General features: G+C 64.7%; 56 protein-coding genes (1 of these 56 cut by a window edge). 18 read left to right on the top strand and 38 right to left on the bottom strand.

The window, feature by feature from the left end; genetic code table 11:
* The 6 genes from NCR37_RS16400 to NCR37_RS16375 all read right to left on the bottom strand — a co-directional run.
* A protein-coding gene (locus NCR37_RS16400; protein ID WP_250473999.1) for an ATP-binding cassette domain-containing protein crosses the window boundary here: on the bottom strand, positions 1 to 931 show its 5' end (the start). 1736 nt of this gene lie to the left of the window's left edge; the window shows 931 of its 2667 coding nt (coding positions 1–931); its start codon is at positions 929 to 931; its stop codon lies off the left edge, out of view.
* A 93-nt stretch (positions 932 to 1024) separates the two neighbouring features.
* Positions 1025 to 3430 carry a DNA polymerase II gene (locus NCR37_RS16395; protein WP_250473915.1) on the bottom strand — a complete coding sequence of 802 codons (2406 nt, stop codon included), beginning with the start codon at positions 3428 to 3430 and terminating at the stop codon, positions 1025 to 1027.
* A 176-nt stretch (positions 3431 to 3606) separates the two neighbouring features.
* Positions 3607 to 4278, bottom strand: coding sequence for a flagellar transcriptional regulator FlhC (flhC, locus tag NCR37_RS16390; protein ID WP_250473914.1), 672 nt, complete (start codon positions 4276 to 4278; stop codon positions 3607 to 3609).
* Positions 4279 to 4295: 17 nt separating this feature from the next.
* Positions 4296 to 4613, bottom strand: a complete 318-nt coding sequence (flhD, locus tag NCR37_RS16385) for a flagellar transcriptional regulator FlhD (RefSeq protein ID WP_175941724.1) — start codon at positions 4611 to 4613, stop codon at positions 4296 to 4298.
* Between the two features lie 513 nt (positions 4614 to 5126).
* Positions 5127 to 6203 carry a purine-nucleoside phosphorylase gene (locus NCR37_RS16380; protein ID WP_502800540.1) on the bottom strand — a complete coding sequence of 359 codons (1077 nt, stop codon included), beginning with the start codon at positions 6201 to 6203 and terminating at the stop codon, positions 5127 to 5129.
* A gap of 187 nt (positions 6204 to 6390) precedes the next feature.
* Positions 6391 to 8949, bottom strand: a complete 2559-nt coding sequence (locus tag NCR37_RS16375; protein WP_250473998.1) for a mechanosensitive ion channel domain-containing protein — start codon at positions 8947 to 8949, stop codon at positions 6391 to 6393.
* A gap of 296 nt (positions 8950 to 9245) precedes the next feature.
* Between NCR37_RS16375 and NCR37_RS16370 the strand changes: the two genes are divergently transcribed.
* Positions 9246 to 9419, top strand: a complete 174-nt coding sequence (locus NCR37_RS16370; protein WP_250473912.1) for a hypothetical protein — start codon at positions 9246 to 9248, stop codon at positions 9417 to 9419.
* Positions 9420 to 9444: 25 nt separating this feature from the next.
* On the opposite strand, the gene NCR37_RS16365 is transcribed toward NCR37_RS16370, so the two are convergent.
* The 3 genes from NCR37_RS16365 to NCR37_RS16355 form a co-directional block, all read right to left on the bottom strand.
* The gene (locus NCR37_RS16365) at positions 9445 to 10374 is read right to left on the bottom strand and encodes a cation diffusion facilitator family transporter (protein ID WP_250473911.1); all 930 of its coding nucleotides are present in this window, start codon (positions 10372 to 10374) and stop codon (positions 9445 to 9447) included.
* A gap of 42 nt (positions 10375 to 10416) precedes the next feature.
* Entirely contained in the window at positions 10417 to 11496 is a 1080-nt protein-coding gene (selD, locus tag NCR37_RS16360; protein WP_250473910.1) for a selenide, water dikinase SelD, read from the bottom strand.
* Between the two features lie 65 nt (positions 11497 to 11561).
* Complete coding sequence (locus NCR37_RS16355) at positions 11562 to 12113, bottom strand: putative glycolipid-binding domain-containing protein (protein ID WP_250473909.1); 552 nt, start codon at positions 12111 to 12113, stop codon at positions 11562 to 11564.
* Between the two features lie 234 nt (positions 12114 to 12347).
* Here NCR37_RS16355 and NCR37_RS16350 point away from each other — a divergent pair, with 234 nt between their 5' ends.
* The gene (locus NCR37_RS16350) at positions 12348 to 12770 is read left to right on the top strand and encodes a BspC domain-containing protein (RefSeq protein WP_250473908.1); all 423 of its coding nucleotides are present in this window, start codon (positions 12348 to 12350) and stop codon (positions 12768 to 12770) included.
* A gap of 302 nt (positions 12771 to 13072) precedes the next feature.
* Complete coding sequence (locus NCR37_RS16345) at positions 13073 to 13276, top strand: hypothetical protein (protein WP_250473907.1); 204 nt, start codon at positions 13073 to 13075, stop codon at positions 13274 to 13276.
* A 100-nt stretch (positions 13277 to 13376) separates the two neighbouring features.
* Here NCR37_RS16345 and NCR37_RS16340 read toward each other — a convergent pair whose 3' ends face one another.
* The 7 genes from NCR37_RS16340 to NCR37_RS16310 form a co-directional block, all read right to left on the bottom strand.
* Positions 13377 to 13853, bottom strand: coding sequence for an Hcp family type VI secretion system effector (locus tag NCR37_RS16340; protein WP_250473997.1), 477 nt, complete (start codon positions 13851 to 13853; stop codon positions 13377 to 13379).
* 32 nt (positions 13854 to 13885) lie between these two features.
* Positions 13886 to 14182 (bottom strand): hypothetical protein, encoded by a 297-nt coding sequence (locus NCR37_RS16335; RefSeq protein ID WP_250473906.1) that lies wholly within the window; start codon positions 14180 to 14182, stop codon positions 13886 to 13888.
* Positions 14179 to 14658: a DUF2778 domain-containing protein gene (locus NCR37_RS16330; RefSeq protein ID WP_250473996.1), complete on the bottom strand. Its 480-nt coding sequence runs from the start codon at positions 14656 to 14658 to the stop codon at positions 14179 to 14181. The genes NCR37_RS16335 and NCR37_RS16330 overlap by 4 nt, the downstream gene beginning before the upstream one ends.
* Positions 14659 to 15036: 378 nt before the next feature.
* Positions 15037 to 15804: an anti-sigma factor family protein gene (locus NCR37_RS16325; protein ID WP_250473905.1), complete on the bottom strand. Its 768-nt coding sequence runs from the start codon at positions 15802 to 15804 to the stop codon at positions 15037 to 15039.
* The gene (locus tag NCR37_RS16320; RefSeq protein ID WP_250473904.1) at positions 15801 to 16316 is read right to left on the bottom strand and encodes a sigma-70 family RNA polymerase sigma factor; all 516 of its coding nucleotides are present in this window, start codon (positions 16314 to 16316) and stop codon (positions 15801 to 15803) included. The genes NCR37_RS16325 and NCR37_RS16320 overlap by 4 nt, the downstream gene beginning before the upstream one ends.
* A 44-nt stretch (positions 16317 to 16360) precedes the next feature.
* Positions 16361 to 16738: a COG4315 family predicted lipoprotein gene (locus NCR37_RS16315; protein WP_250473903.1), complete on the bottom strand. Its 378-nt coding sequence runs from the start codon at positions 16736 to 16738 to the stop codon at positions 16361 to 16363.
* 157 nt (positions 16739 to 16895) lie between these two features.
* On the bottom strand, positions 16896 to 17885 hold the full coding sequence (locus tag NCR37_RS16310; RefSeq protein WP_250473902.1) for an AraC family transcriptional regulator: 990 nt from the start codon (positions 17883 to 17885) through the stop codon (positions 16896 to 16898).
* A gap of 220 nt (positions 17886 to 18105) precedes the next feature.
* On the opposite strand from NCR37_RS16310, the gene NCR37_RS16305 reads away from it, so the two are divergent.
* The gene (locus NCR37_RS16305) at positions 18106 to 19158 is read left to right on the top strand and encodes an aldo/keto reductase (RefSeq protein WP_250473901.1); all 1053 of its coding nucleotides are present in this window, start codon (positions 18106 to 18108) and stop codon (positions 19156 to 19158) included.
* 21 nt (positions 19159 to 19179) lie between these two features.
* Here the strand turns inward: NCR37_RS16305 and NCR37_RS16300 are convergent, their stop codons facing one another.
* Positions 19180 to 20046, bottom strand: a complete 867-nt coding sequence (locus tag NCR37_RS16300; RefSeq protein WP_250473900.1) for an SDR family oxidoreductase — start codon at positions 20044 to 20046, stop codon at positions 19180 to 19182.
* A gap of 183 nt (positions 20047 to 20229) precedes the next feature.
* On the opposite strand from NCR37_RS16300, the gene NCR37_RS16295 reads away from it, so the two are divergent.
* The gene (locus NCR37_RS16295; protein ID WP_250473899.1) at positions 20230 to 21411 is read left to right on the top strand and encodes a 4-hydroxybenzoate 3-monooxygenase; all 1182 of its coding nucleotides are present in this window, start codon (positions 20230 to 20232) and stop codon (positions 21409 to 21411) included.
* 156 nt (positions 21412 to 21567) lie between these two features.
* On the opposite strand, the gene NCR37_RS16290 is transcribed toward NCR37_RS16295, so the two are convergent.
* Complete coding sequence (locus tag NCR37_RS16290; protein ID WP_250473898.1) at positions 21568 to 23823, bottom strand: amylo-alpha-1,6-glucosidase; 2256 nt, start codon at positions 23821 to 23823, stop codon at positions 21568 to 21570.
* Between the two features lie 190 nt (positions 23824 to 24013).
* Between NCR37_RS16290 and NCR37_RS16285 the strand changes: the two genes are divergently transcribed.
* Together NCR37_RS16285 and NCR37_RS16280 are read left to right on the top strand one after the other, a co-directional pair.
* Positions 24014 to 24805, top strand: coding sequence for a sulfite exporter TauE/SafE family protein (locus tag NCR37_RS16285; RefSeq protein WP_250473897.1), 792 nt, complete (start codon positions 24014 to 24016; stop codon positions 24803 to 24805).
* 221 nt (positions 24806 to 25026) lie between these two features.
* Positions 25027 to 26721 (top strand): acid phosphatase, encoded by a 1695-nt coding sequence (locus tag NCR37_RS16280; protein WP_250473896.1) that lies wholly within the window; start codon positions 25027 to 25029, stop codon positions 26719 to 26721.
* On the opposite strand, the gene NCR37_RS16275 is transcribed toward NCR37_RS16280, so the two are convergent.
* Positions 26718 to 27116 carry a RidA family protein gene (locus NCR37_RS16275; RefSeq protein ID WP_250473895.1) on the bottom strand — a complete coding sequence of 133 codons (399 nt, stop codon included), beginning with the start codon at positions 27114 to 27116 and terminating at the stop codon, positions 26718 to 26720. The genes NCR37_RS16280 and NCR37_RS16275 overlap by 4 nt on opposite strands.
* Before the next feature lie 36 nt (positions 27117 to 27152).
* Entirely contained in the window at positions 27153 to 28052 is a 900-nt protein-coding gene (locus NCR37_RS16270) for a LysR family transcriptional regulator (RefSeq protein WP_250473894.1), read from the bottom strand.
* Positions 28053 to 28165: 113 nt separating this feature from the next.
* On the opposite strand from NCR37_RS16270, the gene NCR37_RS16265 reads away from it, so the two are divergent.
* A complete protein-coding gene (locus NCR37_RS16265; protein ID WP_250473893.1) occupies positions 28166 to 29062 on the top strand; it encodes an NAD-dependent epimerase/dehydratase family protein in 897 nt (298 codons plus the stop codon).
* A 57-nt stretch (positions 29063 to 29119) separates the two neighbouring features.
* Here the strand turns inward: NCR37_RS16265 and NCR37_RS16260 are convergent, their stop codons facing one another.
* The 3 genes from NCR37_RS16260 to NCR37_RS16250 all read right to left on the bottom strand — a co-directional run bounded on the left by NCR37_RS16260 (position 29120) and on the right by NCR37_RS16250 (position 34366).
* Entirely contained in the window at positions 29120 to 30223 is a 1104-nt protein-coding gene (locus NCR37_RS16260) for a malate/lactate/ureidoglycolate dehydrogenase (protein WP_250473892.1), read from the bottom strand.
* A gap of 166 nt (positions 30224 to 30389) precedes the next feature.
* Positions 30390 to 31859: a M20 family metallopeptidase gene (locus NCR37_RS16255; protein WP_250473891.1), complete on the bottom strand. Its 1470-nt coding sequence runs from the start codon at positions 31857 to 31859 to the stop codon at positions 30390 to 30392.
* A 71-nt stretch (positions 31860 to 31930) separates the two neighbouring features.
* A complete protein-coding gene (locus tag NCR37_RS16250) occupies positions 31931 to 34366 on the bottom strand; it encodes a penicillin acylase family protein (protein ID WP_250473890.1) in 2436 nt (811 codons plus the stop codon).
* A gap of 274 nt (positions 34367 to 34640) precedes the next feature.
* Between NCR37_RS16250 and NCR37_RS16245 the strand changes: the two genes are divergently transcribed.
* The gene (locus NCR37_RS16245) at positions 34641 to 34823 is read left to right on the top strand and encodes an oxidoreductase-like domain-containing protein (protein WP_250473889.1); all 183 of its coding nucleotides are present in this window, start codon (positions 34641 to 34643) and stop codon (positions 34821 to 34823) included.
* 97 nt (positions 34824 to 34920) lie between these two features.
* Positions 34921 to 35430, top strand: a complete 510-nt coding sequence (locus NCR37_RS16240; RefSeq protein ID WP_250473995.1) for a DUF1993 domain-containing protein — start codon at positions 34921 to 34923, stop codon at positions 35428 to 35430.
* Positions 35431 to 35692: 262 nt separating this feature from the next.
* Here NCR37_RS16240 and NCR37_RS16235 read toward each other — a convergent pair whose 3' ends face one another.
* Positions 35693 to 36982 (bottom strand): virulence factor family protein, encoded by a 1290-nt coding sequence (locus NCR37_RS16235; RefSeq protein WP_250473888.1) that lies wholly within the window; start codon positions 36980 to 36982, stop codon positions 35693 to 35695.
* Positions 36979 to 39576, bottom strand: a complete 2598-nt coding sequence (gene mprF / locus NCR37_RS16230) for a bifunctional lysylphosphatidylglycerol flippase/synthetase MprF (RefSeq protein ID WP_250473887.1) — start codon at positions 39574 to 39576, stop codon at positions 36979 to 36981. Before mprF ends, NCR37_RS16235 begins: the two co-directional genes overlap by 4 nt.
* Before the next feature lie 362 nt (positions 39577 to 39938).
* Between mprF and NCR37_RS16225 the strand changes: the two genes are divergently transcribed.
* Positions 39939 to 40265: a hypothetical protein gene (locus NCR37_RS16225; protein ID WP_250473886.1), complete on the top strand. Its 327-nt coding sequence runs from the start codon at positions 39939 to 39941 to the stop codon at positions 40263 to 40265.
* A 13-nt stretch (positions 40266 to 40278) separates the two neighbouring features.
* Here the strand turns inward: NCR37_RS16225 and NCR37_RS16220 are convergent, their stop codons facing one another.
* The gene (locus NCR37_RS16220; RefSeq protein WP_250473885.1) at positions 40279 to 40821 is read right to left on the bottom strand and encodes a hypothetical protein; all 543 of its coding nucleotides are present in this window, start codon (positions 40819 to 40821) and stop codon (positions 40279 to 40281) included.
* A gap of 136 nt (positions 40822 to 40957) precedes the next feature.
* The gene (locus NCR37_RS16215) at positions 40958 to 41653 is read right to left on the bottom strand and encodes a response regulator (RefSeq protein WP_175941781.1); all 696 of its coding nucleotides are present in this window, start codon (positions 41651 to 41653) and stop codon (positions 40958 to 40960) included.
* 178 nt (positions 41654 to 41831) lie between these two features.
* Here NCR37_RS16215 and NCR37_RS16210 point away from each other — a divergent pair, with 178 nt between their 5' ends.
* A complete protein-coding gene (locus NCR37_RS16210) occupies positions 41832 to 42284 on the top strand; it encodes a response regulator (RefSeq protein ID WP_250473884.1) in 453 nt (150 codons plus the stop codon).
* Between the two features lie 13 nt (positions 42285 to 42297).
* Here the strand turns inward: NCR37_RS16210 and NCR37_RS16205 are convergent, their stop codons facing one another.
* From NCR37_RS16205 to NCR37_RS16160, 10 genes are all read right to left on the bottom strand, one after another.
* A complete protein-coding gene (locus NCR37_RS16205; protein WP_250473883.1) occupies positions 42298 to 43212 on the bottom strand; it encodes an aldose epimerase family protein in 915 nt (304 codons plus the stop codon).
* Positions 43209 to 44048, bottom strand: a complete 840-nt coding sequence (locus tag NCR37_RS16200; protein WP_371747464.1) for an ABC transporter permease — start codon at positions 44046 to 44048, stop codon at positions 43209 to 43211. Before NCR37_RS16200 ends, NCR37_RS16205 begins: the two co-directional genes overlap by 4 nt.
* A gap of 68 nt (positions 44049 to 44116) precedes the next feature.
* Entirely contained in the window at positions 44117 to 44980 is an 864-nt protein-coding gene (locus tag NCR37_RS16195) for an ABC transporter permease (protein WP_250473882.1), read from the bottom strand.
* Positions 44977 to 46053 (bottom strand): ABC transporter ATP-binding protein, encoded by a 1077-nt coding sequence (locus NCR37_RS16190; RefSeq protein ID WP_250473881.1) that lies wholly within the window; start codon positions 46051 to 46053, stop codon positions 44977 to 44979. The genes NCR37_RS16195 and NCR37_RS16190 overlap by 4 nt, the downstream gene beginning before the upstream one ends.
* A gap of 74 nt (positions 46054 to 46127) precedes the next feature.
* Positions 46128 to 47300 carry an ABC transporter substrate-binding protein gene (locus NCR37_RS16185; protein WP_250473880.1) on the bottom strand — a complete coding sequence of 391 codons (1173 nt, stop codon included), beginning with the start codon at positions 47298 to 47300 and terminating at the stop codon, positions 46128 to 46130.
* A 333-nt stretch (positions 47301 to 47633) separates the two neighbouring features.
* The gene (locus tag NCR37_RS16180) at positions 47634 to 48569 is read right to left on the bottom strand and encodes a dihydrodipicolinate synthase family protein (RefSeq protein WP_250473879.1); all 936 of its coding nucleotides are present in this window, start codon (positions 48567 to 48569) and stop codon (positions 47634 to 47636) included.
* A gap of 135 nt (positions 48570 to 48704) precedes the next feature.
* Positions 48705 to 49397, bottom strand: coding sequence for a FadR/GntR family transcriptional regulator (locus tag NCR37_RS16175; RefSeq protein ID WP_250473878.1), 693 nt, complete (start codon positions 49395 to 49397; stop codon positions 48705 to 48707).
* Positions 49398 to 49543: 146 nt separating this feature from the next.
* Complete coding sequence (locus NCR37_RS16170) at positions 49544 to 50383, bottom strand: 3-oxoadipate:acetyl-CoA acetyltransferase (protein WP_250473877.1); 840 nt, start codon at positions 50381 to 50383, stop codon at positions 49544 to 49546.
* 45 nt (positions 50384 to 50428) lie between these two features.
* The gene (locus NCR37_RS16165; RefSeq protein ID WP_250473876.1) at positions 50429 to 50710 is read right to left on the bottom strand and encodes a DUF3303 domain-containing protein; all 282 of its coding nucleotides are present in this window, start codon (positions 50708 to 50710) and stop codon (positions 50429 to 50431) included.
* Positions 50711 to 50880: 170 nt separating this feature from the next.
* The gene (locus NCR37_RS16160; RefSeq protein ID WP_250473875.1) at positions 50881 to 51237 is read right to left on the bottom strand and encodes a hypothetical protein; all 357 of its coding nucleotides are present in this window, start codon (positions 51235 to 51237) and stop codon (positions 50881 to 50883) included.
* A gap of 264 nt (positions 51238 to 51501) precedes the next feature.
* Between NCR37_RS16160 and NCR37_RS16155 the strand changes: the two genes are divergently transcribed.
* From NCR37_RS16155 to NCR37_RS16135, 5 genes are all read left to right on the top strand, one after another.
* Positions 51502 to 51801, top strand: a complete 300-nt coding sequence (locus NCR37_RS16155; RefSeq protein ID WP_250473994.1) for an EF-hand domain-containing protein — start codon at positions 51502 to 51504, stop codon at positions 51799 to 51801.
* A gap of 13 nt (positions 51802 to 51814) precedes the next feature.
* Positions 51815 to 52528 carry a response regulator gene (locus NCR37_RS16150; protein ID WP_250473874.1) on the top strand — a complete coding sequence of 238 codons (714 nt, stop codon included), beginning with the start codon at positions 51815 to 51817 and terminating at the stop codon, positions 52526 to 52528.
* Positions 52525 to 53856 (top strand): ATP-binding protein, encoded by a 1332-nt coding sequence (locus NCR37_RS16145; RefSeq protein WP_250473873.1) that lies wholly within the window; start codon positions 52525 to 52527, stop codon positions 53854 to 53856. The genes NCR37_RS16150 and NCR37_RS16145 overlap by 4 nt, the downstream gene beginning before the upstream one ends.
* 62 nt (positions 53857 to 53918) lie before the next feature.
* Complete coding sequence (locus tag NCR37_RS16140; RefSeq protein ID WP_250473872.1) at positions 53919 to 54602, top strand: Crp/Fnr family transcriptional regulator; 684 nt, start codon at positions 53919 to 53921, stop codon at positions 54600 to 54602.
* 334 nt (positions 54603 to 54936) lie between these two features.
* On the top strand, positions 54937 to 55311 hold the full coding sequence (locus tag NCR37_RS16135) for a DUF3564 family protein (RefSeq protein WP_250473871.1): 375 nt from the start codon (positions 54937 to 54939) through the stop codon (positions 55309 to 55311).
* Positions 55312 to 55340: 29 nt separating this feature from the next.
* On the opposite strand, the gene NCR37_RS16130 is transcribed toward NCR37_RS16135, so the two are convergent.
* Positions 55341 to 55532 (bottom strand): DUF2964 family protein, encoded by a 192-nt coding sequence (locus NCR37_RS16130; RefSeq protein ID WP_250473870.1) that lies wholly within the window; start codon positions 55530 to 55532, stop codon positions 55341 to 55343.
* Positions 55533 to 55783: 251 nt separating this feature from the next.
* On the opposite strand from NCR37_RS16130, the gene NCR37_RS16125 reads away from it, so the two are divergent.
* The coding region (locus tag NCR37_RS16125) for a phasin family protein (protein WP_250473869.1) at positions 55784 to 56170 on the top strand (387 nt) is incomplete at its 3' end.

The following is a 56170-nucleotide window of genomic DNA, read 5'->3' as shown; positions in this document are numbered from 1 at the left end:
ACACGAAGCCGAGCGTGTTGAGCGGCGCGCACACTTGCACGATATACGCGTTCACGAGCACGAGGTCGCCCACGCTCATCGTGCCCGCCACCACGCTCTGCGCCGCGAGCAGCATCACGGCCGCGATGCCGATGGCGATCACGGTGCTTTGCCCCACATGCAGGATCGTCAATGCGCGCTGGTTCGCGGTGCGCGCGTCGACCCACTTGTCGAGCACGGTGGAAAGACGCTGGCGTTCGACGTCTTCGCTCGCGAAGAGCTTGACGGTCTCGTAGTTCAGCAGGCTGTCGACGAGGCGGCTGTCCGATTGCGCTTCGAGCCGGTTCACCGCGCGTTGAAAACGCATGCGGTAGCGCGTGAAGATCAGCGTATAGAGCGCGTAGCAAACGAAGGTCGCGCCAATGGCAACCATGAACGTCTTCGCATACTGGCTCACCATGATAGCGACGACCGTGCCGATTTCGATGAGCGTCGGCACGATCGTGAAAATGGCGACGCCGAGCAGAAAGCCGATACCGTCCGCGCCTTTCTGCACGTCCCGCACCACGCCGCCCGTTTCACGCTGCGCATGGAAACGCGCGCCCATGTTGTGCAGATGGGAGAACGTGCGCGCTGAAAACGATGCGACCGTGCGTTGGGTGACGACGCTGAACAGCACGTCGCGCGCTTCGTTGAGCACGTCGCCGAGATAGCGCATCAGCACGTAGGTCAGGATCACGAAGACCGGGAATACGGCGTTCGCGGTGGGCTTGCTGAACTCGTCGATGACGTGTTTCAGCATCAGGGGAACGGATACCACCGCAAGGCGCGACGCAATCATCAACGCGACGGCACCGAGCGTCTGCAAACGAAACGTCCAGATCGCCTGCCAAAGGTCCTTCACGATGCGGTTACGAACTTGCGAGCGGCTGATTTCCGTGGACGCAGTCATGATATGCATGCTTCCATTCTCGTTGTCGATGCAAGCAACGCGTAAAGCGGCAGCAAGTGCCGCGCCCGCGCACGCCCGTTCGTCTTTCGGTGCCTAGAAAAGCGCTTGCTGTCCCGACATCAGCGTGGCGAAGTCGTTGCGCAGGAACGGCAGGATGCCGTCGGCCACGGGCTGTAGCTGCTTGCTCACGTAATGCTCGTAGTCGATGGGCGCATGACGTGCTTCGACCGGCTCGGGCCCGCCCATCGTCATCACGTAGCTGATCCATCCACCGTTCTGATATTGCAGCGGGCGTCCCTGCTGCGCGTTGAATTCGTCGGCGGTCCGCGCGGCGCGTACATGCGGCGGCACATTGCGTTCATAGTCGTCGAGGCTGCGGCGCAGGCGCTTCCGATAAATCAACAGGTCGTTCAGTTCGCCGCGCCGCGTGCGCTCGACGTAATCGCGCACATAGTCTTCATAAGGCTCGTCCTTAAAGATGCGCATATAAAGCTCTTGCTGAAAACGCTGCGCGAGCGGCGTCCAGTCCGTGCGCACCGTCTCTAGCCCTTTATAGATGATTTCTTCGCTGCCGTCCGCGCGTTGCGTGAGTCCCGCATAGCGTTTCTTGCTGCCTTCGTCGGTACCGCGAACCGTCGGCATCAGGAACCGCTTGAAGTGCGTTTCGAATTGCAATTCCAGTGCGCTATCGAGGCCGAATGTTTCGCGCAGATGCCTGCGCCAGTAATCGTTGACATGATCGACGAGCGCGCGGCCGATACGCGCGGCGTCGTCCTCGCTGCGGGCGCGGCGCAGCCAGACGAAGGTCGAATCGGTATCGCCGTAAATGACGCTGTAGCCGCGCGCTTCGATCAGCTCGCGCGTGCGATGCATGATTTCATGGCCGCGCATGGTGATGGACGAGGCGAGCCGCGGATCGAAGAAACGGCAGCCGCTCGACCCGAGCACGCCATAGAACGAGTTCATGATGATCTTGAGGGCTTGCGAAAGCGGCTTGTTGCGCTGACGTTTCGCGGCCTCGCGCCCTTCCCATACTTGTTCGACGATGGCGGGCAGACAATGCTTGTCGCGGGAAAAGCGCGCGCCGCGAAAACCGGGTACAGTGCGCGTCTCTGCTTGTGCCTCGCTCATGCCTTGCGCGAGACCGACGGGATCGATCAGGAAGGTACGAATGATCGACGGGTACAGGCTCTTATAGTCGAGCACGAGCACGGAATCATAGAGACCGGGCCGCGAATCCATCACGAAACCGCCGGGACTCGCTTCTTCCGGCACGTCGCCGAGATTCGGCGCGACATAGCCCAGGCGATGCATGCGCGGCATGTACAAATGCGTGAACGCCGCGACCGATCCGCCGCTGCGGTCAGCGGCAAGTCCCGTCACCGTCGCGCGTTCGAGCAGGAACGGCAGCAGCTCGGTCTTCTCGAAGATCTTCGTGACGAGCTCGCAGTCGGTCAGGTTGTAACGTGCGAGCGCAGGCTTGTCTTCGCAAAAGCGCCGCTCGATCTCATCCATGCGGGCATAAGGACTGTCGATCGCCTTGCCTTCGCCCAATAGCGATTGCGCGACGTATTCGAGGCTGAAAGAAGGGAAGTTCCACGTCGCCGAGCGCAACGCCTCGATGCCGTCCACCACGAGCCGTCCCGCGACGGATGCAAAAAAGTGGTTGCGCTTCATGCCGTGCTCGCGCCATTCGATCACGCTGCCATCGCGGCCAATGGCCAGCGGCACGTCATAAGCGTCGGCATGCTTTTGCAGCACGCGCAGATCGAACTGCACGACGTTCCAGCCGATGATCGCATCGGGATCGCGCTCGGCGATCCACGCGTTGAAACGCTGAAGCATCTCCGCGCGGCTCGCGCAATATTCGAGGTCGAAGTCAAGCGGCGGATGTGCGTCGCCCGTGGGAGGCCCGAGCATGTAGACCTGCCGCGCACCGCACCCTTCGAGCGCGATGGAATATAGCTCGGCCGTTGCACTCGTTTCGATATCGAGCGAGACGAGCCTGAGCTTCGGACGATAATCCGGCGCAGGTTTCAGCTCACTGTGAACCACGCCGTCGCGCGCTTCGCCTTCGACGGACACGGGCGCGGTGATGAACCGCTCCATCAGATAGCGTTCGGTCGGACGGATATCCGCTTCGAAGACAGTCACGCCCGCGTTCTTCAGCGTCTTTTCGAGCGCAAGCAATTGACGATACTGCGCGCAGTAAAGCCCCAGCACCGGCTTCTGGCGAAAGTCCGTGAGCGGCAGTTCGCGCAATTGCGCATCGCGCACCGCGCGCACGAGCGGCTCGGCCTTGTCGCGATCTTCGGCGCGGATGAACGCAACCGGTGTTTGCGGCGCGATGCGGACTTTGCGCGGACCGTCATCGGTGGCGAGCCAGAACTCGACCTCGGTGCCCGCGGCCGTATCGCGCCAATGACGCGTCAGCAAAAAGCCCTGCTTGGAGTGATTCGGTGCCTGAGCCAAGGCGTGTCCTTCGAAAGCGCGTGCCATCGAAGCATTTTACTTGGGGGCAGAAAATGCAGCGGCGCGCATGAAAAGCGCGCCGGCGTGAATGAAGCGAAAAAGCTGAGGCGGAAAGTAAAGCGCGGTAGCGGCATGCCGGTCATCCACCATCCAGAACATCCACGCTGGATGGTCCTCGAAGGATGCGCCGGCGCCGCTACCGCCTAAGCAGCCTGTGCGACCAGGCTCGCGCGCGGCGGCTGAAAGGCCGCCACGTTTTCGAGTGCGACATGCGCCGGAAACTCCGGTGCTGGCGGCACTTCGCTCTTGCTAGACACAACCTCCAGAGCGGCTTCTTGAACGGCCTGTCGAGCGGCCGCCGCTTTCTTGGTCTTCCCCGCGCGTGACGGCGGCTGGCAGGCCCCGCACACCACGTTGTTCTGCAAATCATGTTTGTGTGCGACAAACTTCCCGGTGCAGCGGCAGCACGCTGTCATCTGCAGCATGCCCGCGTCGAAGAAGCGCACAAGAGTCCAGGCCCGCGTAAGGTCGAGTACCGCCTCGGCGCCGCTATGATTGCAGTGCTCGAGATACAGCCGATACCCCTTGGTCAACGCATCGAGATGCGAACAACCGGCTTCGTTCTTGAGGAACGTATAGGTGTTGTAGAAAAGCGATGCGTGGATATTGGCGAGCCACGTCATATACCAGTCCGCCGAAAACGGCAGCATGCCTTTGGGCGGCGACACGCCCTTCACTTCGCGATAGAGACGAATCATGCGATCCCGCGAAAGCGTGAGTTCGCTCTCCAGCACTTGCATGCGCGCGCCGAGTTCGATCAGCGCGATGGCGCGGAACACTTCCTGGGCGTCTTCGGTGAGGCTCTTCTTCAGCATGGCTCGCTCCGTCTCTCTTAAGCGAACTGTTCGGCCGGCTGGCCAGCCAGCAGGATGGCTGCGTGCGTCGGCGCGATGTCCGCGTTCTTCGCGGGCTGCGTCAATGCCGACAGCATCGAGTGATCGTTGAAGCGGAAAGCGCACAGCAAGTTGTCGGATTGCGCGAGCTTGACGACCTGCGCGAGCGTGAGCCCCGACAGAAGGTCAGCCAGTTCGGCCGACAGCCCGAGCCGGAACATGCCGATGGCCCGGTCCTCGCGCAGCAGACGCTGTGCGAGCATGATGTAAGACAAGTTGATTTCCCGGATCGATTCCAGCGTTTCGCGACCGTTCATGGTTGCTGCTTCCAGTAAATCCCCGATTTCTCGCCGGCTTTTTGCCGATATCTTTTTTGTGCCTCACCAGGCTCTCTTCGCCCGGCTACGTACTTTGATACAGGCCGTTACAACTTGTAACAACACTGTGAAACGGATTCTAAGTACGGCCTTAATCGAACGCAAGACCATCTCAATAATATTTTGTTGCAAACAACACTTTCGATCGGTAACGTTTGCTTCGTCGAGAAACCGGCAAATTTGACTGCGTTTCGACGTGGAGTTTTCGTCTGCTCGTTCGAATTTAGAGAGGCTGATTTTTTATCTGAGTAATTGCCTGACGCCCGCAACAACGGGCCGTCTCGGGGTTCGGTTGACAGATTGAACAGCTATTTTTGAGACGCGCTTTCAAGCCAAAAAGCGGTAAAAAAGCCGCGATACCGGAAATTACCGATTCGCGGCTAATGGTGTAATAGATTCTGATGAGGTGTTACTACGCTGTGACATCGGACAAAACGGGGGTTTCCCCGATGCTTAACGCTGCGGCACGCCTTTGCGCCACGCGCCCCAGTGGGACACGATTTCCTGAACGAAAGGATTGCCGGTCAGATACAAGTTCTGGATGGCAGGTGTAAATCCGCCCTGCGCCGAGTAGTTCAACAGGTTGTCGCTGGCCGTCTGTCCTTCGTACGGCCGGTCGAAGTCGGAGCCGGCGCGCAGGTCCGCCACGCGCGACAAATCCACTCGCCTGACGCTCGCGGCGCGCTTGAGCGCCTCGAAGGTTGCGTTGTCCTCCTGCTGCGTCGTGCAGTAGACGCCCTTCCCGTCGGTCAGAAGGCGCGTCCAGTAACGCGCCCGCTCGCCGATGTACTTGCCCGACCACCAGGTATCGCCTGCGAGCGTGTCGCACTGGATCACGCGTGGCGGCTGGTTGGCCGGCGCGTAGTTGAACTTGGCGCGCGCGACCTTCGCCTGATCGCTGTCGGAGAGTGTCACATTGCGGGAAAGCGCATACGCCGCGTCCGCGAGCGACGCGTTCAGCGCGAACACTTCCGTGCGATAGTCGAGCGGCGGTTTGTCCTGCGGGCTCTTCGTGTTGATGCCGAGGAAGCCGGTCGGCCAGTCCGCCGGCTTTTCGCGTGCGTCGATTTCCCACTGGATGCCGAAATCGACCAGATATTTCGCCCACGCCGCCGAGCCGAGCGTGCCGCGCGCCGGATCGATCCCGGCGATGCCCGCGATCAGAAAGTACGTGTGCCGCAGATCGAAGCGGTCGGAGAACGTCAGCGCCATGATCGACGCCGTGGCGTTCGCGTGGCCCATGCCGGTGGTGATGACGCACACGTCGTCGCGGTTGCAGTGCACGTCCGGATAGTCCGGCGAAAGTCCCGGCACATGCACCGCCTGCCACGGGCCAAGATTGTCGAGCCAGACCTGGCCTTCCGGCCCGAACATGGTGACGATCATCACCTTGACGTGGCGGCCGCCGTCTCCGTGGCGTTCGCCGTCTCCGTGGCGTTCGCCGCTCATATCGTCGGGTTGTTGCGCGAAGGCGCAACCGGTGAAAGCGCACAGCGTCGCGAGGCCGGCGGCGGCGAGCGCCGCGCGCATTTTCGCGGGCGCGCGCTTGAAACGAGTCGATTGAAACCGTGCGGCGATTTTCATGGCGAGCATCGTCCTCTTGAAGGTTCGAACTTCGAAGGAAAGCCGCCGCGCCGTGGCAATCATGTGCCGGCGCGGCCGGCCCGGACGATTATAGGAGAGCCAATAAGCTATTCGACGGCCCTGGCTCTCATGCTCATGTGCCGCTCTGCGCGCCGCGAGGCGGCGGCGCGTTCGCGGCGACGTTGCTGCCGGCGGCCGCTTCGCTAGTCGGATGCTGCGACGCCTTCGAGGGCTCCGCGCGCTGCTCCGCGCCCGTCCGTTCGCTATCTTGCTGAAGCTCCTGCGTAGTCTCGTGCCCGTTGCCGCCCACGATCACGAAGTTGCGCTGCGGATTCGCGATCTCGATGCCGCGCGCCGTGAACTCGTTGAGAATGCGCCGGTTGAACTCGCGCTGAACCGGCCAGCGCGCGCTGTCGCGACACTGAATCTGGCCGGCAAGCGTGACCGTGGAGCCATCGACCGCATCCACGCCCCAGAAGCTGAAGTCGGAGAGAATGCCGTCGCGGAACGCCTCGTCCTGGCGCAGCGCGCTGCCGATCTCCTTCAGCGTCGCAATGGCGAGATCGACGTCCTGGCCGAGCGCAATCGACACGCGCACCGCCGCATTGCCGATGCCCCGGTTCGTGTTGTTCACCGTCGTCACGGAGCTGAACGGCACGGTGTACAGCGAGCCGTCGCCGCCGCGCAGCCGCACTGTGCGGATCGACAGATATTCCACCGTGCCCGACACGCCCGCGACCGTCACCCAGTCGCCGACCTGCATCGCGTTTTCCATCAATAGGAAGATGCCGGTAATGAAGTCTTGCACGAGCTTCTGCGAGCCGAAACCGAGCGCCACGCCGAAGATACTGGCGCTCGCGAGCAGCGGCGCGGTGTTCACGCCGATCTCCGAGAGCCCGGTCAGCACGACCACCATGCCGATGACGACGAGTAGCGCCGTGCGCATCATCGGCAAGAGCGTGCGCAGGCGCGCGGCGCGCACGCGGTCGCCGGTGGCGTTCCACTGTTCGAGACGGCGCTCGACCAGCACATTGGCCGTCTCCCACACGAGCACCGCGAAAACGGCGGCGACCGCGATGGTCAGAATTGCAGACGCGAGCCGGTTGCCCACGCCGCCCGAGGTGAAGAAGCGCACGACATGCACGCCCCACACTTCGAGCAGCGCAATGACAGTCGCCACGCCGATGACCGTCTGCACGATCCGGCGCAGCACCGGGTAATAGCGGTACGCATGGCGATGCGCGATGGACTTGCTCGCGAAGTCCTCTTCTTCGTTGTCGCGGAAGATGCGCCCGAGCGCGCCGAACGCGACGATCGCAGCCACGCGCGCGCCGACCAGCACCAGCAGCGACACGCCGCCGAGGTGGAACAGCGTGCTGTAGCCGTTCTGCACGTCGAGCGCCCACACGAACCACAGCGCGATCACGAAGAAGATCGCGACGCCCGCCCAGACATCGGCGACCCAGCTGCCGACGAGCGCGACCGACCGATACGCCGTCATGCGCTGGCGAATGCTCTCGCCGACGAGCCTGCGCGATTCGAAGATCACCCACGCGACCATCAGATGCACGACGAGCGTGACGACCTTGAGAATCGCGATATGCGCGGCATCGGTCAGGCCGAGCGGCTCGCAGCCGTTCGCAAGCGCGATGCCCGCGCCCGCCACGATCACGATGCGCAACAGCCAGCGGTACATGTACATCGCGTACTGATCGCGCATTTGCAGGAGCCGCAAGCCGCGCGCGCGCGGCGCGACGAAGAAGCCGAATACGATCATCACGAGGCGGCAGACCAGATACACGTCGATGAGCGCGCCCGCGACGTGCGCCTCGGTCGTGTTGTCGTCGATGAAAAGCGACATCAGCACGGTCGCCGCGCCCATGAAGACGCCGAGCGGGATCAGCTTCAGCACGAGATACAGCAGCGCGTTAGGCAGGCGCCGCAGCAAGGTCCAGTGCCGCGCCGCATGGCGCTTGCCGCGCGCCGCGTCGGCCTTGCGCTCCGCGACATGCTGCTGCACTTCGTCGCCGGAGCGGTGCGCCGCATCCTCGGCATGTTCGGCGGCGCGTTGCTCCTGCACCAGTTCCGGCTCGGTCACTTCGGCGTCCGCGACCCCGCGCGCGGCGACTTTCTCGCGCGACTTTCTCAGAAGACGCCCCGCGAGATATTCGATCACGAGCGCGGGCAGTAGCGAGAGCAGCACCGACCATGCGACGTGGGCCATCAGATCCCGCGCCTGCTCGCTCGCGAGCCGGTCGTGCCACCAGCGCACCACCGAGCGCACATTGAGCAGCGCCGCCACCGAGTGCCGCAGTCCCGTGCCGGAATGCACGAGCCAGTTGCCCGCCTGACGCGAAATCTGCGATGCGAGGCCGTTGGCCTTCAGCGAATTCGCCAGCACGCCCGACGCCCCGGATGCCGGCGCGGCGCCCGCGGCCGAAGCGGGCTGCCCCGCGCTCGCGGGCGCGGCGAGCGTGCCGGCCGCGGCAACTGCGCGCAGCGTGTCGGCTACTTGCGCGCGCCGCTGCGGGTCGTCGAGAACGGAGAGCGCATCACGCGCCTGTTGCGGCGTCAGGGCGACCGCAGGCTGCGAAGCGTGCTGCGCGGGCGCGGCGGCCAGGGCGGTCGGCGAGAGCATCGAGACGAGGCCCGACACGACAATGAAATAGACGGCAAGTAAATAGTTGCGCATGGGTCGGATGAAGATCACGAAATTTCGGGGACTCGATGCGGACGACACGCACGGCACGGAATCACGCGATGGCTCGACAGGCGGCGCGCCGCAAGCGCTGCACGCTGCGGACCGAAGCGTGCTATCGCGCTGATGTTGAAACGACAATGACAAGGACAATGCTCAAACGTTCGCGGTACCGGGGTCGATTTCGCTGGTTGAAAGACGGTGCGTGCGGGGCGAAATTCGCGCTCGCCGCGACTTCGTTGTCTGTAGCACTTGGCGCACCCGCTCCGCTTTTCGCCTCGCTGAGCGGCATGCCGACCACCCCGCGCGCCGCGTCGGGCGCGCTTGCGGCAAATGGGCGAAACGCCGCGCCTCTGCCCGAGATGGGCGTCACCCAGATTCCGGACCACGGCCGCACGCAAGTGCCCGCGACGCCGGTCACGCCGCGCCCGCACTATGCGCGGACGCCCGCGCATCTGCCTTGAATCTGCCCTGAAAGGCAGCGCAGGCTCAGGCAGCGGCGGCGGACTTTCGCACTTCGCGCGGCACGTCCGGCTCGAAAAACACCCAGCGCACTTGCGGGAACGCACGCTGGAGGTCTTCTTCGATGACGTTGATCGCGTCGATCATCGCGCGGCCGCTCGGGTAGTCGATCATCTCGGCCTGCACCGCGACGACGAGATGCTTGCCCCACTGCAACGTGATGAGGCTGATGATGTGCGTGACTTCCGGACGGGCGCGCAGGTGAGCGTCGATGGCCTTGCGCACTTCGGGGCTCGCGGACTCGCCGACGATCATCGACTTCACCTCGCGGGCGACGAGAAACGCGATGACCATAAGCAGCAGGCCGACGCCGACGGAGCCGGCGGCATCGTAGGCGGGATTGCCGGTGATCATCGTGAGCAGCACAGCCGTAAAGGCGATGGCGAGACCCGCGAGCGCGGCCACGTCTTCGCCCGCCACGACGAGCAGTTCCGATTCGCGCGTCTCGCGGAACCATCGCCATAAGGTCTTGTTCGGCGTGGTCTTGCGAATCTCGCGCATGGCGCCGGCGAGCGAAAACGCCTCCAGCGCGACGGACACGCCGAGAATCACGAGCGCGACGATCGGATTCGACAACGGTTCATGGTGCAGCAGCCGATGCGCGCCCTCGTACACCGAAAACGCCCCGCCGACGAAGAACAGCAACAGCGCGACGAGAAGCGCATAGAAGTAGATCTCGCGTCCCGAGCCGAGCGGATGCAGCGCGTTTGCCGGAGCCTGCGCGCGCTTCAGCCCGAAGAGCAGCAGCAGTTGATTGCCGCAGTCGGCGGTGGAATGAATGGCTTCCGCGAACATCGAGCCCGAACCCGTGAACGCCGCTGCCGCGAACTTGCAAACCGCAATGCCGAGATTCGCGGCGAGCGCGTAGAAGATGGCTTTCGGCGATTCTTCCTTCATGTGCACCCGCTTGGTCGTTGTCCGTTGTCGAAGAACCCTGTGTTAACGCACCTCGACGCGGCCCGCGCCGTCCGTCATTTCGCCGACGACCGCGGCCTCGGCGAAGCCATCGGCGCGGAAAATCGCCAGCACGTCGTCGACGGCTTCAGGCGCGCACGACACGAGCAACCCGCCCGATGTCTGCGGATCGGTGAGCAAGGTTCGGGCCGCTTCCATCGACGTGCCCGCCAATTCGCCCAGCGTGATGTCTGCGCCATACGCGGCCCAGTTGCGGCCCGACGCGCCCGTGAAGATGCCCGCCTGCACGAATTGCTCGACCTGCGGCAGCCACGGCAGCGCGGCATAGCGGATGCGCGCAGTCATCCCCGCGCCGCGCGCGAGTTCCAGCGTGTGCCCGAGCAGGCCGAAGCCCGTGACATCGGTGAGCGCGTGAACGCCGTCGAGCTGCGCGAGTTCCGCGCCGGGGCGATTGAGCTTCGTGGTCGCGGCGATCATCGCGGCGTAGCCGGCCGCATCGAGCTGATTCTTCTTGAGCGCCGCCGAGAGCACGCCGACGCCGAGCGGCTTGCCGAGAATCAGCACGTCGCCTGCGCGGGCGGCCGCGTTGCGCTTCACGCGCGACGGATGCACGACGCCCAGCGCCGCGAGCCCGTAGATCGGCTCCACGGAGTCGATCGAATGGCCGCCCGCCACAGGGATGCCCGCCTCCGCGCACACCGCTTCACCGCCCTTCAGCACTTGCGCGATGACTTCGTGCGGCAGCACGTTGATCGGCATGCCGACGAGCGCGAGCGCGAGAATCGGCTTGCCGCCCATCGCGTAGACGTCGGAGAGCGCGTTGGTCGCGGCGATGCGGCCGAAGTCGAACGGGTCGTCGACGATGGGCATGAAGAAGTCCGTCGTCGCGACGATGGCTTGTTCATCGTTGAGCCGGTACACGGCGGCGTCGTCGGCGGTGTCGTTGCCGACGAGCAGATTCGGGAACGCGGGCATCGGCGCGCTGCGCTTGAGCAGATCGGCGAGCAGGCCGGGCGCGATCTTGCAGCCGCAGCCGCCGCCATGCGAGAGGCTCGTGAGACGCGGGCCGTTTGTCGATTCAGAGGTAGGTGCGGTATCGGTCATCGTTTGAGTCATGCCAGAAAGTCTTCGATGACCTGCATTATCGCCGCTCGCGGCCCGGCGCGTCTTTATGCGATCCGTTCGAAGAGGCCGGGGTAGTCGGTCACGAGGCCGTCGTCATCGACCGCGATCTCGGCGGTGAAGCCCGTGTCGAGTCCTTCGAAGCGGTAGCGCCGCTTACCGTCGACACACGCGTCGATACATGTATAGGCCTGCGCGACGGCGCTCACGGTCATCTCCGGGACACGCACGTACGCGACGCGAATCTCGCGCCGCTCGCCCGGCTGCAAGCGCAGGCGGCGGATGGGCAACGTGTTGGTGAACGGCGTCGCGATGATGTCCACGTCGATGCAGCCGTTGAGAGCCGCTTGCGGCGCGCCCTGCTCGTCGGTCCACGCCTGCGCGCGACGCAGATCGATGCACCCGCCGCCTGCTAGCTTCGCGACGAGCCGCGTGACCTGCCAGCGCGCATCGCACTCGATGCGGTATGTCATGCCGAACGCCCCGGCCTCGCCTTCGCCCACGACGACGCTTTCGATGACGACGCCATCGGACCGCTCATCGAGCACGAGATGCTCGATCCCTTTGCCGTCCCGCTGCGTCCATCGCGCCTGTTTCATGATGTGCCTCGATTCGTAAGCCGGCTCACGACTAGCATACAACGCGACGCGAACGCTTTCGATCGCCATTCGATCTTCGATGCGCTCGACGGAGAAAAACATCGCGCGGTATACTTCGGCATCTCAAAAACGAGGCGCGCACGACTTCCGGTCCGGTACGGCTGTCGCCTTCCTTCCCGTGATGCGCGTCCGTGCTCCTTTTCGTTCCCTGCCGACAACGCCCATCGTGACTGCATGAAAACCTTGATCGCCCCTGCGCTGTGCGCGCTTCTGCTTTCGGCGTCGCTGTTCCAGATCGTTCAGGCTCAAGAGACGCCCGACCTTACCCAAGACTATTCGTATCTCACGCGCCTGCATGTGCCCGATACCGTCGTGCAATGCGTCGCGGCCTTCGACCGCTGGGTCGAGAACGCGCCGAAGTACGACGCGCTGATCGTGCCGGACCGCCGCGTGCTGTCCGCGAAAATCGACGACGACACGCCGATTCTCAGCCCCGCCAATCCCATTCCCGTCGACAAGGTGATCTTGATGCGCGCGTTCGCCAAGGCGCGAGGCAAGGCGCAATGGATGCGCGTCGATAGCCGGTGCGGCGTGCGCGACGGACAAGTGGTCGGCGTCTCCCTCACGCCGAACATGAAGCCGCAGATCGTGCGCTGACCGGCGGTGAACGTCGCCGTTCATGAGCCTGCTTCGTAAATATTTCAGGCAACACTTTTGCTTACAAACGAACACGGCTTGTCATTTTGCTAACGGCTAAATTGGTTTCCACGGATTTACACGGAGAAACCCATGAAGAAGTTAGCGATTCTTGCGGTGCTGAGCGTGGTGTTGGGAAGCACGCTGTCGGGCTGCATCATCGTGCCCGATGGAGGCGGCTATCACCACCATCACGACTACTACCGCTAAAGCCGAAACGGTCTGACACGCTGCGAATCATCAAAAACATCAAGGAGCCAATTATGTTCGACAAGACAAAGAAGAGCCTGCTTATCGCATCCGTTGCTGCTTCGCTGGGCATGGGCCTCGTGAACGTCGCCTCTGCCAACGTGCATCACGGGCATCACCATGCCGTGAAGGTGGGCTGGCACGGCGATCGTTACTGGGACGGCCATCGTTATTGGCAGCGCGCGGAGTGGGAACGTCATCACATGCATCACGGTTGATCGGGCGGGCTTCGCTCGATGGAAAAGCCGCAGCGCGTTGTGTCGCTGCGGCTTTTTTGTTGCTTCGGCGGGTCGATAGTGCACGAGACTGCGTTGGAGCCTACGCGGTCTGGTTGTTCCTCATGTCAATCAATCCCGTAACGGCACCTATCGCGCCTCCATGCCGATTTTGCAGGTTATATTCTTGCTTCATGCGGGAGAACGATAGACCGACCGTTTCGATCGCATAACCGCCGTCAGCCGAAGGCAAGACCTTTGTGATTACCACATCGGACATCGTGATTCGATAGAACGTAAATGGCGACCCTCCCGCTTTGCGCATCGAGAGTTTGACTTCGCTTATATGCTTGCCCTGGAAGCAGAACGCCGCGAGCGTCGGTGATGCGCAATCTACCTCGCGCTGAAACACGAGATCGGACACTGAGGCTTTGCTTGCGCCGCCGCCGGAGCCTGACAGCATGCGCGCATCTTGTTCGATCAGGAACTGCCAGTGTATTACGTCGATGGCGTTGTTAAAATCCGCATCTTGTGATTCGCCTTTGATGCCGTCGAATTGGATAAAGATATCTGAAGTCAGTGAACTGTTCGATGGAAGATTCGCTTCGCGAATCATTTCTTGATTGACTTACGCCTGCTATGCGTGCGCTTCGCAAACTTTGAGACAAGAACCAGAACCGCCGCTACGCCTGCCCAACAAGCAAGAACAATCGAGTAGAGTCCGACATCCTGTATATCTTCAGGCGCAGGGTACTTCACTCCGAAGACGCCAAGTAGCCAACGGATCGCCATATCCTCTTCGTAGGGCATCATTCCGCACCGGACAATGATGGCGCGCGCTAGTAAGACGCCTATAACCAGCGACGCAACGGTGATGACGACGATGTAAAGAGCCTTTGTCTGCTTCATCGTACCGTCACTGTGCCATATGCTTTGAGCGCCGACCCAGGAACGGTTAGCGCGGGCGGGGACCGGCGAATGAATTGTTGAAGGAATTCGAATTCAGCGGGATTAACGAGGGTAATGCATCCTTCACTGATGCCGTGCGTTCCCTCGGGATGCAACCTGAATTGCCCTCGCTGTATGCCGTTGATCATCGTCACGTCGCCAGTTCTCGGGTTCCAGAGCATGAACCATTTCCTACGGTCTGTGCTGCCGACGATAGGGGCCCCGAAATCGCGCAATGCTCCTAATACCCCGCCTGAAAGACGATCAACGATATAGTATTGCCCCGGCGGTATGGGACCGATCTTCGGCGTAGCTACCTTCTCCGGATTATCCCGGCCTTCTTTCTGCCCCGAGAACGCCTCTACCGTTCCGTAGCCCTCGCACACGAGTGTGGAAGTACGGCGATTATCTAGAGTGAAAGTACAGCGAACCGGCATGCTCACGCCCTCGCCGGTTCGCGCAAAGCACTCAAAGAATGCAGCTTCTTAAGATTGCCATCTCTGTAACGCTCACCCTGACTATTCTGAACGACCATGGGAATTAACTTCTCGATCACGGAAAATGCCACTGTCAGTTCATGCGACCAAGCAGCGACTTCCCGGGTGCCTAGGCGAATACTAAGGAAGCAAGCGCCGCGCAAGTCGTTGCTTTGATCGTCGTTGACGATCGAACTACCACTCATAGTCATAATAAGCACCCCTTATCAATCCAGACATCGGCGCCGAAAGATTAGCGCTAACGAAGAATGCTATGTATAGATTTTTGTCACTTCACTTGATGCTTGCGTCTAAACAGACACTGCGTGGATCGACACATCACCAATTCTTCGGATCCCCGCCCAATTCCTTGCACGTGTCATAAGCGATTGCCTGCAGCTTCGCCTGCCCGATCTCCCCGGAGAGCGCATAGCCGACGCGATCCGACGCCCAGTAGTACGTCGTGCGCGGACCGTCGCGCAGCATTCTGACCTTGGCGTCGTTGCGGGCGACGGTGGTCATGTACAGCGTGAGGCGTTCGCCCGATGCGTTCTGATACATGAATTGCGCGGCAGGCCCTTCTTCGCCCGGCAAGAGGCGTCCGCCGACGAGCTCGAAACCATACTCGGCAAGCGACGGAATCGTGAGCGTCCGGTTCAGGCGCTTCGACAGCCAGTTCACGAGATGATCCTGCTGCGATGCCGCCACTTCCACCGCGTGCCGCTGCTCGGGCGCATACACGGCGTAGGCGATATCCGCGCGCTCCGCGAAGCGCGCACGCGGCTCGCCCAAAGCGGGCAGCAGCATGTGCATGAGAAATCCGCACGCGATACCGACAACCAGCAGGCACGCAGCCAGCAGATAACGTTGTCTCGCGGGCGGCCGCATCACGACGATCTGCGGCTCCGCCTGTTCCGCCGCGAACAGCGCGCGCAACGCGTTGTCCTGCGCGCGATAAGCGGCCACCGTCGCTTCGCAGGCGGCGTCGTTCGTGATGCGCGCGGCGGTCGCGTCGCGTTCGTCGCGGGGCAACTCGTCGTCGATATAGGCGGAGAGCGCCTGCAACGCGCGCTCGTTGTCATCGGCCGGGCGGTCTTGATTCGTCATGAGCGGCTCACCACTTTCAACGGCGCGGGACGCCCCTTCTCCTCGCCCAGCAAAACGCGCATGTGTTCCCGTGCCCGCGAGAGGCGCGACATGACCGTGCCCGCCGGCACGTTCAGCACCTGCGACGCTTCCTGATAGCTCATTTCCTCGACGCATACGAGCAGCATCACTTCGCGCTGCTCGACCGGCAGACAGTACAGCGCGCGCTGCACGTCGCGCAGCACGAGGCCATCGACTTCGCCGCGCGGCGCGGCCATCTGCCGCCAGGGCGCGGTTTCATCGTCGACGGCAATATCGCGGCGTCCGCGCAACTGGTCGATATAGATGTTGCGCATGATCGTGAAAAGCCATGCGCGCAGATTCGTGCCCGCGCGGAACATGCTCGCGCGGTTGAGCGCGCGTTCGGTGGCATCCTGCACGAGGTCGTCGGCCCACGCGCGATCGCCCGTCAGTGCGCGCGCATAGCGGCGCAACTGCGGAAGATGCGCGAGAAGATCGTGCTCGAAGTTCACGAGCGTGCTTCTGAGGGTGCTTTTATAACGCGCCGGTCACAGCCTCAAGGCTTGACCACGTGCCAGACGTTGCGGAAGTTGTCGCCGTTCTTGTCGCCGGGCTTCGTGTCCTTGGCGAAGCGGTACACGCGCTTGCCGTCGTAGGCCCATTGCTTGCCGCCGTCGGCCGATTCGGTGGTCCATTTGCCGCTCGGCTGGTCGGAGTCGCTCGCCATCGCGGCCGGCCACGCCTGCGCGCAGCCGCCGGTGCACGCGCTCGGGCTGCCTTGGGTGTCCTTGTCGAACGTGTACAGCGTCATGCCGTTTTCGTCGACATACATGCCGTTGGCTTCCTTCGGCGCCGCCGCGTACGCTGACGACGCGACGCTGGCAGCGGCGCTCGCGACGGTTACGGTGACGGCCATCAGAATGTGCTTGTTCATTTCATCTTCCTCGCAGAGAAATACGTGGCAGTGTCCGCAGAACGTGCCGCGGCGCTGCGTTATTCCGCGGACGATGAAATAAACCGATGCGGCAGCGCCGACGCATCGCCAGTCAGCATTCGTGAGGTCATGCGTGGTGCGTCAAGCGTCGTGCGGCTCAGGCGCCGGCGGCGGCCGCATCGCGCCAGCGGCGCGTATCGCGCAGCGGCGGCGCGCCGAAGAGCCGGCTGTACTCGCGGCTGAACTGCGACGCGCTCTCGTAACCCACGCGATGCGCGGCCGTCGCGGCATCCGCGATATCGAGCAGCATCAGCCGCCGCGCTTCCTGCAAGCGCAACTGCTTCTGATATTGCAGCGGGCTCATTGCGGTCACGGCCTTGAAGTGATGATGCAGCGACGACACGCTCATATGCACGTCCTTCGCAATGTCCTCCACGCGCAACGGCTGATCGAAATGCTGACGCAGCAGCTTGATCGCCTTCGCGATGCGCTGCGTCTGGCTGTCGTTGAGCGCGATCTGACGCAGCCGCGCGCCGGAGCCGTTCATCAGCAGCCGGTACAGAATCTCGCGCTTGACGAGCGGCGCGACGATCGGCACATCTTCCGGCGTGTCGATGAGGCGCAAGAGACGCAGGACGGCGTCGAGCATGGACGTGCCGAGACGATTGACGAAGAGGCCGCGCGAAGCGTCGGTCTGCGTCGCGGGCGGCAGGTTCTGATCCTGGATCAGCGAGGTGATCTCTTCGACATCGAGGTCGAGCCGCAGGCCGAGATACGGCTCAGAATCGCTCGCGACCGTGACCTGGCCGATCACCGGCAAATCGACGGACGAAACGAGATAGTGCATCGGATCGTAGACATACACGTCGTCGCCGACGATCACCCGCTTCGAACCCTGCGCGATGAGCGCAAGCGCCGGCGTCTGGATGCCCGGCTTCGGCCCGCCGGGATTCATCACGCGATGCAGGAAGAGGCCCGGCACCGGCGTCTCCGTCGTGCCTTCGCAGCCTGCGGTAAAGCGGTCGATCAGCGCGACGAGATCGAGGCGCGCCTGATCGAGCGTGGAGTCGGATGAAACGCGGTGCGTTTCGCGGGAATGATCGTGAGCATCTTTGCCGGCGAGGCCGGGCGTGTCGTTCAGCGCCATAGTTTCCGGAGGGACTCGAGCGTGGAAGAAGTCGACATAGCTTACTCGCGCGAGCGCTTTCGTGCGCGCGCGCTGCCCCCGCGTTTGCAGGAACAGGCAAGGATTCGACAGGATCAGGCTATGAACGCCGCGCGTTGCCGGACGATACTGCATTGTCGGCACCGAACGCTCGTCGCATTTCAGCGAACGCTTCACGCCTACTGTCCACTCGGGAGCAACCATGCGCTACAGGAAATTCGGCAATACCGGCCTCTTCGTCTCCGAACTGTGCCTCGGCACGATGACATTCGGCGGCGGTGGCGGCGGCATCTGGGACAACATCGGGCAGCTTCAGCAGGCGGACGCCGATAAGCTGGTCGGCCGGTCGCTCGATGCGGGCATCAACTTCATCGACACCGCCGATGTCTACGCCGACGGCCAGTCCGAAATCATCACCGGACAGGCGCTCAAGAATCTGAAAGTGCCGCGCGAGAATGTCGTCGTCGCGACGAAGATTCTGGGCGAAGCCGGCACCAAGAGCGTCAATTCGCGGGGCGCGTCGCGGTTCCACATCATCGACGGCGTTAAGGCCAGTCTCAAGCGCCTGCAACTCGATCACGTCGATCTCTATCAGATTCACGGCTTCGATCCCGCCACGCCGATCGAAGAAACGCTGCGCGCGCTCGATACGCTCGTGCAGCACGGCCATGTGCGCTACATCGGCGTGTCGAACTGGGCGGCCTGGCAGATCATGAAGGCGCTCGGCATTTCGGAGCGGCTCGGACTTGCGCGCTTCGAGTCGTTGCAGGCGTATTACACGATCGCCGGACGCGATCTGGAACGCGAACTGGTGCCACTGTTGCAGAGCGAAAACGTCGGGCTAATGGTGTGGAGCCCGCTCGCGGGCGGCCTGCTCTCGGGCAAGTTCACGCGCGAAGGCGGCAAGGAAGAAGGCAGCCGCCGCTCGAAGTTCGACTTCCCGCCGGTGAACGTCGATCGCGCGTACGACTGCATCGACGCGATGCGCCGCATGGCCGAGGCGAAGAACGTGTCGGTCGCGCAGATCGCGCTTGCGTGGCTCTTGCTCCAGAAGGTGGTGACGAGCGTGATCGTCGGCGCGAAGCGTATCGAGCAGCTCGATGACAACATCGCGGCGACGAACGTGCGGCTGAGCGAGGACGAACTCGCCGCGCTCGACGAAGTGAGCCAGTTGCCGGCCGAATACCCCGGCTGGATGCTCACGCGCCAAGGCGAATACCGCCGCAACCAGTTGAAGGAAGCGGCGGGCGAGTAAGTCTGCCGGCAGGCAGGCCGGTCAGATGATCGGCTTGCCGCCCGTCACCGCGATGGTCGCGCCGGAGATGTAACTGCCCTCGTCCGAAGCCAGCATTACATAAGCGGGCGCGAGTTCGGCGGGCTGGCCGGGGCGCTTCATCGGCACCTGCGAGCCGAAGTTCTTCACCTTCTCGGACGGCATGGTGGACGGAATCAGCGGCGTCCAGATCGGGCCCGGCGCGACGCAATTCACGCGAATGCCGCGCTCGGCCAGCAACTGCGCGAGTCCGCCCGTGAAGTTCTGGATCGCTCCCTTCGTGCTCGCATACGCGATCAGGCCGGGATTCGGCGCGTCCGCGTTCACGGACGTCGTGTTCACGATCGCCGCGCCTTCCTTCATATGCGCGAGCGCTGCCTTCGTGATGCGGAACATCGCGCCGATGTTCGTCGAATAGGTCTTGTCCCACTCGTCGTCGCTGATTTCCTCGAGGCTGTCGTAGGTCATTTGATATGCCGCGTTGTTCACGAGCACGTCGAGCCGGCCGAACGCATCGGCCGTCTTCGCGACGATGTCGCGGCAATGCTGGCGATCCGTGATGTCGCCGGGCAGCAAGAGCGCCTTGCGCCCGGCCTGCTCGATCCAGCGCGCGGTTTCCTTCGCGTCGTCGTGTTCGTCCAGATAGGCGATGGCGACGTCCGCCCCTTCGCGCGCAAAGGCGATCGCCACCGCGCGGCCGATGCCGCTGTCGCCGCCCGTGATCAGCGCGGCTTTGCCGGCAAGCCTGCCGCTTCCCTTGTAAGTCTCTTCGCCGTGATCGGGCTTCGGATTCATTGCTTCGGTCAGGCCCGGCGTGCGTTCCTGTTGCTGGTCGTCGAATGGTGGCTTCGGATATGCGCTTGCGTCCATGTCGGTGTCCTCGTGTTGATGAGTCGGGATAAACCCTTGGTCAGCAAGCACCGGACCCGATTTCACGCGGTTTTGCGGCCGTTATCTCAATAACGGATAGGTGCTATCGGCTGTATCGCGTTGCGGCATATCGCCACGATGCCGACACTGTACGCACAACATCACGACGCAACGGAGACATTCATGCGTACTCAAGTCGGCATCGTCGGCGCGGGCCCGGCCGGGCTTCTGCTCTCTCATCTCCTTCATCTGCGCGGCATCGAATCGGTCGTGCTCGAAGCGCGCAGCCAGCAGGACATTGAATCCACCATTCGCGCGGGCGTGCTCGAACAAGGCACGATGGACCTGCTCAACGAAGCCGGCCTCGGCGCGCGGATGCAGGCCGAAGGCGCGCTGCATCACGGTTTCGAACTCGCGTTCGAAGGACAGCGGCGACGCATCGCGCTGACCGAACTCACTGGTCATTCGATCACGGTCTACGCGCAGCACGAAGTCATCAAGGATCTGGTCGCGGCGCGCATGGCGGCGAACGGGGCGCTCAAATTCAACGTGTCGGACGTGTCGCTGCATGACTTCGCCGAGAACAGCGACGGCAAGCCGCGCATCAAGTACCGCCACGAGGGACGCGACGAAGAGCTTGAGTGCGACTTCATCATCGGCTGTGATGGCTCACAAGGCGTCTCGCGTCAGAGCATTCCGGAGGCGGTGCGGCAGGATTATCAGCGCGTGTATCCGTTCGGCTGGTTCGGCATTCTGGTGGAAGCGCCGCCCTCCTCCGACGAACTCATCTACGCGCGCCACGGCCGCGGCTTCGCGCTCATCAGCACGCGCTCGCCGGGCGTGCAGCGCATGTACTTCCAGTGCGATCCGAAGGACTCGGTGGATGCCTGGTCCGACGACCGCATCTGGGCCGAACTGCACGCGCGCGTCGATACGGCGGACGGCTGGCAGATCACTGAAGGGCGCATCTTTCAGAAAAACATCGTGGGCATGCGCAGCTTTGTTTCGACGCCGATGCAGTCCGGCAAGCTGTTTCTCGCTGGCGACGCTGCGCACATCGTGCCGCCGACCGGCGCGAAGGGCCTGAATCTGGCGGTGTCGGACGTGCGCGTGCTGACGGCGGCGCTGATTGGCTATTACGAGGAGAACGACGCGGCCTCGCTCGCCCGCTACACCGAGACGGCGCTCAAGCGCGTGTGGCGCGCCGAGCACTTTTCGTGGTGGATGACGCGCATGCTGCACAAGCTCGACGACACGTCGCCGTTCGAGCAGCGGCTTCAAGTGGCCGAGCTCGAGCACGTGACGACATCGCGCGCGGCGGCGACGGCGCTCGCGGAGAATTACGTCGGGAGTGTTGCGGTTTGAATTAGCGTTCGCTTCGCTCGGCGCTGGTGGCAAGGCGCTGGGCGTGGCAGTTTGATCAGCGGCTTGACTCACTCGGCAACCTGACTGCCTCTGCCCCGATCACGCCTCGCTCTCCGACGAGGGCGCTCGGCATTCTTCCGCGCGCCCTCGCCGACTTCACAGCACCGCCACGACGCGCGCGTCGCCCTCCACCGACGGCACCACTTGCCCGCCCACACGCCGGAACGTGATGGTGACGTTCTTCTCGCCGATTCGCAGATCCCCGATCTCCAGCCAGTCGATGCCTTCCGGCAGCTGCGGACGGTCGACGCGAATCTCGTCGTTGACTGCGTCGATCGTCACGCCCAGACATGCCTCCAGAATCATGAATGGCGCGCCCGCAGCCCACGCCTGCGGCAGGCACGCGACGGGGTACGCAATGGGCCGCTCGCCGCGCTGCCGCGTGAAGCCGCAGAAGAGCTCGGGCAAGCGCATGTCGAATGTGACGGCCGCCTCGAACAGTGATTGCAGCAAGCCGACCGCCGCTCCGCGCTCGCCGTATCGCGCAAGGGCGCGCGCGCAGATGGCCGAGTCGTGCGGCCATACGGAGCCGTTGTGATACGACATCGGATTGAAGCGCGGCTGCCCCGCTGCGAGCGTGCGAACGCCCCAGCCGGTGTGAAAGAGCGCGGATTCCAGTTGCCGCGCGACCGCCTCGCCGCGCTTGCGCTCCACGAGATCGAATGCAAGCAGATGCCCCGCATTCGACGAGAGCACCCGGCAAAGCTCATTCCGCCCGTCTAGCGCGATGCCGTAGAAGTCCATCTCCGGCATCCAGAAGAGCGCCTCGACGCGTTCGCGTATGTGCTCGGCGCGCCGCTCGAACTCTGCTACGCGCTCATGCTCGCCGCGCACGCGGGCAAGACGCGCCATCGTGGAGAACGCCGTCGAAGCGTAAGCCTGCACTTCGACGAGCGAAATGGGCCCGATGGGAAACTGGCCGTCCGCATGGAACACGGAGTCATGGCTGTCCTTCCAGCCCTGATTGGCCAGGCCATATTCGGTCGCCCGCTGGTAGCTCAGAAGACCGTGCGGGTTTCGGTCGCAGTGGCGCGCCACCCAGCCGGCGGCCAGTTGCAGCGCCGGCCAGATTTCGTCGATGAGCGCGCGGTCTCCCGTGCGCTCCGCATACGCGCCGGCAAGCACGATGAAAAGCGGCGTGCTGTCCACGCCGCCGTAGTACAGCGCGAACGGCACTTCGCCCGTGGCTGCCATTTCGCTCTTGCGCGTCTCGTGCATGATCTTGCCGACTTCGGCGTCCCTGAACGCCGAATCCTCTCGCGCCTGATGCGCGGCCAGAAAGCGCAGGACGCCGCGCGCAAGCGTCGGTTGCAGCCACAGCATTTGCAGCGACGTGATGATGGCGTCGCGTCCGAACGGCGTCGAGAACCACGGAATGCCCGCGTACGGGTACGGGCCGGTTTCGAGATCCGTGGTCAGCAAGCCGAGGTCGGCGAGCGACCGGTCGATCCATTCACTGAAGAGCGGATTGCTCGATCGGACGCGGGCGCCGGCGCGGCGCTTGTCGCGCATGCTGCGGTGCGCATCGACGAGCGCTTCGCGGATGGCCGGGCGTCCCGACTCCGGCGCGGATTCCGGGGCTTCCGCTGCGTTGCGCTTGCTTTCCTCGCTGGCGTCGCTCAGGGCATGCGTGACCGCCGTGACCGACAGATACACCGAAATCGCCGTCTCCGATTGAATATGGAGCGCGTAGTCGGCGCGCGTCGGCGAGAGAACGTCGGGGGCGGGCGTGAACTGGATGCGCGCGGTGCGCTCCACTTCGTCCAACCCGATGTAACTCAGCACGACTTCCCCGTTTTCGACGGCGGGCGGGCGCAATGTGCCGCGTTTCGGCCGAATGGTGCCGCGCACTTCGAACATGTCGAGAAAGTCGGCGGCAAACGAGATGGAAAGCGGCACCGTCGACGGTTCCGTGCCGTAGTTCGTGAGCACGATGCTTTCGTGCAGCACGTGCCCCGAAAGCACACGTTTGCGCTCGACGTGAATCACGCCCTCCGGCGTGCGTGCCCCACCGATGGGCGGCAAAGGCCGGTTCGTCAGATGCGCGGTGAACACGGCGTTGTCGCTCGACACGCTCCCCGATAGCAGGGAAGGCGCGCGGCCGCCGAAGGTCAGAACCAGTTGGGAAAGCACGCGCGTGTCGTTGACGAACAGGCCGTCGTCACGACCGCGGATATCGCCGTTCGCGTCGTAGACGGCGAACGTGTTGCCGGACTTGAGGACAAATTGCCGTTCGGTCGGCTGGTTGACGTTCTCGGTGGGGATGAATGCCTCGTCCGTCGCCGCGAACTGCTGCTGTTGCTGCTGCTGTTGCTGTTGCGTCGGGTTCTGCGTCTGTTCCTTCGTATCCATTGCACCTTCCTGAAAGTGACGTGAAAGGGCGCCCGATGGCGCAAAGTGGCGATTCGCAGTGCGCCCGCGGGCCGTTACGGGCGAACGGCCGGCGGGTCACGCACGGGTTTCGTGCAGCAGGTGAACCGCTGACCGGCTATCATCGACGGTTTTTCGACCCACCGACGCCTGACCGGTTCTCTCCGCGCGCATGTTTCCGCATATCGACTTACTTTATTCCGCTTCCGGGCTGGCGGTCGGCTTTCTCGTCGGGCTGACCGGCGTGGGCGGCGGCTCGCTGATGACGCCGCTGCTCGTGCTCCTCTTCGGTATCCATCCGGCCACCGCCGTGGGAACCGACCTGCTCTATGCCGCCGCCACCAAAAGCGCGGGAACGCTCGTCCACGGCCTGAAAGGGTCCGTCGACTGGCGCATCACCGGTAGGCTGGCGGCAGGCAGCGTGCCCGCGGCCGCCGTCACTCTGTACTTTCTGAATCAGCACGGCATTACCTCGCCCGGCACGGCGCGACTGATCCAGCTGATCCTCGGCACGGCGCTCCTGATCACCGCCGTTTCCCTCGTGTTCCGGCCGCAGCTCGCGCGCTTCGCGTATCGCAAGGGCCGCAGCCGCCCGGAACGGCCCGCGCGCACCGCGGCTTGGACCGTGCTGACCGGCGCGATTCTCGGCATGCTGGTGTCCCTCACCTCCGTGGGCGCCGGGGCGATCGGCGTGACCGTGCTGCTGCTGCTCTACCCGCGCCTCGCCACGGTGCGCATAGTCGGCTCCGACGTCGCGCATGCCGTGCCGCTCACGCTGATTGCCGGCGCGGGCCACTGGATGATGGGCTCGGTCGACTGGTCGTTGCTCGTTTCGCTCCTCGTGGGTTCGATTCCGGGCATCGTGATCGGCAGCAATCTTTCGTCCAGGGCGCCGGAAGCAATGCTGCGCTACCTGCTCGCCGCCACCCTCGTTCTCGTCGGAATAAAGCTCGTGTTCAGTTGATGTTAGTCACGCGGCTCGGCGGTTTCCAGTCGGCCGAATGTCATAGGCAAAATGGCATGTTCCGGTTTTTTTGCTTATGCCGTTCGGCCGGGTTTCCGGCAGCCGGTCGATGCGGCATCATGCGCTGTCAGACCCAACGAGGCGCAGCGCCAGGCGAGCGTCGTTTTGGCGTCGATCATCCGCGCGCCGGCAGGCGTGTGCATGCAACGAGGAGTCACGCGATGAAACCGAACGACGAGCCGAACGACGAGCCGAATCACGAACTTCCCGCAGGCCACGACGCCCCCGCCGACCCGGCGCGGCGGCGCTTGCTGGCTGCGGGCGTCGGCCTTGCCGGATGGTCCCTCGGCGGCTGCAATCTGTTCGATCACAAGCCGGCCACGCCGAAGACCGCGGCAGACCTTTCGGCGGATCGCGCGCTTGCGGCGCATGTGCGCCAGATCGTCGTGATCTATGCCGAAAACCGCAGCTTCACGAATCTCTACGGCGACTATCCGGGCGTGCAGTATCCGCTCTCGGCAGTGACGTCCGCGCAGTTCACGCAGTTCGACCGCGACGGAGTGACGCCCCTGCCGACGCTGCCCAAGATCTGGGGCGGCCTCGTGCCGCAGGCGCAAGACGTGGACGGCAAGCGTTATGCCATTGCGGAACATCAGATCAGCGAGCTCCCCAATGGCCCGTTCCGCCTCATGGACGCGCACGGCGAACCGCTGCCCAACAGCGTCATCACGCGTGATCTGGTGCATCGCTTCTACCAGAACCAGATGCAAATTAACGCCGGGCGCAACAACCAGTTCGCGGCGTGGGGCGACTCGGGCGGCCTCGTCATGGGCCACTACCGGAATTCGCCTGAAACGCTGAAGCTCTGGGGCCTCGCGCAGCAGTACACCCTCTGCGACAACTTCTTCATGTCCGCATTCGGCGGTTCCTGGCTGAACCACATCTTCCTGATTTCGGCGCAGGCACCTTTTTATGCGGATGCCCAAAACGGCCCGGCGGCGAAACTGCTGGCTGTCGTCGAAGGCGACGACCCAGCCGGCACGCGTCTGAAGCTTGCGCCCGATTCGCCGCGCTCTGCGCTGGACGGCCCGCCGAAGTTCGTGCGCGACGGCGCGCTGACCGCCGACGGCTATGCGGTCAATACCATGTTCCCGCCGTATCAGCCGAGCAACGTGAAGCCCGCGCCCGGCGGCGACCCGCGCCTCGCGGATACGTCGAACGCGCTGGTGCTCCCGCCGCAAACCTACGCGACCATCGGCGACCGTTTGTCGGACAAGGGCGTCGACTGGGCGTGGTACAGCGGCGCGTGGAAATACGCGCTCGATCACCGCGACACGGGCGCGGTGCCGGACTTCCAGTACCACCACCAGCCGTTCAACTACTTTCGCAACTACGCGCCCGGCACGGCCGCCCGCGAGCGGCATGTGCGCGATGCCGGCATCGGCGATGATCCTTCGACGAACAAGCTGCTCGCCGATATCGACGCCGGCCGCCTGCCGGCTGTCACGTTCTACAAGCCGCAAGGCAATCTGAACATGCACGCCGGGTACGCGGATGTTGCCTCCGGCGACCGCCACATCTCGAATGTGATCGAGCACATCCGGCGCGGTCCGCAGTGGCAGAACACGGTCGTCATTGTCACCGTCGACGAAAACGGAGGCTGGTGGGATCACGTCGCGCCGCCGAAGGGCGACCGCTGGGGGCCGGGCTCGCGCATTCCGGCGCTCGTCATATCGCCGTTCGCAAGGCAGGGCTATGTCGATCACACGGTCTACGACACGAACTCGATCCTGCGCTTCATCTCGCGCGTGCATGACCTTGCGCCGCTCGACGGCGTCGCTGCGCGCGACCAGGCGATGGCGGCCAACGGCGAAGCGCCGCTCGGCGACTTGACCAACGCGCTAGACCTGGCTTAGAGCGGAGTCTGTTCGACCCACGCACGCGCCGATATTTCGAGCAGATAGCCGTAATGCAGCGCGCCGACCGGCACGACGGCGCGCGCCGGTTTCCACTCGCCGAAATGGCGCGCGTAAATGTCGTTGAACGCCTTCCAGTGCTCGACGCCGACGAGATAGACCGTCACTTCGATGCAGTCCGTAAGCCCTGCGCCCGCCGCTTCGAGCACGGTTCGAAGGTTGCGCAAGGTCTGCTCGGCCTGCTCCTCGAAAGGAAGGTCGCCGGTGTGCGTGCCGTCCGGGCGCACGGGCAACTGGCCCGAGACGCAGATCAGATTGCCGGCGCGCGTCGCATGGCTGTAGTGGCCGGCGGGAATCGGCAGGCCCGGGGCGTTGATCGCTTGGATCGGGGGCATCGTGGAGTCCTGTATCGAGTGCGAGCAGCGGTGCCGTCACAGCGCCAGCTTGCCCGCAATAAAGTCGAGGAACGCGCGGGCGCGCGCGGCCATCGACTCGCTTTGGTAAAAGACGGCGCTGATCGGCTGGCGAACGTCGCGCAGCGCATCGTCCAGAATCGGGCGCAGGCGGCCCGCTTTGACGTCGGCGGCAGTCATGAAGTCGGCGAGACACGCGATTCCGCCGCCGTCGATGGCCAACTGCCGGATCGTCTCGCCGCTCGACGCCGAGATCGCGGGCTCCACGGTCACGAACTCTGCCTCGCGCCCTTCGCGCGCATTGCGCAGCGGCCAGTCATTGAGACTCTCGGGCGCAGTGAAGCCGATCAGCCGGGCGCGCAGGAGTTCGTCGACGTCGCGCGGCTCGCCGTGCTCGGCAAGATAAGCCGGACTCGCGAGCACGCGCAAGCGGCTGCTGCCGAGCGCGCGTGCGTGCAGCGTGGAATCCTGCAGCGCGCCGATCCGGATCGCGATATCGACGCGCTGTCCCAGCAAATCGACGATGCGCTCGTTGCTCGTCAGCTCCAGCGAGATATCCGGATAGAGCGCGGCGAACGCCCTGACGTGCGGCACGATGCAATGAAGCATGAACGGCGACGCCGCATCCACGCGCAGCCGGCCTGCGGGACGCTCGCGGCGTCGGGAAAGCGCTTCCTCGGCGTCGTCCATCGCGGCGAGTATCGCGCGGGCGCGGGTCAGGAACAGTTCGCCTTCGTCTGTGAGTTGCAGCCGGCGGGTCGTCCGGCGAACGAGCGTCGCATCGAGTTTCTTCTCCAGCCGCGTGAGCGTCCGGCTCACGCCCGAGACCGTCTGTTGCAGGCGTTCGGCCGCCGCTGTCATCGATCCGCTGTCGACGACGGTCACGAACACGAGCAATTCGTCGGTGTTGGTCTTCATGGCGGCGCGTCGATTATTGAATCTCAGTCAAGTTTCCTTTGAGACTAACACTATTTCTGCGAAAGTCGAAACGGTCGATACTGTGCGCACAGGTTCTAACAAGGGAGCAACAAATGAATATTTTTGTGACTGGCGCAGGCGGATTCATCGGCGGATCGATTGCGGCGGGGCTCGCTCGTGACGGGCATCGCGTGCGTGGACTCATCCGCCGCGAAGAGCAGCGTGATGCGCTGAAGCGCGCGGGCATCGAGCCGGTCGTCGGCAGTCTGGACGACGGCGCCCTGCTCGCCGATGAAGCGCGAGCCGCCGATGCCGTCATCAACGCGGCGAGCAGCGATCATCGCGGTGCGGTCGAGGCATTGGTGCGTGCGCTCGAAGGCTCGGACAAGCCGCTGCTGCACACGAGCGGATCGAGCATCGTCGGGGATGGCTCGGGCGGCGAGGCGTCGGAGGACGTCTACACCGAAGCGCAGTTGCCCGAGCCGACCGCCGACAAGGCGCCGCGCGTCGCCATCGACCGTCTTGTGCTCGACGCCGCCAAGCGCGGCGTGCGCTCGGCGGTGCTCTGCAACACGTTGATCTACGGACACGGCGCGATTCCGGACACGGCGAGCGTCCAGTTGCCGCGCCTCGAGCGGCAAGCGAAGAAGAGCGGCGTCGTTCGGCACGTCGGCCGCGGCATGAATATCTGGTCGAACGTCCATATCGACGATGTCGTCGATGCGTACCGGCAAGCACTCGCGAAGACGCCAGCGGGCACGTTCTACTTCATCGAAAGCGGGGAAGCGCAGTTCCGCGACATGACGACCGCGATGGCTAAGGCGCTCGGCCTGCGCGGCCCGGAAGACTGGCCGCTGGAACAGGCGATCGAGGAATGGGGTTACGAGATGGCGTCGTACGGGCTCGGGTCGAATAGCCGCGTACGGGGCGAGCGCGCCCGCACGCTCCTCGGCTGGCAACCGAAGCGCACGTCGGTCATCGAGTGGATCGAGAAAGAGATGGTGCGCTGAGCGACACCACGAGGCCGAAATTGGCTTGACCAGTTTCGGCCGCGCACCGTCTTGCGCTTACTTCAATGCTTCCGCGTACGGCGCGATTTCGGCTTCCGTCATGCCGGATTTTTGCGCCGATTCGCGAATCTGCTTCCACGTGGTCGGGTCGATCGGCACGCCGTTCGCGCCGCGTTCCGCGCGACGCGCCTCTTCCGGCTCGCCCGGCGCGTAGATCGCATCGACGCCCTCGGCGTGCGGCGACGCCTTCATCCATTCGAGGAAGGCTTCCGCTTCGGCCTGCGCGGCGGGCGCGTCGAAGGCGTTCGGATCGAGAATGACCGACGTCATGCAGTTGTAGATGGCGCTCGACTTCTCCAGCGTGGTTTCGTGCGTTGTGTAGCCGCCTGACAGCGCGCCGCCGAAAATCTCGCAGAGCGCGGCCAGTCCCGAACCCTTGTGCAGGCCGAACGCCGTCAGCGCGCCGAACGGTTCCTCGTGCATGACTTTCGGCTCCACCGTCGGACGGCCTTCGTGGTCGAGCAGCATGCCCGGCGCGACCTTCACGCCTTTGTTATACGCGACCCGCGTCTTGCCGTAAGCGATGCCCGCCGTCGCGAAATCGAGCACGAGCGGGCTCTTGCCGTCGCGCGGATACCCGGCGCAGAACGGGTTCGTGCCGAAGCGCCGGTCGATGCCGCCGAACGGCGCGACGAGCGGATCGCCCGCTACGTTCACGAAGTGGAACGACACGAAGCCCGCCTTTGCGCATTGCTCCGCCCAGTGGCCGATGCGCCCGATGTGGTGCGCGTTGCGCAGCCCCACCGCGCACACGCCGAACTTTCTCGCGCGCTCGATGCCGTGCTCCATCGCCTCGTACGCGACGACCTGCCCGAAGCCCTTGCGGCCATCGATAGTCAATACGGCGCCGGCGTCGCGGACGATCTCGGCGTGCGTGTTCAGCTGCAATTGCCCGTCGGCGAGCGACGACGTGTAGCGCGGGATCATGCCGACGCCGTGCGAATCGTGGCCCGACAGATTGGCCATCACGAGGTGATCGGCCACGAGTTCCGCCTCGCGCGCGGCGCTGCCGGCGTGTTCCCAGATGGCGCGGACGTAGGCGTGCAAGGTGTCGGCGGCGATGCGCTGTTCTTTTACTGCGGTTTGGCTCGTTGCGTTCATTGCGACTCTCGTCTCCAAAGTCGATTGCTGACGCGTCGCCTCTACGTGCGACGCGCGGGCCTTCTACTTTACAGACGATCAACTGGCCTGACCAGTTTCATTTTCGGCCAAACCAAAGAAAACGCCCGCGAGCGCGGGCGTCAGTCCGACAACGGTAGCAAAAGACTCAGGGCGCAGCCGCGATCACTTCCGCCACTGCTGCCGTCAGCTTGCGGGCATACGGCACATGCAGGAATTCATTGGGTCCGTGCGCATTCGATTTCGGGCCGAGCACGCCGCACACCATGAACTGCGAGCGCGGGAAGCCTTCTTTCAGCGTGTTCATCAGCGGAATGGTGCCGCCCTGCCCGATGTAGGCGACATCGGCGCCGAAGTGCCGGCGCGAGGCGTCGTTCAGCGACGACGCGAGCCACGGCGCGAGGTCCGGCGCGCTCCAACCCGTGGCCGCGCCTGCTTCCGGCTTGAACGTGACCTTGGCGTTGTACGGCGGATCGAATTCGAGCAAGGACTTCAGCTGCGCGACCGCCTCCGTCGCCTCGACGAGCGGCGGCAGGCGCAGCGACAGCTTGAACGCGGTGCGCGGCGCGAGCACGTTGCCGGCGTCCGCGAGCGGCGGCAGGCCGGCTGCGCCCGTCACGGTCAGCGAAGGCCGCCACGTCGAGTTAAGCAACGCTTCCTTCGGATCGGTGGTGGTCGGAAGCACGCTGCCTCCATCCTGACCGCAGCTCCACGGCAGCTTCTTCCAGACATCGTCGCCGAGAATCTGCGCCGTTGCTTCCGCTTCGCGCAGGCGTTGCGCCGGAATCCCGCAGTGGAAGTCTTTCGGCAGCAGATTGCCGGTGGCGGCGTCTTCGAGGCGCTCGAACAGTTGCCGCATGATGCGAAACGTCGACGGCGCAATGCCGCCATAGCCGCCCGAATGCAAGCCTTCTTCGAGCACCTGCACTTCGAGGTCGCCCGCGACGAGCCCGCGCAGCGACGTGGTCAGCCAGAGTTGATCGTAATTGCCCGCGCCCGAATCGAGACAGATCACGAGTCCGACGTCGCCGAGCCTGTCGCGCAGCGCGTCGATGTACGGCAGCAAGTCGTAGCTGCCCGACTCCTCGCACGTCTCGATGATGCCGACGCAGCGCGGCCGCTCGACGCCTTGCGCGTCCAGCGCGGCCAGCGCGGTGATGCTGGCGTAGGTCGCGTAGCCGTCGTCCGCGCCGCCGCGCCCGTAGAGCTTGCCGTCCTCCAGCTTCGGGGTCCACGGACCCAGATCGCTGCGCCAGCCTTCGAACTCCGGCTGCTTGTCCAGATGGCCGTACAGGACGACCGTTTCGGTGCTGCCCGAGCGCGTGGCCGGGGCTTCGAAGAAAATCACCGGCGTGCGCCCGGCCAGCCGCACGATTTCGACTTTCAAGCCCTTGACCGGCTGCGCTTTCACCCAGTCGACGGCGTCCGTGACCACGCGCTCGATGAAACCGTGCCGGGCCCAGTCGACGTCGAACATCGGGCTTTTGGCCGGAACGGCGATGTAATCGGTGAGCGCCGGAACGATCTCGTCGTTCCATTTGCGGTCGACGAATGCTTGCAGCGCGGACGCGTCGAGCCGGACTGCTTCTTCTTGCGGTGTGCTGTTGCCAGTAGTCATGACAGAGATTCCATGCGGGCAAACCTCCATCATAGACGGGAAACTTCCGGCTCGCGAAGCGTCTCGCGATCTCAACGCGTGCCGGTGACGACGATTCGCGTGAGCGCCGGATCGGCTTCGATGGCTTCGTCCGTGAACGGGAACCGCTGCCAGTGCTTCGCCGCAAAAAGACGCGTGGCGTCGCCCGAGCGAGGCGAAGCGGGATCGTCCGATTCGGACGGCGCGAGCATGGTGTCCGCCTCGACACCCGCCGCGCCGTCGGCCGTGAACGTGACGACCTGCATGTAGCTGTCGCCGTGGCCGTTCGCGTCCATCGAATAACCCTTCGGATCGAGCGGACGCCCCGCGCAGACGACCGTGAAGTAACCGGCGTCGTCGCAGCCGCCGTAGAGCGGCACGTTCGCGCCGTTGCGCGTCGTGTGGAGCAGGTCGCCACGCCGCGAATCCAGCGCGAAACCGTTGAGCCGCAGCGAGAGCGCCGCGCCGCCGAGCGCCTGCCGCAATTCCTGCACGACCTCCGGGCTGTCCGTCTTCAGGCCGCTCGGCGTCGCGAGCGGGCGCGCCGGATCAAAGCGCGTCGCGGCCAGCGTCTCGGGCGCGAGCTTCGTGACGCGCCGCCAGAACTCGTCCCACAAATTCGCGCCGCGGGCGTCGATATCGGCCGTGCCGTTCCAGTTGCGCAGCACGTCGCAGGCGTCGTTGAGCGCGCTCATCGCGTCGCCGGGGGTGCAGACGGCGTCTAGCACCGGCTGACGGTACAACTGCTCGGACAACGAATGCGTCTCGAGCACGGCCTGTTCGACCGCGCCCCGCGTCACGCCGCCGGGCTCGCGCTGCAGCCGCGCCGCGAGCAGGTGCCCGTAGCGGGTGCGCATGGACTGTTCATAGCGCGTCGCGCCCAGCACGCGCGCGTAGCCCGTGAGCGGGACATTCGCGTTCGTGAGCCAGTAAGTGTCGTTGAAATTGCCGACGTAATCGCCGCGAAGCATGCTGGGCAATTGCGACACCGGGAGTGTGCCCGGCACGGTGCCCGGCATCGTGTTCGAGGGATCGGTGCGCCATGTGCAGGCGGTTTTCGCGCCGTCGAGGACCGGCACGCCGGGCATCCGGCTCGCCAGGGCGCGGCCCGTCGGCGTCGTGCAGGCGTCGGCGAGCGCATCGGGCACGCCGGGAATCGGGCCGATATCCGCGAACCACGCGCGCGGGTCGCCCCGGCCGATGGCGAACGTGTTGGCCCACGGAACCGCCTTGTACCGCTTCTGTATCGCGATGAAATCGTCGAGCGAGCGAGCCTGGTCCCACGCAAAGAAGTTCTCGAAGCTGCGCACGTTGTCCGCGTTGACGTCGGCGAACGCGTAGGCGCGCTGCGCGTTCCAGCCGAGGCCGGCGTTCATGGCCGACAGATCGACGACGGGACCGAAGCGCGTGCGATAGAGCGTGCGCGAGACCGATTCGAGCGAGCCGTCCGCGCGGCGCACGCGCACCGTGAGCGGCACGGGCGTCATCGACTGGCTCGCGCCGTCGAAGAGATAATGCGTCGGGTCGGCGTGATCGAGCGTCATTTCGAAGAGGCCGAAGCGGCGGCCCGTCGAAACGGTATGCGTCCACGCGATATTTTCGTTGAAGCCGAGCACGACGAGCGGCATGCCGAGAAACGACACGCCCGCCACGTTCAGGCGGCCGGGAATGGTCAGTTGCGCCTGATAAAAGCGGTCCGGGCCTTGCCAGGACCAGTGCGGATTGCCGAACAGGATGCTCCGTTTCTCCCGCGTAATCGGCGCGCCGAACGCGAGCGCGTTGCTGCCGAGGCCGGGCATGTCGCCGACGGCATCGCGCCGCTCGCTCATGTCCAGCGACGCGGCCGGCGGCTGCGCGCCCTGCTTCGGCGGGCGCGCAGCCGCGATGGCCTGCACGAAACGCGCCGATCCGCCCGCCAGATTCGCCGCGATTACGCGACGGTAGATGTCGTCCGGCTCGATGTCCTCGACCCACGGCTGGCTGCGGCAAGCGGCGTGCGCGCCGGGAAACTGGCCGGCTTTCAGATCCGCCAGATAATGGTTGTAGCCGGATGCGAAGCCGTCGACGAGATCACGCAACTCCGGTGGCTGCGCAGCGCGATAACGGTCGACGGCGGCTTGATCGTCGACTAAGCGGAAGAAGAAATCGGCGTCCAGATTGCGCGGCTGGCCGAACGTCGATCCGCTCGGCAGGCGGGCGTCCGCGCCGAAGTACGCGGACCGCTCGCCGCGATAGGTCACGAAGCCATCGGCGAGCGTGCAGAGCGTGTCTTGGGCCTGCGCGTAGCCGTAGCCGAAACCGAGGCTGCCCCAGTCGGCGGCGCGGACGTGCGCAATGCCGGACTGCGTGCGGCGGATTTCGGCGCTGTACGGCGTGTCCTTGCCCGGCGCGGCGCGCGCCCGGTCGGACGCATCCTGCGACGAGGCGCAGCCGGCGAGCACCGCGCTCAATAGCGCGCCGAAGATCGCAAGCCTGATGGTCTGATTCATCGAGGGAGTCCTTCGGTCCAGTCGAGTGTGGTTCGGATGCGGCAACTGCGCTCGCAACGTTCGCGGCAGTATCGCATTGCGCGAATGATGAACCCGCCAAAAGTTAGCCGTTCGGTTTGCCGTTCGGAGCCGCTCATTGGGGAGTGTTTGCGGACGGATGGCTTGCGCTTGCGTCGGGCGAAACGGCGGTCCAAGCTCAACTGCCGGCCTGCCGAAGCCTGGCGGCCTGCGAACGCAGCCGGCAGTCGTGTTCAATGAACCGGCATCCACCTCAATGCTCAATCACGATCCCAATGCTCCGGCAGACGATCCGCGCCCCACGCCGCCCGAGCGCCCCGCCCCGGGCGATTGCTGCCAGAGCGGCTGCAATCCTTGCGTGTTCGACATCTATCAGGCGGCGCTCGAACGCTATCAGGCGCAATTGCGGGAATGGGAGGCGCGGCACGCGCGGCCGTAGCCGGCGGTTTGTGCGCAGCGCCGCGGCGGGCGCTATGCTTGTCGCCCATCACTACCCGGGCCGCAACGGTCCGCATCACGTCAAGGAGCGCAAGACCATGTCCCTCTCGATGTATCGCGCGTCGATTCCGGTGTTTATTCGCGGGCTGGAAGTCTGCTCGTCGCTGTTGGAAAAAGGCGCCGCCTTCGCCGACGAAAAAGGCCTCGCCCACGCCGATGTCATCGCCGCGCGGCTCGCGCCCGACATGCTGCCGCTCGCCGCGCAGATTCAGCGCGCGAGCGATACCGCGAAGCTCTCGGCACAGCGTCTTTCCGGCGTCGACGCGCCGAAATTCGAGGACAACGAGGACAGCTTCGCGGCGTTGCAGGAACGCATCGCGAAGACGATCGCTTATTTGAAGAACATTCAGGAAGCGACGATGGAGGGCAGCGAGACGCGCACCGTCACGCTCAAGTTTCCGGACTTTTCGCCGTCGTTTTCGGGCGTCGATTATCTATTCGGCTTCGGATTGCCGAACTTCTATTTTCACGTCGCGACGACTCACGACATCTTGCGCCACCTCGGCGCGCCCATCGGCAAGCGGGATTATTTGGGGCCGCTGAAGTGAGGCCGGCGTAGAAGCGCCGTTTTCTTGCGGCGCGCAGGCGCCTCGATGATCGGCACGTCCATGCACGTGAGCCGCTCGGCCGCCTGATTGACCGCGCCCGGTACGGGCAGACAAGCGTTGTGCTCGATATTCGGCTCGCGCACCGTCCGACTGGAAACGCCGTGCGGCCACAGCCAAAGTTTTCGAGTGCCCTTTTACAGCCGAGAACCAGAGGGTCGGGGCAAGGCCGGCTTCGTCTTGACCGGCCGTCGTCGCCCCGACCTCACGCCGCTTGCTTCGCCGCGATCTGCTTGCGCCAGCCGGCCAGAATTCGCCGCGCGAGCGCGTCGTAGTCGCCGCCGAAGTGATGATCGCCCGGCAGCTTCACCACGTCGATGCCCGTCTTTGTCAGCGCCGGGCAGAGCGTATCGTCTTCTTTTTCGCCGTAGATGCACTGGACCATCGCGGGCGGCAGTTGCGCGAGCTCCGGCTTCACTTTGAGCGCCTTGTCGCTCGCCTTCATGCCGAGCCAGCCGGTCACGCGAATCTGAAAATCGGCCTCGGGCGCAAAGCCCATCAACGAGATATACGAGACCTGGCGCCGCACGTCGTCGGGCAGTCGGTTGTACGCGAACGGCATCACGTCCGCGCCGAACGAGTAGCCGACGAGCGCCACGTGGCTCGTATGCCAGCGCGCGCTGTAGGCGCGCACCACGCGGGCGATATCCGCTGCCGTGCGCTGCGGCGACTTCTCGCTCCAGAAATAGCGCAGCGAATCGATGCCGATCACCGACACGCCGTCGCGCTGAAGGGCGAGCGCCATCGTCTTGTCGAGGTCGCGCCAGCCGCCGTCACCGGAAATGACGATGGCGAGCAAGTCAGTCGGCTGCGACGCGCGCAGCTCGACGAGCGGGAGATCGGACACATCGTTCGCAGCAGGCGCCTCGGGTTTGGTCAGGTGGGGCGCGGTCATTGCCACGATCGCGTCGGCCTTCGTGCGGCCGGGCGGCCACGCGGCGCGCTCCATGAAGCCCGGCAGGCCCTTCATGTGGATGATGGTCGGGTCCGGCGGACACGGCTTGAAGCGCGCGTCGAGCGTGGCCTCCGGCGCGAGCGATACCGCGCCCGCCACCGTGTTGTCCGGCGCCTGGCCGAGCGCGTGTTCCGCGACCGTCGCGCCTTGGCCCGCACCGGCGAAGATCGGCGAGAAATAGCGGCTCGTCTGCACCGTGCGTTCGAGCTGATGGCTCATGTCCTCCGCATCGCCGACGAGGTTGTGGCACGTCTCCTTCTTCTCCGCGGCAAGGCGCGCGGCGTAGCGCGGCGTATCGACGCCGACGACCATCGCGCCCTTGGCCGCGAGCGCATCGGCGGCTTGCTGGTCCGACTCGCTCCAGCCGCTTTTCTCCGATAACAGCACGACGAAGCCCGTCATCGCGCCAGCCGGTTTCGTCACCGTGACCTGCCCGTAGCGGCCGCCCGAAACGGTGTTCGCGTGCGCCGCGCCAATCAGGGAGACGCCGCAGACGGCGGCCGCCGCGAGCGCCGCCAGTTTCTTGCCCAACTTGTTCATGAACGCCAGCCTCCCGCCAGCAACGAGAGGTCCGCCAAAGTGAGAAACACGCTGACCGAACCGGACGCCGCAAGATAACGCGGCTCCCAGTGCGGCTGGAACTTGCTTTTGAATCCGCGCAGGCCGCGGAAGTTGTAGAAGCGTCCGCCGAAGCGCCATACGAGTCCCGCCAGCCGATGCCAGTGCGAAGCGAGCGGCGTCGGCTCCATGCCGGACAACGGCGCGATGCCAAGCGACAGCGATTTGAACCCCGCCTCTTTCAGATGCAGCGCGAGCTTGGTGAAGAGGTACTCCATCGCATACGACGAGGCTTCCGCCACGTGACGCATCACGCCGACGGTCGCTTCGGTGTGCAGGTCCGTCGTCATGAACGTGACGAACGCGACCGGCACGCCCTGCTGACGCACGAGCAGCACCGACTGGGCGGCAAGATATTCCTCGTTGAACGCCGCCACCGAGAAGCTCTTTTCACGCGCCGAGCGGCTGTCGAGCCAGTCGTCGGAAATCTCGCGCAGCATCGGCATGCTTTCCGCGATGCGGTCCGGGCCGATCAGCTCGGTGTCGAAGCCGTCGCGTTCGCCGCGCTTCAACGCATAGCGCAAATGCGCGCGGTGCGAGCCTTTCAGGTCGAACTCGGACAGCGCGACGTGCGCTTCCTCGCCGAGCTTCATCAGCGTGAGACCGGCGTCGAGATAGAGCGGCAGCGCGTCCGCGCGCACCTGATAAAACGCGGCGCGGCCGTTGTGCGAATGCGCGAGTTCCACGAAACGGCGGATCAGCCCCGCCCACTCGCTGCGCGGGCCGACCGGATCGTGCAGCGCGGCCCACGTGCGGCCGTGCTTCGCGTACATGAGAAACGCCTCGCGCGACTCGGAGAACAGAAAGCTCTTGTCGCCCATCATCGCGAGGCCGGCGTCGCTGCGCTCCTGCGCGCGGAAAATGCGCGCCGCATCGGCGAGATCCTCCCGCGCGGGCATTTCGAAGCGGCCCGCCGCCGGGCGCAGCAACTGCCAGACGGCGAACGCGCACGCGAACACGCCCGCTGCGAGCGTCGCGCGCAGCGCACGCGGCGCGCGCTCGTCGAACGCGAATTGCCACCAGAGATCCGTGTTGTACGGCACGTCGCGGAAGGCGAAGAACATGATCCATACCGCGACCGCCATCACCATGCCGACGGAAACGAGCCACGTCGCCGTGAATCGCTCGGCGAACAGCGACGCCCGGCGATTGAAGCGCTCGCGCGTCGAAACGAGCAGCACGATGAGAAACGCAAGGACGCCCGCTTCGATGAACGCGAGCCCCTTTGCCAGCGACAGCGCGAAGTTCGCGACCGCGAGAATGAGCGCGACCCACCACGCGGCGTCGAGCCGGCGCATGAGGCCGCGCGCGACGAAAAGCAGCATGACGCCCATCACGCTGCCGAGCAGTTGCGAGCTTTCCAGCACCCACAACGGAATGACGGTCTGCAAAAGCGCAATGCGCATCTTGAACGCGGGCGTCGCGCCGGAGATGACGAGCATGGACCCCGCCGCGAACGCGACGATCGCGAGGAACAACGGCGCGAGCGACGACACGCGGCGCGGATGCAGGAACGAGAAGCGGCCTTTCAGCGCGCGGCCTTCGAACGCGGCCATCACGGCGGCCGAGAGAATCAGCGGCAGGCCGAAATAGATCGCGCGATAAGCGAGGAGCGCGGCGAGCACGTCCGGCGTCGCGACGTTGCGGCCGAGCGCGAACACCATTGCCGCCTCGAACACGCCGACGCCGCCCGGCGTATGGCCGATCATCCCGAGCAGCATCGCCGTCGAGAACACCGTCATGAATTCGCCGAAGCCGACGTGCGCGCCCGGCAGCATCGCCCAGAGCGCGAGCCCCGCGCCGAGCACGTCGACGACGGCGAGCGCGGTTTGCGCGATGAAGTCGCGGCGCGTCGGCACCGTGAACGCGAGCCATGTCCAGCGCGAACGCAACGTGCGCTGCTCGCTACCGCAGAAGACGAGCATCGCGACGAACACCGCGAGCAGCGCCGCGCCGAGCACGCGCAGTATCGCGGGCGAGAGATGCAGCATGTTCGCCACCGTGCCCGCCGAGCACAGCATGCCGAGCGCCGCCATGAACGCGAGCGAGAGCGCGAGCGTCACGCCCGTGAAGATCGACAGCCGGCCGACCTGCGCGGGCGTCACTTCCGCCGCGCCGTAGACGCGGCAGCGCACCGCCCCGCCCGTCAGCGCGCCGAAGCCCGTGACGTTGCCGAGCGCCGAGCCGACCGTCGCGCCGACCCACAGCAGCGAACGCGGCACCGCGACGCCAATGTGCCGCAAGCCGACGGCATCGCGGCCGACGAGCGCCGCGAAGCTCAGGGCGGTGGCGAACAGCGCCGCGCCCCACGCTTGCAGCGAGAGCAGCCGCAGCGACCGCACGACGGACTTGTAATCGACCGTATGCGACAGATGCTGGAACACGACGAGGAGGAGCGCACACACGAAAACCGTGAGCGCGGGCGCGGCGAACCGTTGGAGATCGAGACGCGCGACGCAAGAGCGTCCGAGCGTGCGAAGGGCGCGAAGCGAGGTGAACGACTTTCTGCGAGACATGCGTTTTCTGGACTTGCTCGCGCCGCGATCCGGCGATGACACTGCCGGCTGCGGCGCAAATCGTTGTTATCGGGGGCGGCGCATGATGCACAGTGGGCGCGCCGCGTCGGTATTCGCCAGCGGCTCGCCATACAAAACGGTTTCCGCGTAAGAAACGCCTGTATAACGGCTACGGTTGACCCAACTTGACCGATATTCGGGAAAGGGCTTCGCGCGCTCTACGCGGACTCCCGCTCCCAGGCCGATCTCGTCGGGAGCGAAGGCTGCTTCAATACGAGCGCGCCGCGCATCATCGGCGAGAAGACTAAGCGGATACCACCACCAAAGGCATCGGAAATATGAGAAAAAGTGTCACAAGCACGTTGGCAGTCTGTTTCGCGCTGGCGCTCAACGGGTGCGTCAGCACCGACGACGCGCTGCTGAAAACCGTGCCCATCGGCTCGGGCGCGTCGACGCTCGCGACGCTGGAGTTCACGAAGTGCGTCAAGGCGCGGTGGACGCCCATCGCGCCGCGCGTGCGGGAATATGGCCTCGGCCCCGATTCGCTGGCGGTATCGGTTCCGGGACAAGGCGGCTCATCGGCCATTTTGGTCGTCGCGCAGCCGGCGGCATACGGCACCGGCTACACGATCTACGGCGACAGCGCGGCGGGCAGCCGCTACGTCACGGCGGCGCGCGCCTGCGACTGAAGCGCGCCGCGTATTACGACGGCTTGCCGTTGCGCATGTCGACGCCGGCGAGATGCGTGCCGACGATCCGCCCGATCAGATAGCCGTCGGACGCGCACGCGTTGGTGCGCTCCTTGCCGTCCCACTGGATCTTGTACTGGTCGTCTTGCGAGTGGATGGCGGACGGGTCGAACTTGCCGAGCTTGCTCTTGAGCGTCTTGCCGCCGTTTTCACGCACGGCCTCGCCGACGAGCCGGTTCCATGTCAGCGCGTAGCCGTAGCGCACGCCGTCCGCGAAGGCGGCGTTGTCGCAAACCTGCGCGGGCGGCGTCGTCTTGACGGTCACGCGATACCCGTTCGCCCCGCCGACGACGATGCGCTGTTCCGTCGGCCCCGAAGGTTGCGCGGCGGCTTTCGCCGCTGCCGCTGCGGAGGCCGCCTGCGCGGCTTGCGCCGCCGAGGCAGCCGCGGCCGCATCGGCGCTCTTCTGCTGATCGGGGAGCGGCGCGCATGCAGCGAGCGCGAGCGCCGTTGCCAGCGCGAATGCCGCGCTGACGCCTTTCATTCTATGAGTCATCGACCTGCTCTTCACCTGCGCGTTTCCCATCTCAAAATAAACCGGGCTCTACCTTACCATTCCGGTGTGAATCCTCGGAGTTTTGAGAAAAGGGGACGCGGCGCGCGCGCGACGGCGCCGTGCCCTGACAAGCCGCTCAGGACGCCGACGACGTGTTGCCCATCGGCATTTCGATGCCCCGCCGCGCCATTTCGACGATCAGGAAGGTTCGCCGCGTGACATGAAAGCGCGCGAGCAGGTCGCTCGAATATTCCTTGGCCGTGTTCTCGCTGATGTTCATCTTGCGCGCGATGGCCTTGTTCGACAGCCCTTGCAGCAGATAGCGCAGCGTTTCGGTCAGGCGTGGCGGCAGATCGAGCGATTCGATGGTGACGCCTGCATGCGTCGAGACCGGCTTCGGGCTGTGGCCGCCTTTGCCGAGCACCGTGTTGGGCAGATAGACGCGCCCGTTAAGAATGGTCTTCAGCGCTTCGCGAAACACGCTCGCGCCCTGCTCGCTGCCCTTCGAGATGAAACCGCACGCGCCGTTCCGAATGCATTCGAGCACGGTATCGCGGTCGTCCTGAGCGGACAGCATGATGGTCTGAACCTCGCGCTCCTCCTCGCGTATCCAGTTGAGCAGGTCCATGCCGGTGGCCTGGCCGCGCAAGTGATAGTCGAGAAACATCAGATCGTACGAATTCGCCGAGAGCTTCGCTTTCGCCTGCTCGAATCCATCGGCTTCGTCGATCTCGAGCAAGGGCTCGTTCGCGAGGATCAGCGTTTTCATCGCGCTGCGCGTGAGCCCTTCGTCCTCTACCAGCAATACTGTTTTGAAATAGCCGTTTTCCATTGCGAGTCCCCGAGAACGCTTCCGATATTACGCGCGCCTGTCGCCGGTCGAACCCCTCCATTCGAAGGGATACATTCGGCAGTCTCCCAGAATGTTCGCCGCTCCCCGCCGCCGCCGGGTGTCGGGCGGCACGCGGCCGGCCGACACTCGACGCATCCGTCACGAAGAGGAGAACGCGATGCCACCCCGCTCATCCGACAACGAAAGCGAATTCGCCCTGTGGCGCATCAAGCGCGCGCGCCCGGACGACTCCGCGCGGCGCGTGCTGATCGCGCACAAGGACAAGTCCATCGCGGATTCGCTAGCGGTGCAGCTTCGGTTGAAAGGCCTGCAGGTCATCCACGCGCAGGATCTGGCGTCGGTGCGCGCGCTGCTGCATAGCTGGCAGCCACAGGCGCTCGTGCTCGATACGGCCCTGGACAGCGATCCCGGCTATGTCTTCATTCGCACGCTGCGCATGGACGCCGACGTGACGGGGCGTTTGCTGGTCGCGATGAGCAACGTGTGGCCCGCCGATCCGGTGCAGAAGTTGAAGGACGCGGGCTTCGACGCGCATTGCAGGCGTCCGTGTTCGACATGGCGCATCGTCGATCTGGTCGATGCGTTCTTTACCGCGCCGCTCGCGCGGTGAGCGGCGGCCCGGTTCAGCGCCCCGGTCTCATGGCGAGCGACGCGGCGACTTCGCTCCCCGGCGCAATGACCACGACGCCCGTTCCGCCGATACCTTGCGCGTCGAGATTGAAGCCGTCGCTCACATGCGAGACCGGCTCCACGCAGAGGTACGCACCGCCTGCCGGGCAATGCACGACCGCATGTCCCAGCGCGCCGTCGGCTTCGAGCGCGAGCGCGCGGCCATCGGCATAGAAAAGCGTCGCTCGGCCGTCCCAGCCGCTCAGATACCGCGTATAGCCGCCCGACTCTTTCACGTGACGGCGCGGCGGATGCTCGTCCGACGGTCCCAGCGCGATCTCGGCTTCATGGCGCCAGAGCGTCGCGGCATCCAGTTCGGCTTCAAGCGCCGCGAAGTACGGATGAAAACCGAAGCCCGCCGGCATCGGCCGTGGCGAGCGGTTGACGACGCGCATCGACACATGCGCGCCGTCGACGGCCGCGTGAATCGTCTGGATCGCGTCGAACGCCCACGGCCAGCCGTGCTCGCCCTCGCGATGCGTGTAACGCAGTTCGATGCAATCGGCGTCGTGACGTTCGACGCGCCATGCCGCGTACTGCCCGAAGCCGTGCAGCGCGTGCGCCATGCCGGGAAACGTCGCCAGTTCGACGCGCTCGCCGCCCGGCGCGGGAAACCGCGCATCCCGCACGCGGTTCGAGAACGGCACGAGCGGATAGCAGCCGCCCTTCGGCCACGCGTCGCACGGCCAGCTCGGCGCGGTGATCGGCACGAGCCAGTCGTGCGCGCCGGCTTCGTCGTGCGTCGTGAAACGCGTGATGCGCCCGCCAGCGGCCGGCGCCACCTCGATCACATGCGGCCCGCTCGCCACGCGAAGGCGCGGCTCGGCACGCAACTCGACAACCGGGCGCATCGGCTTCGAGAACGTCACTGCCGCTGCTCTTTCACGCGCGAGACCAGTTGCGTCGGACTCACGAATTGCAGCGCGATCAACACCCAGACGAGCGTGATGGCCATGTAGATCATCGCCATGGCGTCGATGGATTGTGGCGCGCGCACGCCGGTCGAAAACACCGCGTAGTACAGCGCGACGACGAGCGTCTGGGTCGTCGGCCCGGCGGTGAAGAACGTCAGCTCGAACATGCCGATGGTCCGCACCAGCACCAGCAGCCCCGCTGCGAGCATGCCCGGCACGAGCAGCGGCAATAGCACGTAGCGGAAATAGCGCACGGTGTTCGCGCCGAAAATGCGCGCGGCGGATTCCAGATTCGGGTCGATCTGCTCGATGAACGGCGTCATCACCAGAATCACGAATGGCAGCGCAGGCACCAGATTCGCGAGAATCACGCCGGTCAGCGTGCCCGCGAGATGGAACTTGTACATGACCGTCGCCATCGGGATGCCGTAGGTCACGGGCGGGACCATCAGCGGCAGCAGGAACACGAGCATCGCGAAGCGCTTGCCGGGGAACTGCACGCGCGCGAGCGCATACGCCGCGGGCACGCCGAGTACGATGGACAGCAGCACCACCGCGCCCACCACTTCGAGCGTCACGAGCAGCACGCTCGACAACTGAAAGTCGCTCCACGCCTGCGCGTACCAGTGCAGCGTGAACCCTTGCGGCAGCAGTGTGCCGAACCAGCGCGTCGCGACGGAATTCACCGCGACCGTCGCGATGAGAAGCAGGACGTTGAGCAGGAAGAAGCCCATCGTGACCCAGACGAACGCTTTCCACACCCTGTCGCGCAGGCTCGCTTGCTGTTTCATGTTCTTGCCGGAGCGTTGAGTCGGCGCGGGGGCCTGCCAGGCGGGCGCCGCGCGGTTGTCGGTTGCCATTATCCCTTCCCTCCGCTCACCGGACCCGTGTAGATGAAGCGGCGCGCGCCGAGCATGCCGCCCACGACGAGCAACTGCACGAAGCCCATCACGATCGCAATCGTCGATGCCAGCGAATAGTCGTAGCTTTCGAACGCAGCTTCCGACGCGGCAATCGAGATCACGCGCGTGGGACCCGCGGGCGCGCCGAGCAGCACCGCCGACGGAAACACCGAGAACGCCTGCACGAACGAAAGGCACGCGGTCATCGTGAGGCCGGGCAGCAAGAGCGGCAGATAGATCTGGCGAAACTGCTGCCACGGACTCGCACCGAGCGTGGCGGCGGCGCGCGCGAGCGTCGGGTCGATGCCCGTCACGTAGGAAAGCGTCAGCAGGAACGCGAACGGAAAGCCCGACACGATCAGCGAAATGAGCACGCCCCAGTAGTTATGCGTGAGCCGCACTTCGTCGCCATACAGATGCAGCGCCTGAACTGCCTGCGGGAACCAGCCGTTCGGGCTGAAGTACGTGAGCATGCCGTCGGCGATCAGCACGGTGCCGAGCGTCACCGGAATGACGAGCAGCGTGGTCACGAACTTCTGATACGGCGACGAGCGCCGCAACGCGAACGCGACGGGCACCGAAATGCCGACGTTGATGATCGTCGCGGGCACGGCGAGCTTCAGCGTGACGATGATCGTCGGCCACATCGACGTATCGGTGAAAAACGACACGTAGTTCGCCCAGGCGCCGCCGCCGTTCATCGGATTGAACGACAGCATGAGCCCGTACGCGAACGGGTAGATGAAGAGCGCGATGATGAAGACGAGCGCCGGCGCGACGAGCCAGCCCTTCGGATCGCGCTGCGCGGGAAGCGCGATCATTTTTCTTCTCCGTACACGAGCGCCTTCGCGGGCGACACGCGCAGCACGATGCGCTCGCCTTCCGCGCATTCGCCCGCAATGCGCGCCCACAGCTTGCCGAACGCCGTATTCACGCGGATGAGCGAATCCCGGCCGCCGTATTCGACGGTCTCGACGTGCGCGTCGAACGCGTTCTGGTCGCCGGGCGCGGCGCGTTCCATGTCTTCCGGACGCAGCGCGACGCTCACGTTCTTGCTGTCGAAGCCTTCCATCGGCGTGCCGAAGAGGCGCACGCCGTTCGCGCTCACGGCGACCGTGTCGCCCTGCGTGCCTTCGAGCATGAACGGCGCGACATTGCGAAAGCCCATGAAACGCGCGACATGCAGGTTCTTCGGCCGCGAATAGACTTCCTTCGGCGGCGCGACTTGCTGCACGACGCCCTCCTTCATCACGACGATGCGATCTGCCATCGAGAGCGCTTCGTCCTGATCGTGCGTCACGTAGATGGTCGCGCGCTCCAGCTTGCCGTGAATGCGGCGGATTTCGGCGCGCATTTCGATGCGCAGCTTCGTGTCGAGGTTCGAGAGCGGCTCGTCCATCAACACGAGCGGCGGCTCGATGACGATCGCCCGCGCGATCGCCACGCGCTGCTGCTGGCCGCCCGAAAGCTGGCCGGGGAGCTTCGCGTCGTGGCCCGTGAGCTGCACGAGTTGCAGCGCCGCTTTCGCGCGCTTGACCGCTTCCGCTTTCGATACGCCGCGCATCTTCAGTCCGAAGCCGACGTTGTCGAGCACCGACATGTGCGGAAAGAGAGCGTAATTCTGAAAGACCATGCCAAAGCCGCGCTTCTCGGGCGGCAGCACGTCGATGCGCTTGTCGTCGAGCCAGATGCCGCCGCCCGTCAGCGGCTGCAATCCGGCGATGCAGTTCAGCGCGGTGGATTTGCCGCAGCCCGAGGGCCCGAGCAGCGCGATGAACTCGCCGCGCTGGATGTCGAGATCGAGTCCTTTCAGCGCGGCGAGCTGATGTCCCTGCGCGTTGGTGAAGCTGCGCGAGACGGAGTCGAGGCGCAACTGCTCAAAAGTGTGCTTCATGGCGATTTCCTGTTGCGCGAGCGGCGACGCCCCGAAAGGAACGCCGCCGCCATGGGCCTGCGAGTGCGATGTGCTTACTTCGTCTTCTGCGCGCCGATTTCGCGGTCCCACTTCTGGAACGCGGCAACCATCGCCTGCGCATTCAGCGGCACGACGTGCGGCCGGTCAGCCAGCAGCTTCGCGTACTCGGGGCGGCCGAACTTCTGAATCACTTCCTGGCTCTTCGCGGGCGCAGCCGACAGCGGCACGTCCTTGACTGCCGGGCCGGGATAGAAATAGCCGTCGTCGTAAGTCAACGCCTGTTGCGCCGGTTCCAGCATGAAGTTCATCAGCTTGTAGAGCACGTCGAGCTTTTCTTTCGGCACGCCCTTCGGAATAACCATGTAGTGAGCGTCGTTCACCCACGTCATGTTGTCGAACGCCTGCACCTTGAATTCGGCCGGCACGATGCCGAGCGCGCGCGGATTGATGTCCCAGCCGGTCACGGTGACGGTCATGTCACGCGTGCCTTCGCCCAGTTCCTTCATCACGGCCGACGTGCCGCCCGGGTAGTAAGGAATGCAGTCGTTCAGCTGCTTGAGGAAAGCCCAGGTCTTGTCCCAGCCGTTGACCGGGTCCGCCGGATTCTTGTCGCCGAGCACGTACGGCAGGCCCATCAGGAACGTGCGCCCCGGACCGGAATTGGCCGGACGCGCATAGATCAGCTTGTTCGGATGCGCCTTGCACCACGCGAGCAACTGATCCGGCGTCTTCGGCGGATCGCTGACCTTGGCCGGGTTGTATTCGAGCAGCGGGCCGGCGGGCATGTACGTCACTTCGAGACCGTAGCCTTGCGCGATGTCCTGCATCTTGCGCGGACCGGGCGCGTATTTGTCCAGTACGCCGGGGAACACGGCGGCGTGCTCGGGCAGCAGCTTCTCCCACAGGCCCTGCTGGATGCCGGCGGCGAGCGCATCGGTGCCGGTCACCACGAGGTCGATGTCCGAGCGGCCTGCCGCCTGCATCGCCTTGATCTTGCCCGGCAGCTGCGGCGCAGGCGCGTTGGTGAACGTGATGCTGGACACGAGATCCGGGTACTTTGCCTTGAACGCTTCGAAGCCCTTCTGCGTCAGTTGAAGATTGCCCGCGACGTCCACGATGTTGATCGCCACCGGGTCCGCCGCCTGCGCCGCGCTCGTCGCGAACGCCGCGCTCACGGCGACGCACAGCGCCGCCAGTTTCACTGACAGTCCTGCCTTGAAAGCCATGTTGTCTCCTCACTTCTCTCGCAACCGCTATTGGGACGAGGTCCGGTCGCTTGTCGATTCTGTCGATGAATTCGATCGCCGGCCTGTTCGTGCTTCGTTCTGATGGTGCTCGGTGCGCTGTCTCTTGGTCTGTCGGTCGGCGCCCTCGCGTCGTTATTAGCTCACGAAGCAGCAAAATAGCCAACCGAATCATCGTATGTCAAGCAAATCGGCGGCGGCTTTCCCTGTTTCCTTGCAGTGCAGAAAGGCAGTTGAATGCGTTCTGGCGCGGCGTTGCGCCCGGCTGTCGGGATATACCCGGAGCGCCTCGTTACCCCGCTTGTTTTACTTCTTTTACCCGGCGTTTCCTGCGAGCGTACGGTCGAATGTGAGGAGAATCCGCGCTTCCCGCTCGACGGCGGGCAAAGCATGCTCAGGCGTTGCGGAAAGGAGCGGCAGAATCGGGCCCATGTCCGCGATGCCTGAGAGCGTGACGGCGTCGTGCAGCACGCGAATCAGCGAGATGTCGTCGCGCAGTGTTTCCAGCGGAAGAAAGCGGTCGTAGAGACGCTGCGCTTCGTCCGCTTCTCCGGACTTCGCGGCGCGCAGCAGCGCCATCACGGCGTGCGGGGCGATGCAACCCGAGCCGGTCGTCCACGCGGCGAGGCCGAAATCGCGCGAGTGCACCAGCGCGGGCCGCTCGCCCATGCCGGATATGACTTGCGACGCCGGCACGCTGTCGAGAAGCCGCCGCAGAAAAGGATCGTCGGACGGGTCGGCACGCACGATCGCATATTTGACGGCGAGCAGCGTGCCGTCGGCGACGAGCGCCGCAAGGGTATCGACGTCGATGTAGTCCTCGCTCTTGATGTAGAGCGTGAAAGGCATGCCGGCGATATCCGTGAGCCGCCTGAGTCCGGTTGCGACGCCCTGCGGCGTTGTGAACCCCGCTAGCGGCAGGACCATCACGGTGCGGTAGTCGGTTTGCGCCAGAATGCGCGCCTGATCGAGCATCTTCCCGTAGTCGGGACCTATCGCCGGAATGACGCGCGTTTGCGGCCCGGCGATTTGCGCCAGCATGTCGAGCAGTTCACGATATTCGCTCACTGCGACGTGATAGAGGTTGGCGTTGCCGCCATACAGCACAGTGCGCACGCCGCCGGCCTCGATATGGGCCACCAGCGCGCGGTTCTGCGCCTCGTCGAGTGAATAGTCGGCTCGCCGCGCAAGGGGCGGCACGGCCATGACGCTCTGAGAAAATTCGCTGACCGTGATGCGTTCGACTTTCATGAATGACGCCTCGCTCAGCTTGGGCTGACCGTGCGTGGAAGCTAGCAAGGCGGCATAAAGTTGTCAAACAACTTCACGTATCAGGAGGTGTTAATCAGCGTTTCCCCGGATGCGCCGACTGGAGTCGTACGACATCTAGTTGCCGAACATGCGCTCCAGCGCACCCGCGAGATGCGTTTTCATCGCCTCGCCGGCGCGCACGGAGTCGCGCGCGCGAATGGCTTCGAGGATATCGAGGTGTTCTCGCTGCACGAGCCGCTGCCGTTCGAGCGTCTTCACAAGCGACAGGTTGCGCGAGAGATTCATGCTGAAGACGACCTGCTCTTCGATAAACGACATCGCGCTGATAAAGAACTGATTCTTCGATGCGCGGGCCACTGCAAGATGAAACGCGAAGTCATCGCTCGCGCCGATGCCCTGCTGCGCCTCCACCACGCGTTCGAGCTGCTTCCACGCTTGCTCGATGGCAAAAAGATCGTCCTCGTCGGCTTTCTGCGCCGCGAGTTCCGCCGCGCCCGCCTCCGTGACGATGCGGAATTCGTAGCAGCGGCGAATGTCGGAGAGCGTTTCGAGCGGGGCGAAGCGGCGCACGTCCGGATCGGGACGGCGGCCGACGGTCGTGCCCGAGCCGCGCCGCGTCACGATGATGCCGTCCGCGCGCAGACGCGCCAGCGCTTCGCGCACGGTCGGCCGCGAAGTCGCGAAGCGGTCCGCGAGCGCGTGCTCGGTCATGAGCCGGTCGCCTTCCTTGAACTCGCCTTCGATGATGCTGTTGAGAATGTCGCTGTAGATGCGGTCGGCCAAGCCGGGCGACTTACGCTCGTTCATGTTCACGCTGGACAGGCTTGTCAGGGTAGACGACGATTGTAAGGCAGATTTACCGGCAATTGGCTGCCGCGTCGTTGGCATCGAGCCGAGCGGGGCACCTGACACTCGCGGGTGCCCGCCCTGTCCTCAAGGCGTCTTGGCGGAAGCTATTCAAGCGAAAGCAGCCGGCGCGCCTCCTTCGCGCTCGCCACCGGACGCCCGTACTCAGCGCACAACGACGCCACCCGGCTCACCAGTTGCGCGTTGCTTTCCGCGAGCGTGTCTTTGTCCCAGCGGACGTTGTCTTCGAGGCCGGTCCGGCAGTGGCCGCCCATTTGCAGCGTCCAGTGATTCACTTCGAGCTGGTGCCGCCCGATGCCCGCCGCCACCCACGTTGCGTCGGGCAAATGCTTCTTCAGTTGCTCGACTTCGAATTCGAGAATCTCGCGCCGCGCCGGCAGTGCGTTTTTCACGCCGAGCACGAACTGGACGTGGACCGGCCGCTTGAGCAAGCCTTGATTCACCAGATCGACCGTGCTGTACAGCATCGCCAAATCGAAGACTTCGATTTCGGGCTTCACGTTGTGATCGAGCATGAGTTGCGCGAGCGAGCGCACGAAGTCGGGCGGATTCTCATAGACGATCGTCGGAAAATTCACCGAACCGGTAGCGAGCGACGCCATGTCCGGCTTCAGGTCCAGCATCGCGCCGCGCTGCTCGAACGATCGTCCGCGGCCGCCGGTCGAGAACTGAATGATGATGTCCGGGCAATGCTTGCGGATGCCGTCCTGTAGTTCTTCGAAGCGATGCCGGTCCGAGCTCGACCGCTCTTCTTCGTCGCGCACATGCAGGTGCACGAGCGTCGCGCCGGCTTCGTACGCCTCGTGGGTGCTTTCTATTTGCTCGGCGATCGTGATGGGGACCGCCGGGTTGTCCTTCTTGCGCGGCACCGACCCCGTAATGGCGACGGAAATGATGCACGGTTCGTTGGTAGTGGCTTGCGTCACGCTTGTCTCCTGTCCGGGGTATCCCCGATTTCGCCGCGAAAACGTCTAACGCCGCCCGGCCGCATCGGCGAGCAGCTTGCCGAGCTGTTCGTCCGTCAGCGCGGGCATGATGTCGAGCGTGAACAGATCGGACCATTCGTACGCCCATCGCGCGACCGGCTCGATCTCGTCGCTCTCTGCCACGCCGAAGCCGCGTATCGACCCGATACCGTGCCAGCGCCCGAGCAATCGGACGCCGTCCGGCGGCGCGCCGGCGTTCTGAAGAAACCGCTCCGCTGCCCGCTCGCGGACTTCGGGCAGCGCGGTCCAACTGACGATGAACAACATGGCTCGGCCCTCCTTCTGACGATTGCCACGCCACGGACGCCGTGCGCCGACGTGGTTCATTCAGTATAGAAGCCGTGCATGCGTCGTCGCAGGCTTGAGCGCAAGCATCGGTCCCGCGCCCGCGCGTTCCCATGGCGCTGGCGAAATGCACTATGCTCAGTGCATCGCGGTCAACGCACGACGACCATCGGCGCGGCCACGACCGGCTGCGCATACATGACACGCACGGGCGGCGCGTACACGCGCACCGGCGCGCTCACGACCACGACCGGCGGTTTCGGCGGCGGAGGCGGCGGCGCGATCACCGCGACGGGCGGCGCGACCGGCACAGCGACGACCGTACGTGCGGGCACATAGTAGTAAGGCGGCGCGGGAGGCGCGTAGTAGTAAACCGGACGCGGCGGGGGCGCATAGACCACGGCCGGCGCGATATAGGAGACCTGAACGGCCGTTCCCGCCGACGCGCTCTGCGTGCAGGTCAACGTGAAAGCGGCGGCGGCGGAAAGACTGAGCAGACGGATGTTCATCGTGATGTCCTTTCGTATCGATGAGTCGAATCGATGGGTTCAATCGCTGAATGCGCGACCCGAGCAACGATAGCCAAGGAGAAACGAAAGCGTTAGCGGCAACTTGTGTCGCCGTATGTCGGCACGGTGCATGAGCGCGGACCACGAAATATCTCGACATGATTCGTCGCGCCGCTGTCATTGCCTTCGATGCGCGCCTCAATAAAAATCTCTGTCACCGATTACTTCGCTTTGCATCTCGACAAGGAGAACGTCGTGCAGAAGATTGCCGCTTCAATTGCTTCATTGGCCACATGCCTCGCCCTTCTTTCCGCCCCCGCGTTCGCGCAGACCGCGACGCAGCCGATGGGCGTCTCGCCGCGCGTCGAACGCGGCATGCAGATGCTGCAAACGCGCTTCGCGCAAGCGAACGTCACGCACGACGGCAAGCTCACGCGCGATCAGGCATCCACCGGCATGCCGAAGGTCGCGAAGCACTTCGACGAGATCGACACGCAGAAAAACGGCTACGTGACGCTGCCGCAGATCGAAGCCTTCATGCGCGAGCACGCCGCGCAACGCTGACCGGGGCCATCTCATGGAAACCGCGCCGAAGATCATCGTGCTCGATGACGAAGCCGAACTGCGCAACATGCTCCAGCGGTTTCTCACGTCGCAAGGGTTCGAGGTGCGCGTCGTGGAAAACGGCAAGCGCCTCGACCGTTATCTTCAGCGCGAACCGTACGACCTGCTCGTGCTCGACTGGATGATGGAACCGGAAGACGGCCTCTCCGTGTGCCGCCGCTTGCGCGCCGAAGGCCATACGCTGCCCATCCTCATGCTCACCGCAAAAGGCGATCCGGTCGACAAAGTGGTCGGGCTCGAAACCGGCGCGGACGACTATCTGGCAAAGCCGTTCCTGCCGCAAGAACTCGTCGCCCGCGTGCGCGCGCTGCTGCGTCGCCAGAAGATTGCAGCAGGCGATCCGACGCTGACCACGCAAGTCATTCGCTTCGGCGACTTCCGGCTGGATCTCGGCAAGCAACGCCTGTTTCGTGGCGGCGAGCCGTTCGAGATCCACTCGGCGCAGATGCAGTTGCTCAACGCGCTCGGATCGTCGCCGAATCGCGCGGTGAGCCGCGATAATCTCATCGCCCGAACGCGCGGCCGCGAGCACGACGCGCTCGACCGCAGCATCGACGTGCAGGTGCTGCGCCTGCGTCAGCTGATCGAAGACGACCCGGCCAAGCCGCGCTTTATCAAGACCGTGTGGGGCGTCGGCTATATGCTGCTCGCGGATATCGAGCCGTGAGCTTCGCGCCGCGCTCGCTTTTCGCGCGCAACGTGCTGCTGCTCGTCGCGCTCGTCGCGGTGAGTCAGGTCTGCGCGCTCGCCGTGCTCCTGCACCTTATTCAGACGCCGCGCATCGAGCGGGCCGCCGCGACGTTCGCAAGTTACATCGAGACGCTCGATACGGTGCTGCGCGACATGCCGGCCGGCACGGCGCGCCTCGACGCCCGCGCGGATCTGCCATCGAGCGCGAACACGGAGCCGCCCCGCTCGTGGCTGCGCTTTTATCGGACGTATCAGCGCGATACCTTCGTCGAAAGCCTGCGTCGTCATCTGCCCGCCGATATGCCGGTTCGCTGGCAAAGCGCCGAGACATCCGCCGACGCGCAGCAGCGCTTGTGGATTCGCGTGCATCTCGCAGGCGAGCCGCGCTGGATCGCGCTTGCCGTGCCCGAAGCCGCGCATGACGACGGGCTGACCACGACGCTTTTGCTGTCGCTCGGGCTCGGCGCGCTCGCCATCGCGACGGCGTACGCGATTCAACGCCACCTGAACCGCCCGCTCGCCGATCTCGCCGATGCCGCGCGGCGCTTGTCCGCAGGCGGCGAGCCGGGCGTGTTGCCGACCGACGGCCCGACTGAGATCGCGCAAGTGAGCGCTGCGTTCAATCGCATGACAGCGGCGCTCGCCGAAGCCGAGGCCACGCGCGCGCTGATGCTCGCCGGCATCTCGCACGACATCCGCACGCCGATGACCAAGCTGCGCCTCGCCATGGCGATGTCTTCGGTGCCTTCGGTGGACGCATCGTTCGCGGCCTCGGCGGAAGGCTATCTGGACCAGATCGACACGATTCTCCAGCAGTTCATGGACTATGCGGGCAGCGGCGCGAAAGAGTCGCCTGTCGTCGGCGACATCAATGCGCTCGTCGCGAATCTCGCCGCGGATTTCGCGGGCCTCGGCCACGAGTTCGCGCTGTCGCTCGGGGACATACCGCCGTTCGCCTTCCGTCCCATCGGCATGATGCGCATGCTGATGAATCTGATGCAAAACGCGGTGCTGTATGGCGTCGTCGGGCTCGGCGTGCGCACGTGGATGGACGAAAAGACGCGCAGTGTCTGCATCGTCGTGGAGGATCGCGGCAAGGGCCTCGGCACGCACGACGCGGAGTCGCTCAAGCAGCCGTTCAAGCGCGGCGGCGGCGAGGGCCAGCCGAAGGGCACGGGCCTTGGGCTCGCCATTGTGGAGCGCATCGCGCGGCTGCACGGCGGCACGCTCGAACTGCGTCCACGCGAAGGCGGCGGCGCACAGGCGCAGATTGTCTTGCCGCTGGCGAATGCCGTTGCCAATTGATGCATTTCCGTTGCGCGCGGCGTAGACCATACTGGAAGCGTGGAACTTGCGGGAGAACGCGCATGGTCAGCGCCACCGATTTCGACGACGCGCGTCGGCCCGCCGCCCTGCATGTGCACTTTGCGGACACCGACGGCATCGCGTTTCCGACTCGTTCGGTCGTTCGCGGCGACGCGCTCTACTGCGCCGCCGAGCCGCTTCGAAGCCTCTATACGGTGCAGTCCGGCAGCTTCAAGAGCGTCGCCGTCTGCCTCGCCGCCGCCGGCGACACCGCCCCGCGCACGCAGGTCACCGCTTTCCATTTGGCAGACGAAACGCTCGGGCTCGATGGCATTTGCACCGGCTGTCATCAAAGCGATGCCGTCGCGCTGGAAGACAGCGTCGTGCGCATCATGCCGGTCGGAATTCTCGAACCGTTGTGCCGCGAATATGCGCGGATGCAGCACGCGCTGCTCGCCATCATGAGCGTGGAAATCGTGCGCGCGGCACGGCTCGCGGTGATGCTCGGCACCCTGCCCGCGCGCGAACGCGTCGGCGCATTCCTGCTCGATTTGTCGTCACGACTCGCTCTGGACGATTGCGCCGACATGCTGTTGCCCATGACGCGCGCCGATATAGCGAGCCATCTCGGACTGGAACTCGAAACGGTGAGCCGCGCGTTGTCGAAGCTGCAACGCGAGCAGGCCATCGAACTCACCGGGCGGCGTTTGCATATTGTCGACCGAGCGCGGCTCGCGCGAGTCTGACGATCGTTCGTTATGCAGCTTATCTTTCTCGAAAGCCCGATCCCGGGCGCAAACCGGACGCGGTGGTGCACGGCGCACTCGTCTGGCGCTCGTCTGCAAAGCCATATCCACGCGATGATGACGGTTGTCGTCAAAGCGTCAGCGGCCGAGACTATGCTGGAAGCACGCGCGCGGGAGTTTCACGACATCGGCACCGGACTTGCTTTTAATCGCTCGTGAACCCAATGTCTCGCGCATAGTCGAACCCGATTCGAAGCTCCAGCGACGCAACCCACAACACGCCGCTAACGCAGTCAGCGTCCGCCCCGTCGAAACTCGTTTCATGGAGGATGTCATGCGTATCACCGTCAAGCTCGATGGTTTCGAGGGCGCGCCACCCGCCGCCTACGCCATCCTGTGGCTCGACAAGGAAACTCGCCGCTGGTCCCGCGAAGGCCATCAGTCGGTGGACGTGCCGGACTGGGGCGCGCTCGGTTCCGCGGCGGACGGCACGCTGATCTGCCATCCGCATGAGCAGCAGCCCGTCTGCAAGCTGGAAGAGCTCGATGTGGAAGCGCCCGGCGGCCCGCCCGAAGGCGTTGCCGGGCGCGTGCTGTGGTATGCCGAGGGCGCGTCGAACCCGCGCGTCGGCCGCTGGCATGTGCAGTGCGTCGATCGCGCGCAGATCAAGGCCGAGCACAGCGTATTCGCGGGCGACGAATATTTCTGACGCGGCGCACGCCGGGGTCGGCAAGAACGTCAGGCGTGGTCTTCAGGCATTGGCATCAAGAGGACCGCGAACGACGCGACGCCGATCAGAACGGCAAGCGCGCCGTAATCGAGCGCGGCCTGCCTGTCGAAGACAAGCCCGTGCAGCGCGACCATGATGCCCGCGAGCGCCACGAAAACCGCGATCGCCGCCGCGACGATGCGCGCTTCGGCTTTGACCATCGCTTTCTCCACGCCGCCTTGCGCGGCTTCTTCATTCTTATGATGGTCGTTTGCAGCGAGCCGCATTTGACCTGAATCAAGTCGTGTGTGGCGCGATCTGGTGTTTTCCCTTGCCCCATTTCGGACACGTAAATTGGTAGTATCAGGAGCCGGCCGCTGGTTGCGAAAGTGCGGCAAACGGCGCACTGCCGCGTGAAGGCGACGGTCATCGAATCGCGCCCGCGCTTGTCCGAATGAACCTGGGAGGCAAGATGAATCAATCAAAATTCAGCGATCCGTTCAGCCAGTTTGCCGCCATGTTCCAGCAGTATCAGCTACCAGGGTTCGACGTCACCGCCATCATGGAATCGCGGCGCAAGGACGTCGAGGCGCTCGCGGCCACCAATCGCGTCGCGTTCGGCGGCATCGAGGCGTTGCGCGACAAGCAGCTCGAGATTTTGCGCCGCACGCTGGGCGATCTGGAGTCCATCGCGAAGCAGATCGCGTCGTCGTCGGGCAAGCCGCCGTTCAACGCGAATGAGGTTGTGCAGCGCGCGCTGCACAACCCGCTCGCCGACATGCAGGTCATCGCGCGAACCACCCAGCAGACCCAGGCCGAAGCCAACGCCCTCGTGAGCAAGCGCATGGATGAACCGTTG

This window comes from Caballeronia sp. GAFFF1 (assembly GCF_023630705.1).
GTDB lineage: Bacteria > Pseudomonadota > Gammaproteobacteria > Burkholderiales > Burkholderiaceae > Caballeronia.
Note: the sequence above shows the minus strand (reverse complement) of the source record. Positions and strands in the feature narration are given on the sequence as shown.

Bases quoted from the DNA above. Each gene is read 5' to 3' on its own strand.
- NCR37_RS16350 (WP_250473908.1), top strand. From the start codon at position 12,348: ATGAAAACCTTGATCGCCCCTGCGCTGTGCGCGCTTCTGCTTTCGGCG.
- NCR37_RS16180 (WP_250473879.1), bottom strand. From the start codon at position 48,569: ATGAAAGTCGAACGCATCACGGTCAGCGAATTTTCTCAGAGCGTCATG.
- NCR37_RS16280 (WP_250473896.1), top strand. From the start codon at position 25,027: ATGAAACCGAACGACGAGCCGAACGACGAGCCGAATCACGAACTTCCC.
- NCR37_RS16140 (WP_250473872.1), top strand. From the start codon at position 53,919: ATGGTCAGCGCCACCGATTTCGACGACGCGCGTCGGCCCGCCGCCCTG.
- flhD (WP_175941724.1), bottom strand. From the start codon at position 4,613: ATGAACGGTCGCGAAACGCTGGAATCGATCCGGGAAATCAACTTGTCT.
- NCR37_RS16325 (WP_250473905.1), bottom strand. From the start codon at position 15,804: ATGACGAATCAAGACCGCCCGGCCGATGACAACGAGCGCGCGTTGCAG.
- NCR37_RS16150 (WP_250473874.1), top strand. From the start codon at position 51,815: ATGGAAACCGCGCCGAAGATCATCGTGCTCGATGACGAAGCCGAACTG.
- NCR37_RS16235 (WP_250473888.1), bottom strand. From the start codon at position 36,982: ATGAACAAGTTGGGCAAGAAACTGGCGGCGCTCGCGGCGGCCGCCGTC.
- NCR37_RS16310 (WP_250473902.1), bottom strand. From the start codon at position 17,885: ATGGCGCTGAACGACACGCCCGGCCTCGCCGGCAAAGATGCTCACGAT.
- NCR37_RS16395 (WP_250473915.1), bottom strand. From the start codon at position 3,430: ATGGCACGCGCTTTCGAAGGACACGCCTTGGCTCAGGCACCGAATCAC.
- NCR37_RS16190 (WP_250473881.1), bottom strand. From the start codon at position 46,053: ATGAAGCACACTTTTGAGCAGTTGCGCCTCGACTCCGTCTCGCGCAGC.
- NCR37_RS16275 (WP_250473895.1), bottom strand. From the start codon at position 27,116: ATGCCCCCGATCCAAGCGATCAACGCCCCGGGCCTGCCGATTCCCGCC.
- NCR37_RS16370 (WP_250473912.1), top strand. From the start codon at position 9,246: ATGCCGACCACCCCGCGCGCCGCGTCGGGCGCGCTTGCGGCAAATGGG.
- NCR37_RS16195 (WP_250473882.1), bottom strand. From the start codon at position 44,980: ATGATCGCGCTTCCCGCGCAGCGCGATCCGAAGGGCTGGCTCGTCGCG.
- NCR37_RS16220 (WP_250473885.1), bottom strand. From the start codon at position 40,821: ATGACTCATAGAATGAAAGGCGTCAGCGCGGCATTCGCGCTGGCAACG.
- NCR37_RS16245 (WP_250473889.1), top strand. From the start codon at position 34,641: ATGCTCAATCACGATCCCAATGCTCCGGCAGACGATCCGCGCCCCACG.
- NCR37_RS16160 (WP_250473875.1), bottom strand. From the start codon at position 51,237: ATGAACATCCGTCTGCTCAGTCTTTCCGCCGCCGCCGCTTTCACGTTG.
- NCR37_RS16290 (WP_250473898.1), bottom strand. From the start codon at position 23,823: ATGGATACGAAGGAACAGACGCAGAACCCGACGCAACAGCAACAGCAG.
- NCR37_RS16355 (WP_250473909.1), bottom strand. From the start codon at position 12,113: ATGAAACAGGCGCGATGGACGCAGCGGGACGGCAAAGGGATCGAGCAT.
- NCR37_RS16300 (WP_250473900.1), bottom strand. From the start codon at position 20,046: ATGGACGCAAGCGCATATCCGAAGCCACCATTCGACGACCAGCAACAG.
- NCR37_RS16375 (WP_250473998.1), bottom strand. From the start codon at position 8,949: ATGCGCAACTATTTACTTGCCGTCTATTTCATTGTCGTGTCGGGCCTC.
- NCR37_RS16265 (WP_250473893.1), top strand. From the start codon at position 28,166: ATGAATATTTTTGTGACTGGCGCAGGCGGATTCATCGGCGGATCGATT.
- NCR37_RS16175 (WP_250473878.1), bottom strand. From the start codon at position 49,397: ATGAACGAGCGTAAGTCGCCCGGCTTGGCCGACCGCATCTACAGCGAC.
- flhC (WP_250473914.1), bottom strand. From the start codon at position 4,278: ATGCTGAAGAAGAGCCTCACCGAAGACGCCCAGGAAGTGTTCCGCGCC.
- selD (WP_250473910.1), bottom strand. From the start codon at position 11,496: ATGACCGATACCGCACCTACCTCTGAATCGACAAACGGCCCGCGTCTC.
- NCR37_RS16210 (WP_250473884.1), top strand. From the start codon at position 41,832: ATGCCACCCCGCTCATCCGACAACGAAAGCGAATTCGCCCTGTGGCGC.
- NCR37_RS16200 (WP_371747464.1), bottom strand. From the start codon at position 44,048: ATGAAACAGCAAGCGAGCCTGCGCGACAGGGTGTGGAAAGCGTTCGTC.
- NCR37_RS16295 (WP_250473899.1), top strand. From the start codon at position 20,230: ATGCGTACTCAAGTCGGCATCGTCGGCGCGGGCCCGGCCGGGCTTCTG.
- NCR37_RS16335 (WP_250473906.1), bottom strand. From the start codon at position 14,182: ATGAAGCAGACAAAGGCTCTTTACATCGTCGTCATCACCGTTGCGTCG.
- NCR37_RS16215 (WP_175941781.1), bottom strand. From the start codon at position 41,653: ATGGAAAACGGCTATTTCAAAACAGTATTGCTGGTAGAGGACGAAGGG.
- NCR37_RS16185 (WP_250473880.1), bottom strand. From the start codon at position 47,300: ATGGCTTTCAAGGCAGGACTGTCAGTGAAACTGGCGGCGCTGTGCGTC.
- NCR37_RS16305 (WP_250473901.1), top strand. From the start codon at position 18,106: ATGCGCTACAGGAAATTCGGCAATACCGGCCTCTTCGTCTCCGAACTG.
- NCR37_RS16135 (WP_250473871.1), top strand. From the start codon at position 54,937: ATGCGTATCACCGTCAAGCTCGATGGTTTCGAGGGCGCGCCACCCGCC.
- NCR37_RS16250 (WP_250473890.1), bottom strand. From the start codon at position 34,366: ATGAATCAGACCATCAGGCTTGCGATCTTCGGCGCGCTATTGAGCGCG.
- NCR37_RS16260 (WP_250473892.1), bottom strand. From the start codon at position 30,223: ATGAACGCAACGAGCCAAACCGCAGTAAAAGAACAGCGCATCGCCGCC.
- NCR37_RS16365 (WP_250473911.1), bottom strand. From the start codon at position 10,374: ATGAAGGAAGAATCGCCGAAAGCCATCTTCTACGCGCTCGCCGCGAAT.
- NCR37_RS16315 (WP_250473903.1), bottom strand. From the start codon at position 16,738: ATGAACAAGCACATTCTGATGGCCGTCACCGTAACCGTCGCGAGCGCC.
- NCR37_RS16165 (WP_250473876.1), bottom strand. From the start codon at position 50,710: ATGTTGTTCATCGTCAGTTGGACCGCGCTGCCCGAAGTCCGCGAGCGG.
- NCR37_RS16240 (WP_250473995.1), top strand. From the start codon at position 34,921: ATGTCCCTCTCGATGTATCGCGCGTCGATTCCGGTGTTTATTCGCGGG.
- mprF (WP_250473887.1), bottom strand. From the start codon at position 39,576: ATGTCTCGCAGAAAGTCGTTCACCTCGCTTCGCGCCCTTCGCACGCTC.
- NCR37_RS16255 (WP_250473891.1), bottom strand. From the start codon at position 31,859: ATGACTACTGGCAACAGCACACCGCAAGAAGAAGCAGTCCGGCTCGAC.
- NCR37_RS16285 (WP_250473897.1), top strand. From the start codon at position 24,014: ATGTTTCCGCATATCGACTTACTTTATTCCGCTTCCGGGCTGGCGGTC.
- NCR37_RS16270 (WP_250473894.1), bottom strand. From the start codon at position 28,052: ATGAAGACCAACACCGACGAATTGCTCGTGTTCGTGACCGTCGTCGAC.
- NCR37_RS16345 (WP_250473907.1), top strand. From the start codon at position 13,073: ATGTTCGACAAGACAAAGAAGAGCCTGCTTATCGCATCCGTTGCTGCT.
- NCR37_RS16380 (WP_502800540.1), bottom strand. From the start codon at position 6,203: ATGCGCGCGGCGCTCGCCGCCGCCGGCCTCGCGACGCTGTGCGCTTTC.
- NCR37_RS16130 (WP_250473870.1), bottom strand. From the start codon at position 55,532: ATGGTCAAAGCCGAAGCGCGCATCGTCGCGGCGGCGATCGCGGTTTTC.
- NCR37_RS16330 (WP_250473996.1), bottom strand. From the start codon at position 14,658: ATGCCGGTTCGCTGTACTTTCACTCTAGATAATCGCCGTACTTCCACA.